This is a genomic window from Weissella thailandensis (assembly GCF_001932615.1).
In the GTDB taxonomy this organism is placed as follows: domain Bacteria; phylum Bacillota; class Bacilli; order Lactobacillales; family Lactobacillaceae; genus Weissella; species Weissella thailandensis.
Map to the genome: position 1 here is coordinate 1,324,623 of NZ_CP014332.1, position 57,671 is coordinate 1,382,293.

A 57,671-nucleotide genomic window follows, 5' to 3' on the forward strand; every position below is an offset into this window, starting at 1 on the left:
ATTATCACGCATTTCAATTTGTGCATAAAAAGCATCCATATCAATATGCAAAATTTTCCGATTCGTATTCAAATGGATTGGTATCTCTAACAAATTGGCCATGAAATCCCCCCTTACTAATCAAACTTATTTACTTTCATCATAAGACATTCTTATAAAATTACATATAAAAAGCCTTTGAAAAATATTACTAGCAATACTAGCATTTTTCAAAGACTCATCTCACAACTTATAAAGCTTATTTTTCTTCACTTTTTTGCGCATCAGTAGCTTCCTGATTATCATCAGAATCTGCTTCAGACTCATTAACTTCAGGCGCTTCTCCTGTTAGTTCTTCTGTCGTAACTGGTGCATTAGCTTCTTTAACAACTTGACGAATAGCTGATAATTCAAAAACCAAGATCACACCTTCTGCATCTAAATCAAAAGTATGTGCTTCTTTATTAACTGCTGCAATAGTACCATGCATACCACCAATGGTAATTACTTCAGCACCAGCTTGAACATTATTAATCATAGCTTGGCGCTTCTTTTGTTGCTTTTGTTGTGGGCGAATCATAATAAAGTACATAGCGGCGATAAATACAACTAAAATAAGTATATTTGCGTTCATAATAAATTTAAACTCCTTAAGTATATTGACTAATTTTAAAACAATCTAGCATTTGGCTCAAAATAACCGTACTTACGTAAAGTCTCTTCTCTAAATTCAAGTAAACGGTCTTCTGCAATTGCTTGACGAACATCTTCCATCAATTTCAGCAAATAACGTAAATTATGTACTGATGCAATTGTTTGTCCATATAATTCATTTGTTTTGAAAAGGTGATGTAAATAAGCTTTGGTAAAATGCTGCGAACCATAATCTTCAGTCTCAGGATCAATTAATGAAAAATCATCTTTATATTTTGCATTCTTAATCACAATGCGACCATTTGAAGTCATCAAGGTTCCCTTACGACCAATTCGAGTTGGTAGCACACAATCGAACATATCAATACCACGAATTGCAGCATCGATTAGTGAATCTGGAGCAGCTACCCCCATTAAATACCGTGGCTTATTTTCTGGTAGAAACGGTACAGTAAAATCAAGTACACGATTCATTTCTGGTTTTGACTCACCAACTGACAAGCCCCCAATAGCATAACCCGGTAAATCTAAGGATACCAAATCCTGTGCAGACTGCTTTCGTAATTCACGGAAACCTGCCCCTTGAACAATACCAAATAAAGCTTGATCTTGTTCACGTTTATGAGCCTTTTGTGCTCTTTCCGCCCATCTCGATGTTCGTTCAACTGAATTTTTAACATAATCATATGTCTCAAAATAAGGAATTGCTTCATCCAGTTGCATCATGACATCTGAGCCAAGATTATTTTGAATTCGCATCGCAACCTCTGGCGACAAGAACATCTCGTCACCATTTAAATGATTTCTAAAGGTCACCCCGTCTTCAGTAATGTGATTATGATCTGATAATGACCAGACTTGAAAGCCACCTGAATCAGTTAGGATTGGACCATCCCAATTCATAAATTTATGCAAACCACCAGCTTTAGCAATTAACTCGTCTCCTGGTCGTAACCATAAATGATATGTATTTGATAAAATGAATTGTGAATTAATCTCTTTTAATTCACGTGGTGACACACCTTTTACAGTCGCTTGTGTACCCACAGGCATAAACATTGGGGTCATAACTTCCCCATGCGGTGTTGTAATTTTCCCTAATCGTGCACCTGTATGCTTTTCAACGTGAAGCAATTCATACTTCACTGCGTAATCCGACATATCAAATTTCCTTTCAATTCTCTACAAACAAACTAGTATCCATTATATCAGAAACATCGGTTTCATAACGGGTGGATTTTTGTTTTACCCACGTTATATCGATTTTAAAATAAAAAAGTTACCAAATACTCGGTAACTTTTTTATAAATAATATGTATCCATAATTCACTATGGACGTTACAGGGATCGAACCTGTGACCCCCTGCTTGTAAGGCAGGTGCTCTCCCAGCTGAGCTAAACGTCCATTAATGCATCGCGACGTCCTATCCTCGCAGGAGGCGATCCTCCAACTACTTTTGGCGCTACTGAGCTTAACTACTGTGTTCGGTATGGGAACAGGTGTGACCTCAGTGCCATCATCACGACACGTTTTTGTTGAGTGAACTTAGTTCCCTCAAAACTGAATCATAATTGCTTATTTTTTCTTGCCTTACACCACTTGCTACTTGGTTAAGTCCTCGAACCATTAGTACTAGTCCGCTCCATGTGTCACCACACGTCCACTTCTAGCCTATCTACCTCATCATCTCTGAGGGGTCTTACTTCATTTCTGAATGGGAAATCTCATCTCGAGGCGAGTTTCACACTTAGATGCTTTCAGCGTTTATCTCATCCGTACATAGCTACTCAGCGATGCTCCTGGCGGAACAACTGATACACCAGTGGTACGTCCACCCCGGTCCTCTCGTACTAAGGGCAGCTCCTCTCAAATTTCCTACGCCCGCGACGGATAGGGACCGAACTGTCTCACGACGTTCTGAACCCAGCTCGCGTACCGCTTTAATGGGCGAACAGCCCAACCCTTGGGACCGACTACAGCCCCAGGATGCGATGAGCCGACATCGAGGTGCCAAACCTCCCCGTCGATGTGGACTCTTGGGGGAGATAAGCCTGTTATCCCCAGGGTAGCTTTTGTCCGTTGAGCGATGGCCCTTCCATGCGGAACCACCGGATCACTAAGCCCTACTTTCGTACCTGCTCGACTGGTAAGTCTCACAGTCAAGCTCCCTTGTGCCTTTACACTCTGCGAATGATTTCCAACCATTCTGAGGGAACCTTTGGGCGCCTCCGTTACTTTTTGGGAGGCGACCGCCCCAGTCAAACTGCCTGCCAGACACTGTCTTCCACCACGCTTAGTGGTGTGAGTTAGAGTGTTCATACAACGAGGGTAGTATCCCACGTTTGCCTCCATCGAAACTAGCGTCCCGATTTCTACGGCTCCTACCTATGCTGTACAAGCTGCACAAACACTCAATATCAAGCTACAGTAAAGCTCCATGGGGTCTTTCCGTCCTGTCGCGGGTAACCCGCATCTTCACGGGTCTTTAAATTTCACCGAGTCTCTCGTTGAGACAGCGCCCAGATCGTTACACCTTTCGTGCGGGTCGGAACTTACCCGACAAGGAATTTCGCTACCTTAGGACCGTTATAGTTACGGCCGCCGTTTACTGGGGCTTCAATTCGTACCTTCGTCGAAACTAAGTACTCCTTTTAACCTTCCAGCACCGGGCAGGTGTCAGCCCCTATACGTCATCTTACGATTTTGCAGAAACCTGTGTTTTTGATAAACAGTCGCCTGGGCCTATTCACTGCGGCTCAGCTTGCGCTGAGCACCCCTTCTCCCGAAGTTACGGGGTCATTTTGCCGAGTTCCTTAACGAGAGTTCACTCGCTCACCTTAGGATGCTCTCCTCGACTACCTGTGTCGGTTTGCGGTACGGGCAGGTAAACACTAACTAGAAGCTTTTCTCGGCAGCGTGACATCACAGACTTCCCTACTTTATTTCGGTCCCCATCACAACTTGTCCGTATAAGTGCAAGCATTTAACTCACACTAAGACTTATTGCTTGGCCCAGCATTTCCAGCAGCTGGGATCCGTTAGCCTTCTGCGTCCCTCCATCGTTCAAACATGTTCACCTGGTACAGGAATCTCAACCTGTTAGCCATCGACTACGCCTTTCGGCCTCGCCTTAGGTCCCGACTAACCCTGGGAGGACGAGCCTTCCCCAGGAAACCTTAGTCATATGGTGGACAGGATTCTCACCTGTCTTTCGCTACTCATACCGGCATTCTCACTTCTAAGCGCTCCACCAGTCCTCACGGTCTGACTTCATTGCGCTTAGAACGCTCTCCTATCGCGCCACTTACGTGGCACCCGTAGTTTCGGTGGTGTGTTTAGCCCCGGTACATTTTCGGCGCAAAATCACTCGACTAGTGAGCTATTACGCACTCTTTAAATGGTGGCTGCTTCTGAGCCAACATCCTAGTTGTCTATGCAACTTCACATCCTTTTCCACTTAACACACACTTAGGGACCTTAACTGACGATCTGGGCTGTTCCCCTTTCGACAATGGATCTTATCACTCACTGTCTGACTCCCGGACATACGTGATTGGCATTCGGAGTTTATCTTAGTTTAGTAACCCGAGATGGGCCCCGCACCAAAACAGTGCTCTACCTCCAACACGCTTTCTTCCGAGGCTAGCCCTAAAGCTATTTCGGAGAGAACCAGCTATCTCCAAGTTCGATTGGAATTTCACCGCTACCCACACCTCATCCCAACATTTTTCAACATGTATGGGTTCGGGCCTCCAGTGCGTTTTACCACACCTTCACCCTGGACATGGGTAGGTCACCTGGTTTCGGGTCTACAACAACATACTCAGTCGCCCATTTCAGACTCGCTTTCGCTACGGCTCCGGTCTTTCCACCTTAACCTTGCATGTTATCGTAACTCGCCGGTTCATTCTACAAAAGGCACGCTATCACCCATTAACGGGCTCTAACTTGTTGTAGGCACATGGTTTCAGGAACTTTTTCACTCCCCTTCCGGGGTGCTTTTCACCTTTCCCTCACGGTACTGGTTCACTATCGGTCACTAGGGAGTATTTAGCCTTACGAGATGGTCCTCGCAGTTTCCAACTGGATTTCACGTGTCCAGCCGTACTCAGGATCCTACACGGGAGTTTGCTTACTTTCGCATACGGGGCTATCACCCAGTGTCGCTCAGCTTCCCAGCTGATTCTGCTAATAAACAAATTTGTAACTCCACAACGGTAGTCCTACAACCCCAGAGTGCAAGCACTCTGGTTTGGGCTTCTCCGTGTTCGCTCGCCGCTACTGACGGAATCGATTTTTCTTTATTCTCCTGTTGCTAATGAGATGTTTCAGTTCACAACGTCTACCATCGTTTAACTATGTATTCATTAAAACGATAACTTGCATAACAAGTTGGGTTCCCCCATTTGGAAATCCCCGGATCAAAGCTTACTTACAGCTCCCCGAGGCATATCGGTGTTAGTCCCGTCCTTCATCGGCTCCTAGTGCCAAGGCATTCACCATGCGCCCTTAATAACTTAACCGATCAACTTACGTTGATGATTTCGTTTGAGTATTGTGACTCAATGGCCACAAGCGATTTTAAACTTATTTAAAAAACTCAAAAAATTACGCGGTGTATTTTTTCGGCTCAATTTAATTGATAAAAATCAATTTAAATGAATTTAAAAATTTACAATTATGATTCAGTTTTCAAAGAACTAATGCTGAGTGTTAACCACTCAAAACTAAATATCGTTTCGACGAATGTGTAGGATTCCGATTTTCCTTAGAAAGGAGGTGATCCAGCCGCAGGTTCTCCTACGGCTACCTTGTTACGACTTCACCCTAATCATCTGTCCCACCTTAGACGGTTGGCTCCTAAAAGGTTACCGCACCGGCTTTGGGTGTTACAAACTCTCATGGTGTGACGGGCGGTGTGTACAAGACCCGGGAACGTATTCACCGCGGCGTGCTGATCCGCGATTACTAGCGATTCCGACTTCATGTAGGCGAGTTGCAGCCTACAATCCGAACTGAGACATACTTTAAGAGATTAGCGTACCCTCGCGGGTTAGCGACTCGTTGTATATGCCATTGTAGCACGTGTGTAGCCCAGGTCATAAGGGGCATGATGATTTGACGTCATCCCCACCTTCCTCCGGTTTGTCACCGGCAGTCTCACTAGAGTGCCCAACTGAATGCTGGCAACTAATAATAAGGGTTGCGCTCGTTGCGGGACTTAACCCAACATCTCACGACACGAGCTGACGACAACCATGCACCACCTGTCACCTTGTCCCCGAAGGGAACATCCTATTTCTAGGATTTGCAAGGGATGTCAAGACCTGGTAAGGTTCTTCGCGTTGCTTCGAATTAAACCACATGCTCCACCGCTTGTGCGGGTCCCCGTCAATTCCTTTGAGTTTCAACCTTGCGGTCGTACTCCCCAGGCGGAGTGCTTAATGCGTTAGCTGCGACACTCAAGGGCGGAAACCCTCGAACATCTAGCACTCATCGTTTACGGTGTGGACTACCAGGGTATCTAATCCTGTTTGCTACCCACACTTTCGAGCCTCAACGTCAGTTACAGTCCAGAAAGCCGCTTTCGCCACCGGTGTTCTTCCATATATCTACGCATTTCACCGCTACACATGGAGTTCCACTTTCCTCTACTGCACTCAAGTTATCCAGTTTCCAAAGCCCTTCCTCAGTTGAGCTGAGGGCTTTCACTTCAGACTTAAATAGCCGTCTGCGCTCGCTTTACGCCCAATAAATCCGGATAACGCTTGGAACATACGTATTACCGCGGCTGCTGGCACGTATTTAGCCGTTCCTTTCTGATAAGATACCGTCACACACTGAACAGTTACTCTCAATGTCGTTCTTCTCTTATAACAGTGTTTTACGAGCCGAAACCCTTCATCACACACGCGGCGTTGCTCCATCAGGCTTGCGCCCATTGTGGAAGATTCCCTACTGCTGCCTCCCGTAGGAGTATGGGCCGTGTCTCAGTCCCATTGTGGCCGATCAGTCTCTCAACTCGGCTACGCATCATCGCCTTGGTAAGCCATTACCTTACCAACTAGCTAATGCACCGCGGGTCCATCTCTTAGTGATAGCAGAACCATCTTTCAATTAACAACCATGCGGTTGTTAATATTATACGGTATTAGCACTTGTTTCCAAATGTTATCCCCTGCTAAGAGGTAGGTTACCCACGTGTTACTCACCCGTTCGCCACTCTTTGTCAAGAAAATCACATCAGAGCAAGCTCGTCAGATCAATTAAAGACAAAGCGTTCGACTTGCATGTATTAGGCACGCCGCCAGCGTTCATCCTGAGCCAGGATCAAACTCTCATTTTAAAAGTTTGAGTATAACTCAATTTGTTGTTATTTGTTTAACAGAAGTTAAACGAATTTATTAGTGAATTGACTTCACAAATGTTTTGTATCAAGTAAATTACTTGATGACCCTACACATTTGTTTCATCGAAACGATATTCAGTTTTCAATGATCAACATCACGTCAATAAAGACGTGAAGCGGACGACGGGAATCGAACCCGCATTCCCAGCTTGGAAGGCTGGAGCACTAGCCGTTGTACTACATCCGCAAAGTGTTTATCCGTATCAACAACAATATTTATAATACACATTTGTTCTGACAAAGTCAACACTTTTGTTATTTAAATTAATTTATCTTCTATGTCTATCCTTAATGGTGAATAAACATTGCATCCCCGAAACTGAAAAAGCGATATTTTTCAGTTACAGCATGCTTATAAGCATTTAAAATATTATCACGACCTGTAAAAGCAGCCACTAACATCACTAAGGTTGACTTAGGTAAATGGAAGTTAGTAATAAACGCATCCACAACTTGCCACTTAAATCCTGGCTTGATAAATATATCCGTCCAACCAGAATCTGCATGTAATGTACCGTCAAACTTCGCACCTATCGTTTCAAGCGTACGAATTGATGTCGTTCCTGTTGCGACAATTCGGCCACCATTAGCACGAACCTCGTTCAATGTCTGTGCAGCTTCTTCACTTAATTGATAAAATTCGGAATGCATTTTATGATCATCAATATTGTCTTCTTCAACTGGTCTAAACGTACCTAAACCAACATGTAAAGTCAGCTCAATCAGTTTAATCCCTTTATCAGCCACTTTTTGCAACAATTCAGGCGTCCAATGCAATCCTGCAGTTGGTGCAGCAGCTGAACCATTAACCTTTGAATAAACCGTCTGGTATCGTTCTTGATCTTCCAGCTTCTCTTTAATATATGGTGGTAATGGCATTTCTCCTAGTTCTTCTAGAATCTCCAAAAAAATACCATCATAATGGAACTTAATCATACGACCACCGTGTTCTAGCTCCTCTGTCACTTCCGCAGTCAATCGTCCATCACCAAAAACTATTTTTTGACCAACTGGATATTTACGTGCCGGTTTCACAAGAGTCTCCCAAACATCATCTTGATCTTGACGAAGTAATAAGACCTCAACATGACCACCGGTTTCTGGTCGTACACCATAAAGTCGTGCTGGCAAAACACGTGAATTATTCATGACTAAGGCATCACCCGGATTCAAATAGTCAATGATGTCATAAAAATGACGATCATGTAATTCTCCAGTATCTGCATTTAGTTCTAATAAACGTGAACCATCACGTTTCTCCAATGGTGTTTGTGCAATTAATTCATGTGGCAAATCATAATCAAAGTCATTTAAACTAGTATATGTTTCCGTCATTTATCTTTACTCCTAACTATTTTTTATCAGGTAATGGTAATTGTAAGTGTTCATATGCTGCTAAAGTAACCACTCGCCCTCGTGGTGTTCGCTGTAAAAAGCCAATTTGTAATAAATATGGCTCATAAACCGATTCAATCGTATCAATTTCTTCACCAATATTAGCCGCAATTGTACCAACGCCGACTGGGCCCCCTTGGTAAAATTTGATCATTGTCTCTAAAATCTTATGATCTACCTCATCAAGTCCCATGCCATCTATTTGCAATAAGGCGAGTGAAAAATTAACCATTTCATCGTTAATTATTTGCAAGCCTTTCACAGTTGTAAAATCACGAACGCGTCGCAATAAACGATTTGCTATTCGTGGTGTTCCTCGTGATCGTCGCGCAAGTTCATAAGCACCCTCATCAGCAACTTCAATATTAAATATATCGGCTGAACGTTTAATAATCTCTGATAATTCAGTTGCCGTGTAATATGCCATATGTTCAACAATGCCAAAACGATCACGTAAGGGTTGCGATAACATTCCTGCCCGGGTCGTCGCACCAATCAACGTAAAGGGTGGTAATGGAAAATGAATCGGGTGCGCATTAGGACCTTCGCCAGCAATAATGTCAACATAAAAATCTTCCATTGCTGAATATAACATCTCTTCAACTTGCTTAGGCAGACGATGGATTTCATCAATAAATAAAACATCGCCTGGAGCAAGTTCATTTAACAATGCCAGTAAATCACCAGACTTTTCAATCGCTGGACCAGATGTTGTCCGCAAATTGACTCCCATTTCGTGAGCCACAACCATTGCTAAGGTTGTCTTCCCTAATCCTGGTGGACCATATAATAACATATGATCCAATGGTTCTGAACGTTGTTTTGCCGCCTCAATATATACCTGCAATCTTTGTTTTAAATCTTCTTGACCAATATACTGCTGCAATGTACTGGGACGTAACGTTTGTTCAATCGACTGTTCACCAGTGTCAGTAGACATATCATGTAAAAAGTCCTCTGCCATTTATTTCCCCCAAAACCTTACTGCAATAATTTCAAGCCTGCACTCACGTATTCTGCAGTAGATAAGTTTGTTTGTTTTGTTAATTCTTTTTCAACACGTTTCGTATCCTTCTTTGCATATCCTAAAGCCTCTAAGGCTAATAAAGCATCAACTAATGCTGAATTTTCCCCATCTGCTGGCAGCGGATCATTATGCTCAACTGACAATGTCAAATCAGCAAGCTTATTTTGCAAATCTAAAACAATTTGTTGCGCTGTCTTTTTACCAATACCGGGAAACTTTGTTAAAAAGCTAATGTCATTTTGCATAATGGCATTAATTAGCCCTGTATGGTCACTGTTTGCCAAAATTGCCAAAGCCGATTTAGGCCCAATACCTGAAACGTTCAATAATTTTTGAAATAAATCTTTATCTTCTTTATTTGAAAAGCCATATAAAGCTTGTTCGTTGTCACGAATTATCTGTTCAACGTAAACAGTCATTGTGTCATTCAAAGAAAAGGTATATGGATTAGCAACTAACACCCGATAACCAATTCCTTGTATGTCGATTACAATATAGCTTGGCAATATTGCTGTTATAGTACCTTTTAGATATTCGTACATGTTCTTCTCCAATTCTACAAGTCACTGCTTACATTATAGCAGAAAAATTCCAGCTATTTTTAATTTACCGTGATTGTTAAATTCCAGAATGTGAAATTTTGTACAATAATATTCACACTTTATTCACATTTACTAGTTATTATTTAACTATCGACTTAAAGATAAGTAACGAGAAAGCCTACGCTCATTGCTTGGTCGTTTCGTCGCCCACATGACGAAGAGTTTTTACTTTCCTAGTAAATCTACTCAATTAACATATCTCTTATTAAACCTACAACAAAAAAGTACTGGTTAATAGCCAGTTCTTTTTTGTTGTAGATTTTATCACGTGCATGAATACTACAAAACGAGTAGAATGGTTATTTATAAAAAACAAATCAACAGGAGACAATCATGCTAAAAGAAAAATTGTCTGAGTTGCCTACTTGGCGCCGAAACTTGTTTGTACTTTGGTTTGGTGTTTTCATGACTGGTATTGGATTTAGTGAAGTTATGCCTTTTTTGTCTCTATACGTAGATACATTAGGTGATTTTACTAAAAATCAATTAACATTCTATAGTGGACTAACTTTTTCTATCACTTTTTTAATGACTGCAATTATATCGCCTTTTTGGGGGAAATTAGCTGATAGCAAGGGACGTAAACTGATGTTGTTGCGTGCATCATTAGGAATGGCTATTGTGTTTTTCCTAATGGGAGCAGCCCAAAATATTTGGCAACTTATTTTCTTTCGTGCGTTACAAGGTCTATGTGGTGGCTTCATTTCAAATGCAAATGCCATGATTGCTACCCAAACCCCAAAAGACAAATCAGGCTATGCTTTAGGGACACTAGTCACTGGTGTAACCGGCGGACAGCTAATTGGTCCATTCATCGGTGGTATTCTTGCTTCAATTGTGAGCTATCGTTTGTCTTTCATTATTACTGGTATTATATTCTTACTAGTATTTACCCTTGTCATTACCTTGGTCAAAGAAGAGTTTACCCCAATTGCACCTGGCGAATCATTATCACGCAAAGAAGTATTTAAACAGTTAAAGCACCCCCAGTTAACGATTAGCTTATTTCTAACAACCTTTATCATTCAAATCGTTAATCAGTCCATCAGCCCAATTGTTGCCCTTTTTGTCCGTGAACTAAATAACGGCAATAGTGGTACCACATTCTGGGCCGGAGTTGTTGCTGCCATGCCTGGTATTGCAACCATGCTTGCTGCACCAAAATTTGGAAGATTAGGTGATCGCATTGGTACACATCGTATCATGTTAATTGGATTTACACTGGCATTTTCATTTATGTTACCCACAGGATTTGTCACTGCAGTTTGGCAACTAGCCATCTTACGTTTTATGATAGGTATTTCCGATGCCACGATGCTACCTGCGGTTCAAACACTAATATCTAAAACAACGCCATCGCAGATTACTTCACGTATCTTTGCATACAATCAATCATTCCAATCATTAGGATCGGTTGCTGGACCAATAATGGGAACAATTGTTGCAATGTTTTTCGATTATAGAGGTATCTTCATTGCAAGTGCCCTCTTGATAGTCGTGAATGCTGTACTATTCTTTTATCGTACTAAATCATTAAAAAATGATGATTCACTTAATTTATAAAAAAACCTTGATGTTCTTTTCAACTAGTTAGCAACATAACTAGCAATGAAAAACACCAAGGCTTTTTTTAATCAACATTTATACGACGAACCATGTGATATAACACTAATAGCGCAAATTGTAGCGCCCCAAATGAAATAACAAATACCAAACTATGCATTGATATAGAGGCCGTAAATAGTTTAATAACTTTTTGTGGATCACTAACAATTTCCCATGAATTAATACGCAAAAACCGACCTAGGTAAATACCATATGCCGAAACAAAAGACAAAATCATATAAAATAATATCGTCCAAAGGGTTGAAGATTTTTGACAATAGACCCGACCAACAATGTGTGCTGAAGCAATTCCTAATATTAACCCAGTTAATACACCCACTGCTAAAATAGCATAATTAAAAAATTGGGTTTCAGTCATTAATCCGGTACCAATCGATGACAAATGACTAAAATCGGTCACCATATACATGGCATTTGGAAAAAATGCTAACCAACCCAGTGTTATTAACCCCTTTACAAGACGATGCTTCTTGGCATAGCGAATTAATAAGGCTAAATCAAATGGTATCAATGCTAAAAATATATTCCAAATTAAAAAATTATAGTTGGTTGGTACCAACCAAATGACCAAAAGCATGCCTAAAATAACGACGTGCACCCTGATAATATCCGTTTTCATTTTTTCTTCCAATACTTTGTTTCTTAACCTGATAAAAACATTTTACAGGACGTACGATAAATGCATCATAAAAATAACTTATTTAAGCGTTTCAGTTTTTGCATGAACTTTATTCGTATATGGTATTTCATACCAATTAATATCCCCAACAACAATCTGCACCTGACCAGCCATTTCGTCAGTAACTGCCTGCTTAAATGCCGTCATTTCTGAATCAGCAACCGCAACAGTCAGCGTTACATCAGTCGCATAGGCTGTATCTAAAACTTGATAATCATTCTGCCCTAACCAATATTTCAGCGGATCAAATTGCTTATAAGCAATTTGTAAACGTACTTCATGTCGCTGAATCCGTTCAATCAAGCCGCTCGCTTCAACACCGCCAACAACAGTTCCTGCATAAGCTCTAACAAGTCCACCGGCACCAAGCTTAATACCACCAAAATAACGCGTTACAACCACGGCAACATCACGAATAGCATTATTTTTTAAAACTTCTAACATCGGTACACCAGCTGTGCCGGCCGGCTCACCATTATCAGAATATCGTTGTATTTCATTACGATCGCCTAATAGATATGCCCAAACATTATGTGTTGCCTTACGATGGGTCAAACTAATACTATCGATAAATTGTTTCGCTTCTTCTTCATTTGACACACGCGCGATATTTACAATAAACCGAGACTTTTTGATAACTTGCTCCCAGGTTATCTGTTGCTTAGCAATTGTGATATATTTTCCCAACTCTTCAACGTGTTCAACCTGATTTCCCGCCATATTATCCTCCTTTTTAATTAATAAAACTCGTTTATTCTCAGCTTTACCGAAAATAAACGAGCTATAAAATTTCCAAATATTTAATCGACCTTACTCTTCGTATTCAAATTGGAAATCTAAAATCTGTACAGTATCACCATTCTTCGCACCAGCTTCATGGAGAGCCTTATCAACACCCATAAACCTAATTTGACGTGCAAAACGCATTAATGATTCTGTAAAGTTTGTATTTGTACGCTTAAACAATCGTTCAATTTCATCACCAGATAGAATCCAAGTACCATACTCATCTTGTGATAATTCGAATGGTTGCTCACGTCCCTCAAATTCATAATTTGCTTGTTCATCATCAGTTGCTACCATGCCCTTTGGTATAAAGGCAGGTGTCTCATCCAACAAGTCAGCTGTACGACGTAACAAAGGCTCCAAACCTTCACGTGATAATGATGAAATTGGCATGATTTCAATATTATCAGGTACACTATCATCTTTACGAAGTTGCTCTTCAAACATTTCAAGAGCAGTTTGAGCGTCCGGCATATCCATCTTAGTTGGTACAACAATTTGTGGACGCTCTAATAATGCTGGATCGTAGGCTGCTAATTCTTGATTGATTTTTATATAATTATCGTAAGGATCCTGTTCCGGATCAACACCTGACATATCAATCATATGCAAAATAACTCTAGTTCGTTCAACATGACGTAAGAATTGGATTCCTAATCCGACACCATCCGAAGCTCCTTCAATCAACCCAGGTAAGTCAGCCATAACAAAATCACGCCCATCATCTAAACGTACCATACCTAGGTTAGGCACTAAGGTAGTGAAATGATAAGCTGCCACCTTTGGCTTTGCTGCTGTTACGACTGATAATAACGTTGATTTTCCAACTGAAGGGAAGCCAACTAGCCCCACATCTGCCAATACTTTCAATTCTAATGAAATATCTAATTCTTCACCTGGTTCACCATTTTCAGCAATCTCAGGAGCGGGGTTTTTCGATGAAGCAAACCGAATATTACCACGACCACCACGGCCACCTTGGGCAATAACTAACCGTTGCCCTTTTTCAGTCAAATCACCAATGACTGCATCAGTTTCCGTGTTTGTAATCGTTGTTCCTTGTGGGACTTTAATAACTAAATCTTCTGCTGATTTTCCTGTCATCCCCTTGGTAGCACCATTACCACCAACTTGCGCCTTAAAGTGGTGCTGATAACGGAAATCCATCAGCGTACGAAGCCCCTCATCAACAACCATGATGACTGATCCACCATGGCCACCATCTCCACCGAAAGGACCTCCCATATCAATATATTTTTCGTGGCGGAATGAAACTGCACCATCCCCACCTTTTCCTGCTTTAACAAATATTTTTACTTGGTCGACAAACGCCATCGTTCATGACCTCACTTTCTTTTTTAGCTGCCTTGTAGCCAACTGTAAACTGTCGTGTTACATTTTACAGCACTTTCTCAGGTTTGACTACCTTTAGTCGTCATGATTTTGCATCGCTGCCAATGATATGCGTATATTATTGGCAACCTTTTCTGATATCCCCAATTGTTTTAAATCATCTAATGAGGCGTTCGCCATTTTATTCATTGAGCCGAACTTTGTTAATAATTTTTGGCGTGTCTTGGGGCCAACCCCAGCAATACCATCTAATCTTGAACCTAATGAACTTTTAGAACGTAATTGACGATGAAATGTAATAACAAATCGATGAACTTCATCCTGTATCCGTTGTAATAAATAGAAACCTTGTGAATTTGGATCAAGGTGGACATGAGCCGCCCCTTCTTCCTTTAACAAGTCAGCAGTCTTATGCTGATCATTTTTTACCATAGCTGCTACCGGAATATCAAGACCTAATTCATCCTCGATAACCTCTCGAGCCGCATTTAATTGAATAACGCCACCATCCATTAAAATAAGATCTGGCATTTCCTCATGTTCTTTCAATAATCTTGTATACCGTCGCCGAATGACTTCCATCGTTTCAGCATGTTCATCAGCGTGCTCAGTCGTTTTGTTTTTATACTTACGATACTTGTTTTTGTTTGGCACACCATCTTCAAAGACAACCATCGCAGAAACCATCGCTGTTCCTTGTAAATGAGAATGGTCAAAAGCCTCAATGCGATGAATCTCTGGAATATTCAACGCATCAGCAATTTCTTGCATTGCACCACTGGTTTTTGACTCGTTCATCTCTAGGAGGCGGAATTTTTCATCCAAAACAATTTTGGCATTCTTCCCTGCTAATTCAAACAATGCGCGCTTTTCACCACGTTGCGGCGTACGTACTGGCACATCAAACACCTGCGAAATAGCCTCTTTATCAACACCTGCCGGTACCAAGATTTCTTTTGGCAACACAGCGTTCCGCCGATTGTAAAATTGCAAAATAAAACTTGTCAATTCTTCTTGTGCTGAACCAACAATAGCGAATAGACGTTTTTCTCGTTTCATTAAACGGGCTTGCCTAATGAAGAAAACCTGGACTGATAACCATCCTTTATCCATATAAAAATTAAAGATATCTCTGGGCGTACCATCACGTGAAATAATTTTTTGCTTTTCAACAGTTGCTTCAATAAATTTTAATTGGTCTCTTAAGTCAGCTGCGCGTTCATAAGACAAATTTGCCGCCGCATCAGCCATTTTTTCTTGTAACATTTTGGTGACAACTTTAGTATCACCATCTAAGAAACGCTTTATTTTCTTTATCTGATCACTATATTCTTTTTCCGGCACTACTTTGTAACAAGCACCTAAACACTGTCCAATATTAGCGTACAAACATGGCCGTCCTTGAAACCCATGACAACGTCGTAAAGGATAAACTTTTTGCAAAAAGTGCAAGGTCTCCTGTGCAGCATAAACATTCGGATAGGGTCCAAAATAATGAGCACCATCATCAGCCACTTCGTTTGCTAATTGGATTTGCGGATCACGTTCATTAGTTATCTTAATATAAGGATAGCCAGTCCCACGTTTTAACCTAATATTATAATAAGGCTGGTATTTCTGAATTAGCGTAATTTCTAGCAACAATGATTCTTTTTCAGAACTTGTCACAATAAAATCAAAGTCGGCGATATTAGCGACCAGTTGTTCAGTTTTTCCAGAGTGTTCACTTTTAAAATAAGAACGGACTCTATTTTTTAAATTTTTAGCCTTACCAACGTAAATAATTTTCCCATCTTTATCTTTCATTTGATATGATCCTGGTAAGTCAGGTAATAAAGCTAATTTCTGTTCAATATGTTCTGATGCCATCTAGATGCCTTCCTTAACTATCAGCTGACAATTCGCCATGTTTTCAACAATTTTTCTTATTTAACCAAATTTTAATTAAACATGCTATAATAGTGCTAACTATTATATAGGAGGTTCTTGACATGTCACTACAAACCAAAAGAAATGATGAATTAGCTCGTCAAGTTGACGAAGTTTTTGATATCCCTGATTTAAACGACAAAAATAAAGATCGTTTCCTCGGCAATCAACAAAATGAGGAAGAAGAAAAATAAGTTTAACCAAGAGACTGGAACAAAAGATGTTCCAGTCTCTTTTATGTCTAGAATTTGAAAAATTTTAAACATAAACGCGTACCAAAAGTTAACGCCTGAATATAACAAACGTCTTTTGTCTCGCTGTCTTTTCTTTATTGCTACATACTTTATACAATAATAACTATGAGTATTCACCTCTACATCATAACAACCCTATGCTACTTTCTCAATAGCATAGGGTTGTTACCGTTAATCATCAATTGTTTTTTTACTAAATAATCCTTTTAAGCTCAATAAAGCTGCTTTAGTAATATTACCATCACTGTATGTTAACACATTTTTCTTATAAACTCGTAATCCGTATCTGGCCAAGAAAATTAGCACAATAACTTCTAATACTAATGCAACGAATGCATCTGTCATATTAGCATATTGTAATCCTAAGCGTGCTGGCATAAGTGTCTGAGATACAAACGGCACATAAGACAATGTATTGATCAACATATTATGTGGCTGGCCTTCAAGGATAAACGTCAAAATATAGCCAATCATCGCCATATAAGTAATTGGAGATACAGCTTGTTGTACTTGACTCAAGTCATTGATCATTGCCGATATAATTGCTGTTAGAATCATGTACAAGAATATCCCAACAATCGCTAACAATCCTGTCATTACGGCAAAGCCAACATCAACGCCAGTAAGTAGCTCCTTAGCCATGTCAACGTATTTATTATCAGGTACAAAGGCATAGCCAATGACACCCGCCACAACATACACAATACCATGGGTAATTGCCAGCGCAGCAACGCCTAATAGTTTACCAAAAAATTGTACTCCAGCCGAAGTGACTGCTAACAAAATTTCCATAATTCGCGAAGACTTTTCATTCGCAATTTCTTGAGCAATCATGCCGACATACGCCGTTAGAAAAATAAATATAAAGATACCTAAGCCACCGGCTAGCATGCTATTAGCAGCGTTCGAAGATACACCACCCGCCGATGTTTTACCATTGTTGCTATAGACAGTTGAATTAAACGATGGTGGTTGAATCAAATCTTGTAATTGTTTCGTATCTAAATGCAATTTGGCTGCTTGATTAACCATATAATATTGATTAATCGTCGTTTGCAAAGTATCTTCAGATAATGACTCAGCATCTTTGGCCATCGTTAAATGATAACGCTCATGTTGCGAAGTCAAATAACCATCAATTTTATCATTACGCAAGGCTTGTTTGGCTTTAGCCGACGAGGTGACATTCGTATACCGTGCACCAACCGATTTATTCTTTTCCAAATACGTCGTTAGTGCTGTGTTATTCACTATTGCTACAGTAGGTTTCTCATCACTTTTAGTAGCATCTATTGCAAACGCAATGCCGAAGATAACAAGTAAAATTAATAATGGCGCTAAAACAACCGACCAAAAGCCGAATGTTTTCATGCGATTCATATAGGTCTGTCGGGCAACCAAAAATAATTGATGTCTAGTCATTTTTAATACCCCCGGCAACTTCACGACGGAAAATTTCATCTAATGTGGGTGGTGTCTGTGCAAACACCGGTACATACCCGTCTCGAGCAACAATCCTGAACACCTCTTTACCAACATGATCATCTGATAACTTCAGATGCCGGCCATCCCCTTCTTTCTCAACCGAGACAACACCTGGTACTGCTAATAATTCCGCATCTGCTACAGGTGCTTCTAAGTAGATTTCACTACGTCCAAATGACTCTCTAATATCGGATAAGCCTCCACTTAGCACTGTCTGTCCATGTTTTAACATTAATAATTCATCTGATAACTTTTCAACACCACTCATATTATGTGAACTAAAGATAATCATCGCTCCGTTATGCTTCAGGCGTAAAATTTCATTCATCATGAGTTGGGCATTAACTGGATCGAGACCAGTAAATGGTTCATCCAATATCAGTAATGATGGTTCAGTAATCACCGTGGCAATTAATTGAACTTTTTGTGCATTACCTTTAGACAGACTTTGGACTTTATCAGTTACCTTACCCACAACGTCCAGTCTATCCATCCAATGCTTTAATTTTTGTTTTGCATCACCCTTCGACATACCATGTAGTGCAGCAAAATAAACAACTTGTTGTTCAACACTCAATTTTTGATACAAGCCACGTTCTTCAGGCAAAAAACCAATATTTTGCCTATCTCGGTTTGTAATAGCATGATTATCCCAAGTAATCGTACCATGTGTGGGCTTAATAAAATCCAGCATCATTCGGAAAGTTGTAGTTTTTCCAGCACCATTCTGGCCAATTAAACCAACGACATGTCCTGCTTCTAATTGCATATTCATATTGTCAACCGCAATTTTATCACCAAACTCTTTTGTTAAATTTTTTAATTCTATCATGCAAAAACTCCTATCATAATTGGCAGTTAACACTATTAGGATAGCATATTTTGTCAAAATAACTATCTTTTAAATTAAAAATCATCAATACTATCATTTTAAGATGTTAAAAAAGAGAACGTCACTTTAAAATTCGGCGATGTGATAAGAATGACAGAGAAACATAATTAATACATTTTTAACACAAAAAAAGGGCGAGACAAAAGTCGCTTTGAAGCCGGTTTGTAACGCGTTTATGCTATAAAATTATAACCTTATAATTAATGCATTTTTAGCACAAAGAGGTTGGGACCGTTGTTCGGTCCCAACCTCTTTCATTTAATCTAAAAATTTTTAATCGTGATTCAGAAAACCTGAATTGCTCATTTCTTACTGTGAACTCTTTTTAAAACGATCCATCATTTCAGCAGTAAACTTCAACTCACGTGGTTTAGAACCATTTGCCGGACCGATTAAGCCACGATCTTCTAAGGCATCAATAATTCGTCCAGCACGATTATAGCCCATCCCGAAATGACGTTGAATAGATGATGTCGATGCACCATTTGCACGAAGAATGAATTCCAAAACTTCATCCCACTTTTCATCCAATTCGTCATTACCTGAGCCATGACCATTTTCTAATGCCTGTACTTCAGCATCTGATACTGACATTGATTCATCATATTGTGCACTACCTTGTTGCTTAATATAATCAGTAATTGCTTCAACATCATCATCAGATATAAACGCACCTTGGACACGTTGTGGCCCATTTGACCCGATTGGCGCAAATAACATATCACCACGGCCTAATAGTTTCTCAGCACCATTACCATCTAAGATAGTACGTGAATCAACACCAGAGGATACGGCGAAAGCCATTCGTGATGGCACGTTCGCTTTAATCAATCCAGTAATAATATCAACCGATGGCCGTTGTGTGGCAACAATCATATGGATACCAGCAGCACGTCCCAATTGCGCGATTCGAACAATGGCATTTTCAACGTCTCCTGATACAGATGACGTCATCATCAAATCAGCCAACTCATCAATAATAACAACTAGATATGGCAATTTTTGCGAAGCAACACCTTTTTCGGTTTCATCACGCTTTTTCATTAGCTTATTATAACCGTCAATATTACGGACACCTTCTTCAGCCAATAACTTAAAGCGACGATCCATCTCAGCAACAACCTTCTTTAGTCCCAAAGCTGCCTTTTTAGGATCCGAAACAACTGGTGTAATCAGATGCGGAATGTCGTTATAAACTGACAACTCCACTTTTTTAGGGTCAACAAGCATCAAACGTACTTGTGAAGGTTTAGCTTGTAATAGAATTGAAGCTAAAATACCATTAATAGCCACTGATTTTCCTGAACCAGTCGAACCAGCAATTAGCAAGTGTGGCATTTTAGTCAAATCAACTTTGACAACTCCGCTTGTGACACCTCGTCCGATTGGTACAACCAATGGTTTATCAGTGTCAATACCGGCTTCTTCAACCATGTCACGAAAACCAACTGTCGCTTGTTGATCATTGGCAACTTCAATACCAACAACATTTTTTCCAGGAATTGGTGCTTCAATACGTAATGATTTTGCTGCTAATGCTAACGCTAAATCATCAGCCAAATTCTGGATTTTCGAAACTTTGACCCCAACAGCCGGTTTAATCTCATACTGAGTAACTGTTGGTCCCAACACAACCTTTTCAACTGTTGCATTAATCTTGAAACTCTGCAATGTTTGATGAAGAATCTGGGCTTTTTCACTAAGGGCATCACGCTCTTGTGATTGATCAGTCGAACCAATTTGTTGTAATAACTGCGTTGTTGGTATGCGATAGTCTTCATCACTAACCACGGTTGCCAACCCGCTTGCATCAACATCTGGCGTTGGTTCCGACATTGCTGATGGTGTCACATGCATATTTGCTTGATGCGTTGTTTGCTTAGCTTCACTTTTTGCCGGTCGATCTAGCATATCCACATGTGACAGTGGCACATCCTGACCTGGTAGCAAATCATCGTCCGCTAAGTCTTCGCCATAGACAACTGGTTCAACTGGATCCGCTGACTGAACCACTCGTTTAGAATCAAAACTTGTCTTTGCGTGCTGTGGTGCGCTTGATTGCATTGAAGCAGGAGCCTTTGAAGCAGCAGCTCGCTGTGCTTTAGGTTCAGTTGCTGCGGCACTACTTGACTGGCTCTTTTTCATTAATTCCGGATCAACGGACACTGTTGCCTGTTGATCATGCTGAGATGTCGGTGCCACGATTTCAGGTACCACAAACTTAGTAACCGAAGCTTCTGCATCATTATCAGTTAATGTTTGTTTCTTATCGGGTACCTTAAAATGAACTTCACCCGATGAAGACGCCTCAGGTAATGGATTTTCTTTCTTCTCTTGGTTAGAACTAAAAGGATCTTCATTAAAGAAATCCTTCATCGCCTCTTGCTGACGATCTTTTTGTTTTGTGCGGAACGTACTAATTGATTCTGTCATTTTTTCATGGGCCGTTGTCGCCTGCGTCTGTACTAAATCACCTGCGCCTTCAGCAAACGTAAAGAAATTATCAAAGACGCTGCGTATCGGTAAGCGGAACATCACAACATTACCAACAATCAATAACACGATAGCAAGCAGCCATGAGCCAAAATTACCTGTGGCTAAATAAGTATATTGATAGATAAACGCACCAATAATACCACCACCGACTGGCGTTGTAACCGCATGATTATTTAAATCTTGATTGATCAACTGTTGAATAGTGACAACATAATCGCTATGCAAATCCATCTTATTAAATAACAAAATCGAACCAATCAACATAATGCCCACATAAAATGTGGTAAAGCCTAGATAATGATGCCATTTCAATCGAGGCGGCCATGTTCCATATGCCATGACAACTAGAAACGGTATCAACAAGACAATCAACAAGACTTGATAAGAACCACCCACCAATAAGCGGACTAAGTTTGCCACTAATTTTCCTACCAATCCGACTTTAGCAATTGCTAGGATGGTTAAAATAACTGCAATCAATCCCGAAATCTGTGGTAAACGTGAAATAAACCAATCCAAAGTATCATTGTTTTTTTTCTTACGATGAGTTGTCTTCCTTGGTGTTGTTTTTCTTGGCCGACCCTTCGTTGTCTTTTTCCTAGTTGTACTCTTTTTATATGCCATATGGTCCTCCTTTCTTAAAAATTAGAGACCAATCATCTAGTGTTTACTTCAGTTTATCGTAATCATATTCATGAGTCAGATCAAGATTAGGAAAACTTTGTTGACGCAAAACTTCATAAATAACAATTGCTGCTGTATTTGAAAGATTTAGTGAACGAATGTGATCATCATTTTGTGGGATACGCAAAGCTTGATCTGGATGCTCCTTCATAAAGGGCTCAGGCAAGCCAGTTGTTTCTTTACCAAATAAGAAATAATAATCATGATCGGGATTTGTATAATCAGCTTGATGATATGACTGTTTTGCAAATTTAGAGATAAGGAACAATTCATCAGTATCTTTTAGCGTTGCCATAAAAGCAGGCAAGTTCTTGTGAACGGTAATATCAACATTATCCCAGTAGTCTAAACCAGCACGTTTAACATGCTTATCATCTAATTTAAAACCTAGTGGTTCAATTAAATCCAATTTCGCGTTAGTTCCGGTAGCAGTTCTCGCAATATTCCCCGTATTTGCTGGCATTAATGGTTCAAACAAAACAATGTGATTCGTACTCATAATTTAACTTCTCCTATTCTTCTTAGGCTATTTTTTAACCTATACGTGATTAATGCATACAAAAACAAGTATAGCACGTACTTTAGTTACCTTGCGCTATACTTGTCAAAATTTATTAATGTTTTAATTCTAGTCAGTTTCTTTAAAGATATCAGAAGTCGACTCCCACCAACTATAGAAACGGTAAATCAATACCTTCAAGATAGCATATCCTGGTACCCCAAAAACAACACCTAGAATACCAAATACATTACCCGCCGATAATAGAACAATCAACACGGTTACCGGATGAATTTTCATTGAAGATCCTAATAGCTTTGGTGAAATCAGTCGTCCTTCTAACGTTTGCTCAATCATGAAGACAATCAGAACAGATATCAACATGATTGGCGAAACAAAAATACCGACAACAATTGCTGGCACCATTGCCAAAAATGATCCTAGGAAAGGAATAATATTCAAAATTCCAGCGACAATGGCTATTAACCAACCATAGGGCAAGCCTATAATTGTATACCCAATCGCAAACATAATCATTACTGCAAACGCAACTGCAATTTGGCCACGAATGTAATTTGAAATTTGCGTACTAATTTCTTTTAGCGTCTCTAAAAATGAGCGGCGTGCTTTGGCTGGCAAAAACTTTGCTATATACGCTGGCATCTGATGACCATCTTTTAGCAAATAAAATAGGACAAATGGGAACGTAATAATAGCAATCACAACACTAGTGACTGTTCCCACAACAGAAGACACACCATGTAGCCCTTTCTTAGCATATTCGGCTGAATAATCTTGTAACCAACTTGATATTTCAGTGTTAGTTGTATTAAACCATTTATTAATAGCGTTAAATTGTTTGTTTGATGTAAATTGATCAACCATGTGCACAATTTTATGCCAATAGGTTGGCCATTCTTCAACCAAACTACCAATTTGGCTACTTACCCAGGGAATAAACACTGCTAATCCCCAAACAATCAAAACAGCCAAAACTAAAAATTGAATTGAAATAGTGGCGATTCTCGGAAAATTATACCGACGTTCTGCCCAATCGACCATCGGATTCAATAAGAAATAAAATACACCTGCAATAATGATTGGCGCACCAACGGCCCTAAAGAATTCCGCAACTGGTGCGAAAATAAATTCTACTTTATGAAGCATAAAAATAATTATTAAAAATAATAAAATCATTAACATTGCAGATACAACCTTGTTATCCAGCATCCAACGCTGAAAAATTGATTGACCATTTGGCTTTTCTTTCATGTTTTTGCCTCTCTTTATAATAAGATTTACACAATTATTTTTTATAAAAAATCCCCATCTGGTGCACATAAAGCTTATATGCATCACCATAAGGGGAATCATTCACGATTAATAACAAATCATTAATTAAACAAACAAAACACGAATTGCTTCTGGTATAGCAAAGTCCTTTTGAACCAGACTAAGCTTTCCAGTATCACCATTACGTGAATATACTGAAACATTATCAGTATTTTGGTTAGCTGCAACTAAGTAATTTTCCTCAGGATTTAAGGCAAAATCTCGTGGAAAATCTCCTTCAGTTGAAACCCATTGCATGTGTTCAACGGCAGCACCATCTGCTTTAACCGCAAATACTGCAATTGAGTTGTGCCCACGATTTGATGTATAAATAAAGCGGCCATCTTTTGATACATAGATAGCAGCACCACCATTATGAGCATCCCAGTTTTCAGGAATCATCAAAACGGTTTGTAACAAAGTAAATGAACCATCTTCATGATACTTTAATACTGATAACTTAGATGATAGTTCTCCAAGTAGATAAGCATATTGACCATCGGGACTAAAACGAATGTGACGTGGTCCAAAACCAGCTTCAGTATTAAACGTTGCAACCAAGGCTAATTTACCTTCACTAGAAACGTCAAACGTTAGCACCTTATCAGCTCCCAAGTCAGCCACTACTACCCGATTATCAGGTGTTAAATTGCTGAAGTGAACATGTGTACCTTCTTGCTCTGGACGAGGACCTTTTCCTTCAGATTGATATGAATCAGTTAAAGCCAAATTACCATTTTCAGCAATTGCATACACATCCAATGTCCCTTTATGATAGTTTCCTGTATATACTAATTGACGTGATTCATCGACCGCAACATATGCTGGTGCTGCCCCTTCAGTAAGCACCTCTTGCTGTAATGTTGCATGACCATCTTTATAATCATAGACAGCAACACCACCTTCGCCGTCACCCTTATCAACCGCGTATAACTTGTTGGCTTTACTTAATGCCAAATAAGTAGGTGAACCAAGTTCTGCCACAAGATTTTGATTAGATAACTGACCTGACTCAGTATCGAAATCTGCAACATAAATTCCTTTTGAAACACGTTTTGTATAAGTTCCAAATAAAATATGTTCTATTGCCATTTTCACGCTCACTTTCTCACTAGTATTGATTCAAGTTGCCTACATTATATCATAATTTGCATATATAATTAACTGGCATCCATATGGGCTAAAATTTACGACGTTCTTGCACGCGACTCACTATCACTGATGCAATAATCGAAATAATCAATAGCGTGACAATAACAATTAATGACACAATATTGGAAATATGCCATGTACTCCCTAGTGCTTTCATCCCTTCGTTGAAAATCATCTTAGTACCAATGAATGCCAAAATAATGGCAAGTGCATACTTGATGTATCGAAACATCGGTAAAATACCAGATAAGGCAAAGTACAGTGAACGTAATCCCATAATCGCGAAAATATTTGACGTCACCACAATAAAGGTATTTTGAGTGACCGCTAATACGGCAGGAATTGAATCAACTGCGAATAATAAGTCAGTTCCTTCAATAAATAATAGTGCTATCAAAAACTGTGTTGCATAGCGCTTACCGTTTTCTTTCACAATAAAATGTGGTTCAGTAACCCCTTCTTTGATCGGTAAAAATTTACGTAGTAACTTAATAAAGCGATTATCATTCAGATCCTGTTGCTCATCTTTCTCAAAGAGCATTCTAACACCCGTAATAATTAGGAAAATACCAAATAGATACATTAACCAAACAAAGCGATGCAATAAGGCTGCACCACCAAAGATAAACAGCACTCGCATAATCAAAGCACCAAAGACACCCCAAAATAATAAGCGATGCTGGTACTTGAGATCAATATTGAAAAATCCGAAAACCAGTATGAAAATAAATAAATTATCGATACTTAATGATTTCTCTAAGAGGTATGCCGTAATAAAATCCAACGCGTGAGTACTACCCATTGTCTGCCAAATGATACCACTAAATATAAAGGCCAAAGCAATCCAAAAGGCACTCCACAATAATGATGATTTCATCGTTGGTGCATGGTTACCTCTATGAAATACTCCTAAATCCAATGCCAACATAATAATGACAAAAGCAAAAAATAACACCCAATAACCTAAACTAACCGCCATCGATATCTCAACTTTCTTTTATGGTACTGATAGAGCGACATTGTCAATAAATTTGATGTACTTACTGTACCTGATGAAGCCTTAAATATAATTAAAAAATTCAGAGCGTGACAAAAGTTGTTTTGAAGCCGATATGTCACGTGATTTGCGATATTTTTAACACAAAAAGGTTGGAACAATCATTTTGTTCCAACCTTTGTTATGAAAATTATTCGTATTTATCAGAAAATTAGTTTGATTTCACATCAAGCGCCATAAAGTTACCAACTTTTTCTGCTTGATCAGAAACCAACTGCAAAGTTGCTAGACGGTTCTGCTTGACAGCTTCATCGTCAACCATAACCATAGTTTGATCAAAGTATGCAGCAATAGCTGGTTGCAAACTTAATAATGCAGCAAATAATTCATCCGTCGTAAATGCTTTATCAGCGAATGATCCGATTACATCATAAAGTTGCTTTTCGGCCTCATTTTCAAACAAAGCCGTATCAACAGCTGCATCCGTTGGGTTTTTAGAAGTTAAACGCATCACACGAGTCAATGATTCGACCCCTTCACGGAACATTTGGTCTTCGCTATGTGCCAATAACGCATTTGCTGATGTAAACATTTGCGTTGTATCTGTTAATTTACCAGTAGTTACCGCGTTAATAACATCATAACGAACCTTTTCAGTCTGAAGTGCTTTGACAACACGATCGGTTAAGAATGCAAGTACATCGTTAATCACAGCTTGTAAGTTATGAGCGACATCTTCAGGAAGACCCATATAACCATCATCCGCTAAGACACCATCAACCAATGCTGATAGGAGATCACTGACTGGCAAATGCCAATCATTCGCATGCAAAATATTAACCACACCAGAAGCAGCACGACGTAGCGCATATGGATCATTAGAACCTGATGGCATCATACCACCCGCAAAGAATGATAGCAGACTATCTAACTTGTCAGCCAAGGCCAAAACTTTACCAAGCACAGATTCTGGTAGATCTCCATCCGCAGAAATTGGCATATAATGCTCACGAACTGCTTGGGCAACGGCTGGATCTTCGCCAAATAACAAGGCATATTTCTCACCCATCACACCTTGTAATTCGTCAAATTCGCCAACCATGCCCGTCATTAAGTCGAACTTATAAATCTCGGCAGCGCGAGCTAATTGATGCTGTTCGTTTTCAGTCAATGAAATATTGTGACCAATTATAGCAGCTAGTGCTTGAACACGAGTTGTATGACTAGCAACTGAACCTAATTTAGCGTGGAACGAAACAACCTGCAACTTATTATTATAAAAGTCTATGTCATTCTTTTGGTCCTCATGATAAAAGAACTTGGCATCTTCCAAACGAGCAACCAACACCTTTTCATTTCCAGCAATAACGTTATCTAAGTGTTCATTATTACCATTACGTACTGAGACAAAATATGGTAATAATGATCCCGACTCATCAATAACATGGAAGAATCGCTGGTGCTCACGCATTGAAGTAATCAAAACTTCATCAGGTAATTCTAAGTACTCAGCATCGAAACGACCCACAAAGGCAGTTGGATACTCAACAATATTATTAACTTCCTCTAATAAGTCAGCATCCTTTTCAATCTGCCATTTGTTTTCTGCTGCAAGTGCATCAATTTGAGAAACAATATTAGCCTTACGCTTATCAGCATCGGCCTGGACGTATACTTTTTCCAAATCATTTTCGTAATCAGTTGCATTTTCAATTTCAATGGTTTGACCCAAGAAACGGTGACCACGGGTTTCGCGTCCTGAAACGACATCCAAGATATTAAATGGTACAACTGTATTATCAAGCAAGGCAACAATCCAACGAATTGGTCGTACATACTCAAATGTATGACGTGCCCATTTCATCGTTGTTGTAAAGGTCATACTTGTGATGACTTCTTTAAAGCCCGCCAAAACTTCTGTAGCTGGTTGACCAGCCTCGAACTTTGTTACAAAGATATACTCATTACCCTTGAACTCTTTAAAAGTAATATCATCAGTCGTCATGCCTTGACCACGAGCAAATCCTTGGGCTGCCTTTGAATAATTACCTTCTTTATCAAAAGCGGCTTTTTTAGCAGGTCCTTTAATTTCTTTCGTTAAATCATCTGCTTTATCAGCAACATCTGAAATTAAGATTGCCAAACGACGAGGTGTTGAAAATGGCTTGATGTCACCATATTGTAACCGATTTTCTTTCATAAAATCTGCTGCACGTGCAACCAGTTGATCAATTGCTGGTGTCACCAAATGTGCTGGCATTTCTTCTAAACCAATTTCTAATAAAAAGTTTGCCATATTAGTTTTCCTCCTCGTCAGCTGGCAAGTACTTTGCCCGCAATTCTTCATCCTTTAATAGTGGGAATCCTAGTTTCTTACGCTCATCAATAAATGCACGTGCGACTGAACGAGCCATGTTTCGAATACGTGAAAGATATTTTGCACGCTCAGTAACAGACACAGTACCACGAGCATCTAACAAATTAAATGTGTGTGATGACTTCAAGATATAATCATAGGCTGGATGAACAAGGCCTTCTGCTAATAATTTTTTAGCTTCTGCTTCATACTCGTTAAAGTGACGTAGTAACATCTCTGAATCCGACTTTTCAAATGAATAAACGGAATGCTCATATTCAGGTTCCTTAAAGATATCACCATACATTACGCCATTTCCCCATTCCAAATCATAAACAGTTGGCACATCTTGAATATACGAAGCCAAACGTTCCAAACCGTAAGTAATTTCAGACGTGACAGCATCAACTTGGATACCTCCAACTTGTTGGAAATAAGTAAACTGGGTCACTTCCATACCATCAAGCCAAATTTCCCAACCAATACCAGCAGCTCCCATTGATGGGTTTTCCCAGTTATCTTCAACAAAGCGAATATCGTGAGCTAACGGATCAATTCCCAGTGCCCGTAATGAATTCAAATATAATTCCTGAATATTATCAGGAGATGGCTTCATAACTACTTGGAACTGGTGATGCTGATAAAGACGATTTGGATTATCACCATAGCGACCATCAGCTGGTCGACGTGATGGCTCAACGTAGGCAGCATGCCATGGTTCGGGACCATTCGCACGCAAAAAGGTAAATGGGCTCATCGTTCCCGCACCTTTTTCGGTATCATAGGCCTCCATTAACATGGCTCCTTGGTCAGCCCAAAACTTTTGTAACGTCAAAATAATATCTTGCACACTCATTTTTGCGCTCATTATGACAAATATTCCTTTCTTTCTACTGAGTAAAGCCACAAAAAAGCCCTACATCAACCATCAAACATTGGTTAATGTAGGGACGATAATTTCGCGGTTCCACCCTACTTCTAGTACCGAAATACTAGCAGCTTTTTTAATTGAGTTTATTAATTAGTAGTGCCCCTTAATTATTACTAGGCCACCCTCACATTAACGATGGCTTGCTGCGCTAATAATAGATTAATTTTTCCACTAATTGTCGTAAGCTTTACAATTTATAAGTTTAGCACGCCTTACTTACTTGTCAATAAGGACATTTCACGGTGTTTGATTGTCGTTTTTTTTCTCACGTTGCATCATTCGATTTTGCCAAGAAGCTAATTGTTGAATAAATGACTTAGATTTTAAATGAATACCAACCTGATCATCATACAACTTGTCCATCACACGCGCCATTTCTTGCTTAGTTTGCGTCTTTAAATCCAGAGTACCAACTAACCTTAAATCAATATTTGCTAATTTAGATAGGATACGAACTGCCTTAGTATCTACGTGCAAACGGTGCTCATCAGCTGACCAGTGTTGTTGACACAAAGTGCCATTTAATTCTTCGGAGAAATCCAATGGCAAATCACTACGACCACAAATCACACATTGCCCCCAAGTAGGTCGTATACCAAAAACAGGTAGTAACTGTAGCTCAAAATAGTTTGCAATCCCCTGTGGATCAAGGCCATTCTGCAATTTATTAAGTGCTTCAATGATTAAATCGTACCATTTCGTAATAGGTTGATTATCAAGGAAGGCCGCATCAATCAAACCTAAAATATAGGTCATATATGCATTTAAAACAATATCCGTCATTAAAAACGTTGTATCTTTGGTCGCCTTCACATCATTAATAAAACTTAAACCCGTTGTATTAATAGTCCCCTCGAAGGTAGCTGCACTCAATGGTTGGATTTCGGCAGTAAATTGGTACCTTTGACTTTTACCATGACGAATATAAAACATTCGTTTGCCAGCTTGGCGTGTTAACATTTTGACCATTAAGTCTTTTTCTTTATGGTCGCGTTGATACAGGACAATTGCATCAAAAACTTCTGTCATTTTATTCACCTATTAAAAAAGAGTGAGACAAAACCACTGCCAAACTCTTGTTTTTTACTATATATCTGAATCTTCCTTGTAACCGTATGATTGCAAGGCTTGTGGTTTATCGCGCCAACGATCTTCCACCTTCACCCAAGTCTCAAGGAATATTTTGTCACCAAGTAAACGTTCAATATCTTTACGGGCACGTATCCCAATTTCCTTGATCATAGCACCACGCTTACCTATGATAATATTTTTTTGGCTCGGACGCTCAACGACAATCGTTGCTTGAACATGTAGCTTTTGCTCATCCTCACGAGCAATCTTATCAATAACGACAGCAACGGAATGCGGTACTTCTTGACGAGTTAACTCCAAAACCTTTTCACGAATCAATTCACTCATAATAAAACGTTCTGGGTGATCTGTTAATTGATCTTCTGGATAATACTGTGGTCCAGCAGCCATATGATCCATTGTAAACCGTAATAACTCCGGCACACCTTCACCAGTTAGGGCAGAAATTGGGAAAATTTCGGCAAAGTCCATCTGTGCATTGTAATCTGCAATTTGGTTCAACACCTCGGCGCGGTCAATTAAGTCTACTTTGTTAATAATCAAATAAACTGGCGTATTTGATTCCTTTAAACGATTAATGATGAAATCATCACCAACGCCACGTTCTTGATCTGCGTTCACTAACAACCAGACCATATCTGACTCACGTAGCGCTGACATCGCAGTTTTCACCATGTAATCACCTAGTGAATTATGTGGCTTATGGATACCAGGCGTATCCATGAAAACCATCTGACCTTCATTAGTTGTGTAAATTCCTTGAATCTTATTACGGGTCGTCTGCGCTTTAGGTGACATGATGGCAATTTTTTCACCAATCATCTTATTTAAAAGCGTTGATTTTCCAACATTTGGTCGACCAACAAGGGCAATAAACCCAGACTTGAATTCTTGTTCGCTCATTAAACTTCTCTCTATTTCTTTTTTATTATTTAAAAATCATTTGTAAATTGGGTAGCAAATATGGTTGGAAAATCAAGATACCGACAACAATTGCAAAGGCAGCGGCAGCCAGGACGCCCCCGGATGCAACATCCTTAGCGACTTTAGCTAATGGATGATAGTTTTCACCCACTATTAAATCAACAATGGCTTCAACAACTGTGTTCAAAAACTCCGCACTAATCACAGTAAAGACTGCGACTGAAATCCACAACCAATCGGAACGTCCTAAATCAACGTAAATTCCCACGATCAGTACCACACAAGCAGCAAATATGTGAAAGCGCATATTACGCTCACGTACCAATAATTCACCGATTCCTGCCATGGCATGACCAAATGCTTGCACAAAATGGGAATTTTTATGCACTTGATGGGTATCTTCTTTTTTCTTATTATCTTTTGAGTCCATAGCTATCTAATATTTCACGCTGCAAATCAAACATGATTTTTTCATCTGCTTCACTTCGCATGTGGTCGTATCCGTTTAAGTGTAAGAATCCATGTACGACCAAAAATCCTAGTTCTCGTTCATATGAGTGCTCAAGATATTCAGCTTGCTCACCAATTTTATCAACCGAAACAATAATATCACCAATATTCTTCGCGATATCATCTACCATCTCATCATCCATCAATAAGGGCATATCATCACCATCATCTTCGATGGCAAAAGAAATGACATCAGTTGCTTTATCTAAACCACGATATTCCCGATTATATCTTTGAATCTCATCATTATTAACAAAAGTTACCGACATTTCAGTATTATCTGGCAAAGATAGATAATTACCAGCATAATTTAAAACATCGTTAACTAATTCTACTTGTTCCTCTGGAACTCCTGGCTTTGACTGATCGATTATTGCTAAATCCATTTTTAATCCTTTTCACTTGTTTGGTTTTGTTTAACATCATACGCTTCATAAGCATTAACAATTGCCCCAACAACCGGGTGTCGGACAACATCATCTGCATCAAATGTCACAAAAGAAATATGTGGCACATCTGATAATACTCTTTGGGCTTGGATTAACCCAGAGCGCGTCTTTGTTGGTAAGTCAATTTGTGAAACATCCCCATTAACGAGCATTGTTGAGCCAAATCCTAGACGGGTTAAGAACATTTTCATTTGTTGTGGCGTTGTATTTTGAGCCTCATCTAAAATAATAAAAGCATCATCCAATGTTCGACCACGCATATACGCCAATGGAGCAATTTCAATCGTTTCACGCTCCATTAAACGTTCTGTGTGTTCCTTACCCAAAACAGCATATAGTGCATCATAAATTGGACGTAAATAAGGGTCAACTTTTTCCTTCAAATCGCCTGGTAAAAAGCCAAGACTTTCGCCTGCCTCAACAGCTGGACGTGTAATGATAATGCGCTCGACATCCCCACGTTTCATTGCTGCAACCGCCATAACAACGGCCAAATATGTTTTACCCGTTCCTGCTGGTCCAATCCCAAATGTAATATCATTTTGGCGAATAGCATGAATATAACGGCGCTGGCCATAATTTTTAACTCTCACCGGACGACCTTTAACATCACGCAGTAGCGTTTCAGTATACATATCTTCAAAGTATTCTATTGTACCACGCTCAGCCATATTGATAGCAGACACAATATCAGCGGGACCTATCTTGACACCCCGTCTGATCAATGATGTTAGTGCCGATACGACTGAATAAGCAGCTGCAACCTTGTCTGCATCACCCTTTATCGTTAATTGATCACCCAAAACCGATAAGGTCACTGTCAAACCTTCTTCAATCAATTTTAGCTGACTGTCTTGTGGTCCGACTAAACCAATTTCTTGTTCTGCATTTTCAAAATGATAAATTTTTTCAACTTGAGTTGCCAAACGTTAAATCCCTCACATTTCAAAGTTTTTGCTTTTTGCTTAAGTATAGTATAACGCAATTATTTATGTATCGGGGAGACCCCCGTTTTGGAATTATAGTAGTGATTGCACTTTTTGGCTAACTAGCTTACCATCAGCTTTTCCTTTAACTTTTGGCATCAGTGCACCCATCACCTTTCCCATATCAGCTTTGCTGGTGGCACCAACTTCACTGATGGTTGCCTTAACAATGTCTTCCACTTCTGATTCAGATAATTGTTTAGGCATATATTTATTTAAAACATCAATTTGTTGCTGAATATTTTGTGCCAAATCATCACGATTAGCCTCCTGATAAGAAGTCAATTCTTCCACACGTTGTTTCATTTCACGTGATAATACTGTCATTTCTTCATCAGGTGTCAAATCATGACCTAACTGAATTTGCTCATTTGATAATGCAGACTTGACCATACGGATGACACTAAGCGTTTCCTTATCCTTTGCCTTCATGGCCACTTTCATATCTTCTGTTAATTGTGCTAATAGTCCCATGCTATACTCCTATTTTTTCTTCATTATACAACAAAACCGGACTACCAACTAGGATAGCCCGGTGCGAACCGTTTTAACGGCCCTTCTTGTTCTTGCGCTTACGTGCGGCCTCAGCCTTCAACTTACGTTGTACTGATGGCTTGATGTAAAATTCACGCTTACGGTATTCTTGTAGAGTACCGTCCTTTGATACACCACGCTTAAAGCGACGGAGAGCATCATCAAGAGACTCATTCTTACGAACAACAGTCTTTGCCATAATGTTTACCCTCCCTTCACGTGTGAAGATTTCAACTTATATTCAATATATGTCGCACACTTTGTTCTTTATTATTCTATCAAAATAAGCGTGTTTGTCAATCATTACTTTTAAAATAGCCACCTATAATTTCGGCTCATAGAAACCACCAAAGATTCGATCAACTCGCCATAACGATGCCCATGCTGTTGGATCTACCCGAGAAATAGCCTCGTGTAATTCAAATTGCTCGTACATCGAAATAACTGTAAATAAAATTTCTTTTTTTCGATGATTATAACCACCTTCGGCCTGATGAACAATTGTGATACCACGGTGCAAACCATCCTGAATCTCACTAATTACCTTCTCTGGCTCTTCTGTAACGATCATCACTTGCATTTTTTGTTGTCTTGTATAGACTAAATCGATTACACGTGCATTAACTACTAATCCAATTGCCGTAAATAGCGCATATTGAACACCGAACATCACACCAGATGCTACTAGAATAAAGAAATTAAAGGTTAAATTCACTGCCCCCATTTTGGCGCCCGTTTTACGTCGAACGATGATACCAATAATATCCAATCCACCGGTCGATAACCCATTACGTAAAGCAAATCCCGTTCCAAAACCATTGATAGCACCACCAAAAATTGCCATCGCTAAGGGATCATCTGTCCACAAATGGGTAGGTTGCTTTATCCAATTCATAGCGATAGCTGCTAACAGAATCGCCATACCAGTAAAGAAGGCAAAACGCTTACCAATTTTACGATAAGCCAAAATAAATAATGGTAAATTCAGCAAGACCAACCAAACACCAACCGGTACTTGAACACCAATTAATCTAGTGACTAATGTATTTAGTAGCTGCGCTAATCCAGTAAATCCCGATGAATAAATATGTCCTGGTGTCCAAAAAAAGTTCAAGGCAACTGCCGAAGCCAAAGCATAAATCATGGCACTACCAAAACGACTTGAATATTGATGCTGATTAAAGTACTGTTCTAACTGCTCCATTTTCCCTATTCTTTCATAATACACTGCAATAAGTCCGTTTATGATTTTATCATGCGATGTACTTTTATCCAAGTTATTAAACTAAAAGCTTGTAGTCCCGCCAAGACAATCTTTTATCATATGTTCCTAGCCACAATTTATGACTTTTTTAGTTAATAAAAAGGGCGGAACATTTTTATCTGTTCCGCCCTATTTATTGATTAAATTAATAACTATTTAGTAATATCCAACGTATGCATAACTGCACGTTGCTTTACTCTTCTGCCATATTTGGTGCGGCGACATCAGCATACTCTGGTGCCGTTAACTTCAAATCACCAATAATTTGTGCTTTAGCTACCGGTGTTGGTGCCTCAGTCATTGGCTCTGTCGCCTTAGAGTTCTTAGGGAAGGCAATCACTTCACGAATGTTATCCTGACCAGCTAACAACATTGCTAAGCGATCAAGTCCTAGCGCAATTCCACCCATTGGTGGGAAACCATACTCCATACCTTCTAATAGGAAACCAAAGGCTTCATGTGCTGCTTCTTTAGTAAATCCTAGCGCAGACAACATCTTCTCTTGTACGGCCATTTGGTGAATACGGATCGAACCAGAACCTAGTTCATAACCATTCAGCACTAAGTCATAAGATTGCGCATGCGCTTTATGGGCACCTTCAGTTGTTTCCAATAATGGCAAATCTTCTTCATTTGGCATTGTAAATGGATGATGAGCAGCAATCCAACGCTTTTCTTCTGGTTGGTAATCAAACAATGGCCAGTTAACAACCCAAGCAAAGGCCCACTTGCTTTCATCGATCAAATCTAATTCTTGTGCCGTACGACGACGCAATGCATCCAAAGTTGCAGCAACAACATTTTCATTATCTGCTGCAAATAATAGCAAATCACCAGCCTGTGCATTGGTTTCTGCTAACAAATCAGCTTCTTTATTCTTAAGGAACTTCGCAATTGGACCAGAAATACCTTCATCGCTAACTTTTAGCCAAGCTAATCCTTTTGCGCCAAAACGTGCCACATATTGGGCCATCTTATCAATGTCCTTACGAGAATAGTGATCAGCTCCACCAGGTACAACGATGGCCTTTACTTCACCACCATTTTTGATAGCATTCGCAAAGACACCGAATTCTGAATCAGCCATTAATGTTGATAGATCTTGCAACTCCAAACCAAAACGCATATCAGGCTTATCAGTTCCAAAACGACGCATTGACTCAGCATAATCCAAAACAGGAATAGCCGTTTTATCAAGATCATAGTTCACAGTCCGCTTCATAATGGCTGCTACCCAATCAGATACCAAGTCCATGATTTCATCTTGATCCATAAATGACATTTCAACGTCTAGTTGTGTAAATTCAGGTTGACGATCACCACGTAGATCCTCGTCACGGAAGGCACGGGCAACTTGATAGTAACGGTCAAAACCAGCTCCCATCAACAATTGCTTAAACAATTGTGGTGACTGTGGCAATGCATAAAATGATCCAGGATAGACACGTGATGGCACCAAATAGTCGCGAGCCCCTTCAGGTGTTGATTTTGCAAGATATGGTGTTTCAATATCGATAAACCCATTTGCATCCAAGAATTCATGCGTTGCAGCTGTTATCTTTGAACGGATCCGTAAATTACGTTGCATTTCAGGGCGACGTAGATCCAAGTAACGATACTTTAGGCGTAGTTCATCAGAAACATTGATGTCGTCTTCAATATAGAAGGGTGTCGTCTTTGATTCTGACAAAATTTTAGCAGCTGTAACGTGTACTTCAATTTTACCAGAACGCAAATTTTCATTAACCGCTCCTTCACCACGTGACTGAACAGTTCCAGTCACTTCGATAACATATTCCGTACGCATATCTTCAGCAACCTTTAAAGCTGCTTCGCCAAATTCATTTGAAAAGGCTAATTGTACGATACCTTCACGATCACGTAGATCAACGAAAATTAAGCCACCTAAATCACGGCGCTTCTGTACCCATCCCTGAAGCGTTACTTCCTGCTCTAAATATTCTTCGTCGATTAATCCTGCATAGTTCGTTCGTTTCATTATTGCTTATTCTCCTTCATCTTCAGGTGATTTTATATACTCTGGTAAGTTAGTGTACAATTCAGCAAGCTTCACAGAAGTTTCTTTACCAGTGGTCATATCTTTCAAATGAGCAGATTGCTCAGCGAGCTCACGTTCACCAATGGTAATCATATAACGTGCATTTAAACGATTAGCTGTCTTGAATTGCGCCTTTAGCTTGCGGTCTTCGTAATCGCGATCCGCACTGTAACCAAATGAACGAATGGCTTGTACCATTTGCATTGCTGTAATATCAGTATCCTGCCCTTGATTAGCTACATAAATATCTAATTTATTCTTTTCTGGTAGAGGTGCATTTTCTGATTCCAACAATAACATTAGCCGTTCTAAGCCGATTCCAAAACCAACACCAGCCATTTCTGGGCCACCGAACTCTGATACTAAGCCGTTGTAGCGACCACCACCAGTAATCGTTGACCAGCCATGCCCCAAAGCCTTTGACTGCGTCATCACTTCAAAAATTGTGTGGTTATAGTAATCAAGGCCACGAACCACATTTTCATCGATTTCATAATCAATGCCTAAAGCATCCAAATACTGTTGGACTTTTTGCCAATGATTTTGCGCATCTTCCGTCAAATAATCCAAAATTGATGGTGCATCAGCCACAATTTCTTGATCCTTCGCATCTTTTGAGTCCAAAACACGCAATGGATTTTTCTCTAATCGTTCTTGAGAGTCATGTGATAATTCATCAAAGTGTGGCTTTAAGAAATCAATCAATGCTTGGCGGTAGTTTTCACGAGAATCTTTATCACCTAATGAATTAACCTTAACCTTTAGATTAGTAATCCCTAAGGTCTGGAAAAAATCAACAGCCATTGCAATAACCTCAGCATCAAGAGCTGGTGATTCTGAACCTAGTGCTTCAACCCCAATTTGATGGAACTGACGCATCCGACCTGCTTGTGGTCGCTCATAGCGAAACATTGGTCCAACATAAAATAGTTTGTATGGCTTAGCATGTTCTGGTCCAAATAGTTTATTTTCCACAAAAGCACGTACTACACCGGCTGTTCCCTCAGGACGTAGCGCAATGTGTCGATCTCCCTTGTCCTTAAAATCATACATTTCTTTTGTCACAACATCTGAAGTATCTCCAGCTGATCGTGCAAAAATATCAAAGTTCTCGAAAATTGGTGTGCGAACTTCTGCATACTGGTAGTCGCTGAATAATAATCTAGCTGTTTCTTCTACATAGTGCCACTTGATTGACTCAGCAGGTAGTAAATCAGCTGTCCCCTTTGGCTTTTGAAATAATTGCTTTGCCATAAAACTCTTCTCCTATTCATTTTCATAAAATAAAAAACACCCTTAACGATATCGCAAACATCGTCAAGGGTGCTTATCACAACAGCACGGTACCACCTTGTTTTTTGGCTAATAGCCGTAACGTGACTCCACGCACAAAAATTGTGACCTTAAAAGTGTCCCCTCAAAAACAACAACACGGACTTTCACCTATTTCCGCTCGCTTTGGTTATTCTTAATGAGTTTTCTTTCTCATCGGTTTTATTTATTACATCTTATTATCTTATAGTTCTAAAATGCCGTCAAGTAAACATCCTATTGCGCCGTTGTTGTTTGATTACTTAGATAATTTTGAATTCCCACTGGAATCGCCTTAGCAATCTTGTCTTGGTAAGACTTTGATTTAATTGACTTAAAATCATCTTTTGAATTCATATAGCCATTTTCAAGCAAAACTGCCGGTACGGAATTATCACGGATAACCAAGAAATCACCATATTCAACACCTTTATTAACCAACGGTAGTGATAACTCAGCATTAATGTTGCTAGCAAGGTCGTACGACCCATTATTTTTATGATAGTAATACGACGTATAACCTGTGGCTGAATTTGGTTCGGGTGACGAATCAAAATGGAACGAAATAAACATGTCTGCATGATTATCTTCTGCTACTTTAGGTATTTTAGCCAAATAAACTAATTTATCTGTATTACGAGTCATAATCACCCGAGCACCACGTTGACGTAATTGTTTAGCAACACGCTTTGCCAACTGTAACGTGTATGTTTTTTCGTATTTATTATTTGTCGATAACGAACCAACATCAGAACCGCCATGGCCTGGATCAAGAACAATAGTTGTTTCTGATAATGGGGTTACTGTCTTTAACGGTTTTTGCCTATGTAATAACCAGCCGGCCACCCAACCAGTTGATTCATCCTCCCGACGAATTTGATACCAACCTTCAGACTTTTTTAGAATTTGTAAATGTTCACCTTTTTTTAATACTGAAACTGGCGCACTTTGAACACCTTTTTGTTTTCGCAATGTCAAATTAGGAATTTGCACAGTCACTTGCTGTTTATGTAACAACACAACTGTCAACGAAATCGCCGTCCCAAGCATGACAATCACAATTGTTAACGGCACCCAGAATTTCATTAACCACTGTCGCAATAATTGTATTAAATCTTTCATGATTTGACCTCATATTCTGGTTATATACCAATTAGTTTACCCTTTTTTAGGTTAAATAGCGATACAAACTCATAAAAAAGAGCTAGACAAAAATTGTTTTTAGAACGCATATATGATTTAAATTTTTAAAATCACCAATAGTGAACTTTAACCATAAAGAGGATGGAACATTTTTTGTCCCATCCTCTAGTACATCATTGTAATCTAACTCAGTATAGACCGAAGTCTTTTAAAAAGCCTTACCCGTCCACTTACTTGCAGGTAATTCATCAAAATCATAGGTCGCAATATCCGCAACGTCTGTCACAACAGCATGCGCTGGTACAGACATCATCAAATTAATAGCACCTTCTTTTTCCTTGACTAAAATTACTGGTTTTTGAGTTGCCTCAGAATAACCAATTTCCCACGCTGTCCCTGGATCAACGTGCTCATTATCATAATCAATAACCGCCACAACCACATCAGCTGGATCTAAATGATCTTTATCACCTTTATAGATTGCCTCCGCCCATTCTGGCGAGCCAAATTCAAATTCATCATGCACTTCCGTACGGGGACTAAAAAACTCAGACACTGTCTGGTTATGTGTCAACGCCTCTTCTAACCGTTCAATACGATCAATTTGTTCATCATCAAAAAATGGTCCAGCAAGATAAACGCGCTTCATAGTACTATCCTCTTTTATCAATCATTTTAATGATATTATTTTATCGAATAAATGACGAACAATCAATTAAAAATAGCGTAATTTTTGATTAATTTGTGAACTTAATGAAACTTATTGACCATTTTATCAATTTTTAATTGCAGATATACTGACGTTGTTCATTTTTCAACCCATGAAGAACAAACTTGGCAGGATCACCTTTGAAGTCAAATTCCCGATCTGCTGCACCTTTTAACTGATTATTAAATATTTTTTCGTAATCAGCAATCGTTACATACTGTCGATTAGCTAATAGAGTATCAATTTGCCCAGTTACTAAACCAGCACTAAAGTGTGGACGCAAAGTCAGTGAATAAAACTCCCCCTCTGCACCAGATCCGTAAGAGAACATCCCAATACGATCACCAGCCTTGAGAGATTGTGAATTGTCTAGTAATGAATACAAACTTAGGTACAATGAACCCGTATATAGGTTACCAATTCGCTTATTGTACACACGGCTAGCTTCGAATTCATCCATTAATGCGACCTGTTGTTCATCAGTTGCTTCAGGCAATATATCCCGTAAGGCTTTCAAGCCCATTTTAGTAAACGGTAAGTGAAAGGCTAACGCTTTAAAATCGGCAATGTCACGCCCCGTTTTAGCTTTATACCGTGTCCAAACTGTTTTGAAAAAGTCTTGATAGACATTTGATGAATATTTACCATCGACCCTAGCAGTATCGGCATACACAGGGCGCCAAAAGTCCATGATATCGCGTGACAAGAATTGGCTATCTTGGTTGATTTCAGCAATCATGGGGTTAGCAGCTACCAACATGGCAACAGCACCACCGCCTTGAGTGACTTCACCACTTGTTTGTAAACCATAGCGGGCAATATCAGAGGCAACCACGAGCACTTTTTCGTCAGGATGTAAGGTTACATAATCGCGAGCTTGCATTAGTGCAAAAGTCCCTGCATAACAGGCTTGCTTCAACTCGATTGTTCGCGCATAAGGGTTGATACCAAGTAAGCGTTGTAAATAAACGGCACCGGATTTAGAATTATCAATTCCCGATTCCGTTGCAAACAGAATCATCGTAATTTTCTTACGATCTGAAGCTGTTAACATTTCATCAGCCGCATTTGCAGCCATCGTCACAACATCTTGTGTTGCTGGAATTACGGCTTGTTCCGTCTGACCGATACCAATTAGATACTTATTGGGTTCTTCACCACGTGCATTAGCTAATTCGACCATATCAATATATTGATGTGGTGAAAAGAAACTCATTTTATCAATTCCAATAATTGTCATTTTTCTACCTACCCATTGATTGCAACACTAATTTTTTTCATAATTTCACGAGCCAACGTGATTTTGCTCTGTAGTGGCAATAACTCAGGTTCATTATCCTTCGTCAAAATAGTTACTTGGTTTGTATCATACCCAAAGCCGACTTGATTTTTTGACACATCATTGGCAACTAACATGTCAGCATTTTTCTTCTTCAACTTATTTTGGGCATAAGTCATCAAATTTTGGGTTTCAGCTGCAAAGCCAACTAAATACTGATTAGTTTTTGCTGAACCTAATTGAGCTAAAATATCAGGGTTTTCAACTAAGGTCAAGTGTAGTTGACCTGAATCTTGCTTTTTGAGTTTGTTTTCAGCCGTCTGTGACATCCGGTAATCTGAAACGGCTGCAGCCATAATAACAGCATCCGCCTCTGGCAACATCGCAAACATTTGTTCCGATAATTCCTGCGCGGATTGGATATGAATCGTTGTGACTCCAACTGGATCAGGAAGCTGTGTCGTTGCTGATACCAAGGTAACATCAGCTCCCTGCTCAGCTGCCGCACGCGCTAGAGCATAGCCCATTTTACCTGACGAGCGATTTGAAATGTAACGCACCGGATCAATCGCTTCGACAGTACCACCTGCAGAAATAACAATTCGCTTATCTTTTAGCTGACCATGTTTTTGATAAACAGCAAGTTCGCTAAGCGTCAAGATTTCCTGAGGCTCCGGTAAACGGCCTTTCCCTGCATAACCCTCTGCTAACATGCCATCAACTGGTTCAACGACAATGTCTCCATCTAACTTAATTTGTTGTAGATTTCTTTGCACAGCAGGTTGTAAGTACATATTTTCGTTCATTGCCGGCGCAACGATCATGGGTGTATGTCTAGCTGCTAATACAGAACTAGCCGCATCATCTGCTACCCCATTAGCAATTTTCGCAATGATATTGGCTGTTGCTGGAACAACAAAAAAATAATCTGCCCAATCGGCCAAAGCAATATGGTCAATGGATTCTCCCGTCTTATCAGCAAATAAATCTGTCAAAACGGGCTGACTTGTTAATACAGCCATTGTTTTCGGTGTGATAAATTCGGTAGCTGTTGCCGTCATGACGACTTTCACTGTTGCATCTATTTTTACCAATAAACGTGCAAATGACGCAGCCTTATATGCTGCAACACCTCCACTAATGACTAATACTATGTTTTTTTGTGAAAACATACGCTGTTCTCCTTAGTTTAAAAATCCAGATACATTTAGTTTACCATGAACAACAAGCCTTAAATTAAAAACAAATTGCTACACGTTATTTTAAATGACAACCATGATAAATAACAATATTCAAGATTTTTTCAATAAGTCCTTGCATCGTTTCAATTCATCTGGTATATTATTATTTGTTGTTGAAGCAGAGGCAACATATTCAACATTTACATGGCTCATTGGTCAAGCGGTTAAGACTCCGGTTTTTCACACCGGCATCCAGGGTTCGACTCCCTGATGAGCTATTGGTTTCGACCAAAAAACTTTATATTTTTGGCTCATTGGTCAAGCGGTTAAGACTCCGGTTTTTCACACCGGCATCCAGGGTCCGACTCCCTGATGAGCTATTGATGTTACTAGGATATCTTTTATCCTAGTTTTTTTATACTTGAAACACACGTGTAATATCGGTATAATATTTAATTGTGATGGAGCTATGGCAGAGTGGTAATGCAGCGGACTCGAAATCCGCCGAACCGGTGTTGAACCGGCGCACGGGTTCAAATCCCGTTGGCTCCTTTTTGGGTTTTACGAGTACCTTTACATCGGCGTTAGTTGAACATCTTATTAGTCCTGTATCAATTATTAAAAGCGACCACTAATCTGACAGATTATATCAGATTAGTGGTCGCTTTTACTTTTTTCATACTATTTGGCATAGAGTCAAAAAAATATCTCGGTCACTCACAAAGTAAACTAACAGATCATATTTAGCTTTTACACGCTTAAATGTAATGATATTAAATGATAGATAAGACCTTCAGCACATTTTCCGCTCTGTTTATCTTTTTATTAAGTACAGATAATACTTATTTACAACTTGTTACTAGTTGATAAATCTATTTGTCAAATCAGTCTTCAATATTTTCAAATTTATCATATATCACTTCACCGTCTTCAACCTCTAACAGCTTTGTACTTTCATCTATTGAATCTATTATTTCAATCGTACTACCCTTTACCAGTTTTTCACGGCTTCTAACTTTGATAGACGGTATAACATTATTGCGCCAATTATGAATGAACGTTGCTCTTACACTATCGTCATCTCTATACTCTTCAGTGTTAGACTCTAAGATATCTTGCCAATCCGTTCCGTCTTTGGCAACATATTCGAAAATATGTTTTTTAGGACGGTAACGCACTTTGTAGTCGGTATCACTTGTTATCTCAGAGGCAAATTCCTTTTTATCGAGGATAATTCGATCATGTCTAATCCCCACTAAGATAGAAGCAAAGAAAATAGCAAACAATGAACAAACAACAATGACAGTAATCTTATTGTGATGTTTTTCTTCCTGTATCCGATTATATTCTTTGGTTTTCTGAACTTTAGCTTTAGGTGTTTCTTCAGTTGCAACTGGTATATCTAAAATTAATTTCTTTTGATTATCAAACTCCTTCTGAGTAATTAAATCATTGTCGAGCAATTCCTTCAATTTCTTAATGTCATCAAATTTACTCATAACACACCCATACCCCTATCTATTAATACCATGGAAAGATAAAGAAATTATTCTCTTGTTGTCCACTTCCCTGCATTGCTACACCAATTAACATACCCATAATGGCACATCCAATGCTTGCAATCATCAGAATGGTCCCCTTTTGCTTTGAGCTTTCAGACCTGCTAAGCAAATAGCCAAATATCACTCCTGCTGTACCAAAAAGGATCGGCACAAATCCAAGTGAGACAAGAGCTGACCCAAAACCAAGTACTGTGTATAATTGTTCATGGTCGTCAGAAGAATTAGTATTAACAGAGCTTTGTATACTTTCTTGCTCTTCCTTCTTCTTTAATGTTCTTTGAAAGTTTATGTCCATCGCTTGTTCAGTTAAAGCTCTTTGCTTAAGGACATTATAATCATCCTCATCAATTAGCCCATCATCTAGCATTTGCTTATAACTTTTCATTTTTTGTACAATATCATCACTCATAGAGCTTGCCCCTTACCTACTTAAAAATGTAGTATCCTAAAACACATCCAATTATAAAAACAATAATACACGTCAGTATGATTAAACAAACATTCTTAAAATGTCCTTTATTATGTGACTCCACCCTACTAATAATCTGGTTATTCGCTATCTCATCATCCGCTATAGGGTGTTTCTTAGCCGTCACCTCTTCTTCATCACTGGCTGTTTCTAACGGTTGATGGCTGGTGTTGTCATTACTACTACTCTTAGTCCCTAAATTTTCAACAGAATCCAGCTTTGGAATATTGGTCTCAGAACTTATGCTTTCATTATCCTTAGTTCCTTCACCACCATCATCTTTTTCAGATTTAACAGGTAAGCCTAAAATATGGGCTTTCTGAACTTTATACTCTTCTTCAGTAATTAAATTTTCATCTAACAACTCTTTCAAAGATTTTAAGTCATCATACTTCAATTTCCCATTCTCCTTTTACTTGCATAATTGCCGTATCTTAATTATCCCTTATTATTCATTTTACTTAATCAGTAAGATTCGTTTATTGTATAGAAAAGACAACTAAATATACCTAATCGTATAAATAAGTAACTGCCTCACAACCACATACCTTTAACAAAAGCTAATCCAATAATTATCTTCTCACACTTTAGCCAAAAGTGGGTTACAATAACATTAAAGAAAACTTAATTCACGAGAGGTTAAATATGAGTAAGAAAAAAATTTTGGGGTTAACCTGCTTAATTATTATTATGTTAGGTCTTGGTGTATCATCTGGGGCAATTATTGCTAACCACCATAGACCAGCAGTTGAAGAGCAATCAAATAATAAACAATCTTCTGAAACAGGTAAAAAACACCATAAAAAAGCAGAATCAAAGTCAGCAAGTAGTAGCTCCGCTAAAACAGCTAGTGAAAAATTTGATGACTTGCCACAAAAGACACAAATTGCCTTGTTGGTTAATCATCATGCAATTATCAATAACATGACACCACATACCAACACACATTACTCACTCTATGCGGGTGTACCAGACAAAATGGTAATCCATAATGACGGTGAAGGTGGCGGTGCTGCAGTTGACCCTGATCACACCATGCTGGTTAATGATAATCATGATGGATCATTCACCTATGCTACACCTAAAACATCAGAAACTAGTCTAATGATGGCTGATGCAAGTAACAGCTGGTGGGAAAATTATGCAACAACTCAGAAAGCTACTCTTTTAAAAGAGTACAGTAGCTCAAAAGACACTGTAGACGAAATAGCTTCCGAGGTGGACTTATCTATGTCGAGCGAGTCATTCCGTTATTACGTGTCTGTTAATCAAACAACAAAACCTGCAACTGCAGACGACGGTACTAATAATGATATAGACTCTGATGATTATGATAGTGATGATGACACTGACTATGATGATGACGCTGACTATGATGATGACGCTGACTATGATGATAGTGATGACGAAGAACAATCAGATGATGATTACTATGTAAGGAAAGCCCGAGAACCAAATGCAGATTACTACTTGCCAGATGGTACTCATATGCACAATGACGACCAAGGTAATAGTTATAATGTTGATACTGGAGATCTTATTGGTAAAGGTGGTTCAGCCGGTAACTAAATAGCAGACTAAAAGACCAGACTAACTGGTCTTTTTTCTTAATGATTTTATTTTATAGTTTAATCATCAAATACCAGTCATATCAGCCACCTGCATAGCCTTCTTAAACTACTTATCCCCCTCTGTTAAACGACTGCATCTAACTGTTTACCACCTGCTGAGAAAAGTACATGAGGGTTAGAAACAATATTCAACAAAAACACTGATAAGCCATAAAGGCCTAACACATCTAGAAAGATAAACCAGTAACATTATGCTAAAGTATTTTATGATACATCAAATTAGCAGCTCTCAATATGTGTTAGAATTGTCGTATATCATAACAAACAAATAGACATACACACTATGTTTTCATTCAGAAAGGACGATACTATGTACTGGAAAGGTTTATCTAAAACAAATGAAAAGCGCCTCTCAAAAGCCAGTGTCACACCACTTTCTCAAACTGAGACACCAACACTATCAGAAACCAATAAAGATGGCTTACAAGACTTGTTAACCACTCAAAATTAATCAATAGGTACACTTTCAATATACTTTAATAATCAATATGCAAAAATTAACTAGTCTGAACTTCCATCATACTAAAATAACGCTATCCAATTAATTGAATAGCGTATTTTTATTTAGCTAAAAAGGCTTTGATCAATAGCGGAATAATCTGTTTTTTACGCGAAACAACACCTGGCTGATAACACATATCATGCGCTGATTTAGTACTAAACGCTTGTTCAACAATTGCCCTTTCATCCCCCAGTACCACTATCATAGAATTGATTTTTAGAATATCTGTCATAACAAACATAAATAAATCACAATAGTTTTTTGAAATGTGTTTATTCATTTCATTCTTAATGTCCGTTATTTTTTCTAAAACTGGTGCCATATCCGTGACGTATACTTGTGCTATGCGAATGCGTTTGCCTTGAATAAAATATTCTTTAACATCACCATTAATAAAATCTTCGGGCGTATTATTATTTATTACCGCACCTGCTTTTAACATTTCTGTACCATACCTATCAACATCAGCTACGCCACTAATATCAGCTAAATCTTGGTAGGCCACACAATCCTTCTCAGTTGTCGTTGGACCTTTTAATAGTAAAGTATCAGAAATGATAGCTGATAACATTAAGCCAGCTATTTTTGCAGGTATACTAATTCCTAATTCTTTATATTTAAAATAGATGATTGTTGCTGTTGCGCCAACGGGTTCGCTTAATAAATAGATTGGTTTATTGGTCTCAATTTCAAGCTTATGATGATCAATAATTGCTAATACTTCTGAGTTTTTAAAGTCAGCTAATGATTGTGCAATCTCATTATGATCAACTAATATAATTTGCTTATTAGCAACAGTTCTAACAACCGCTGGCGTTGGTATTTTAAAATAATCTAGGACATACCTTGTTTCTATATCTGGCTTTTGAGAGATAACCGGAATCGCTTTAAAATTGTATATTTCATTCAATAAATATGATAAGGACATAGCAGATCCAATTGCATCCGTATCTGGATGATTATGTCCTAATACATAAACTTCTGTCATATCTTTGCTCCGCCCCCCAATTATCTTTTGTTTCAGTATACCAGTCTATAAACACGCACTTCTATACCAAAACAGAAGCTTAATAAAAAGTCGATCAATAATATTAATAATTTGTAAGTTCTTTTTAAGTTATAAAGTGCTATAATTACTTATTAAATGTACGGATATTAAGTAAGCATTTAGATTTAATAAGGAACATGGAGTAGACAATGAATAAAATTTTTCAACACGGAACCCTAGAACTAATCATGGCCGGTTTATATGATGGTACCCTTAGCTTTTCAGAATGACTTGAAAATGGTGATGACGGCATTGGTACAACACATGGCTTAGATGGTGAAGTAACTATTCTTGACGGACATGCTTACCAAACAAAGTCCTCAGGTGAAACAGTTGAAATCACTGATTTGAATACAACCACCCCCTTTGCTTCAGCCCATAAGGCCTCAACTAATAATGTAAAAGTTAACGATACACCACTAACGTTTGAATTACTGGAAAAATTAGTCAACGAACAAAAGTTAAATAACACATTCCTATCAATCAAAGCCCACGGTACGATTAAAAATCTTCAAGTTCGGGTTGCTCCTAAACAGAAAAAGCCATATCCAGATTTCGGTAAGGTCGCTGCTAACCAACCCGTATTCAATTATGAAAATGTTACGGGTACCCTAGTTGGTGACTTTGGTAATGACCTATACACTGGCGTGATGGCCGGCGGATGGCATATTCACTTTATTAGTGATGATCGGACTGTCGGTGGCCATGTACTAAGTTTTGATACCGATAGTGTAGACTTAAAGATCGACATATTTGATACTCTGAACCTACACTTGCCAACGAACAATACCGACTTTACAAAACATGATGTCGACTTTGCTGGCTTGCATGCTGCTATCTCACAGGCAGAAAAGTAAAAGTATTTTACATAAGAAAACGACCAACCAATCATAACAATTCGTTATGGTCAGTTGGTCGTTTTTTAATTACCAGCCAATATGATGACGTCCACTTGGTTCAACTAATTCACCAGCTTGATAGCTAGTAAAGACCTTATGCATCACATCAAATGCTCGTTGTAATTCTTCCTCTTTAATCACTAGTGGTGGTTGGAAACGCAAAGTACTACCACGCAATGAAATCATCAACACACCTTGCTTAAATAGGTTATAGATAATTGTATTAGTGGCTTGTTCGTCCCCCAAACCAGTTTCTGGATCAATGATATCGATACCACCATTCAACCCATACAGGCGAACATCACCTATAAAATCAAATACGGCTTGTTCTTTTTCGAAAAACTCCTTGGCAAACTTACCAAGTTCGGCAGATCGTGAGACTAAGTTTTCAGATTTAATCACACCTAGCGTTGCTAACGCTGAAGCAGCACTGATAGGATTACCAGCCGTTGTGTATACATTAGCTGGCGCATCCAGGCTTTGCATAATCTCTCGTCTACCCAAGACAGCACTTAATGGTAAGCCAGAAGCCATCGACTTTCCCATGGCAATCAAATCTGGTTGTAAATCAAAGTTCTCAAAAGACCAGAACTTACCTGTGCGACCGTAACCTTGATTAACCTCATCAACTGCTAGCAGAATACCATGTTCGTGAGCAAAAGCCGCTACTTTTTGCCAGTAGCCTGCTGGTGGGGCCATAATGCCGCCATCCCCTTGGATTGCTTCAATCATAATAACCGCTGTCTCTTCAGCTGGTAAGTAATTTTCGAAAGGTTCTTTAAACTCTGCAAACAAGCGCTCTGAAAAATCTGCATCACTTTCACCAGGCAAACGCTTATCAGGTGATGGAAATGGCACCTTGTAAAAGCCAGGCAATAATGGTCCAATTTTACGAGTCATATTCAAGCTAACAGCCGACGCAGAAATTGAACCATAAGTTGACCCATGATAAGCGCCAACAAATGAGACGACATTCGTCCGTCCTGTATAACCACGCGCGAATTTAATTACTGCATCATTGGCATCTGATCCTGAATTTCCAAATACGACCATCCAGTCTTCTTCATCACCAGGAGCTAATTTTACCAACTCTGAAGCTAACTTAGCCTCAGTCGACGTTGCAAAATAAGCTGGCGTGTAATGAATCAATTTTTCTGCTTGTTCTTTAATAGCCTTAACAATCTTTGGGTGCGCATGACCTGTATTCGTTGCACTAGCACTTGCTAACAGATCAATGTACTCGTTACCAGCAACATCTTTTAAGATGGCCCCTTTTCCTGAATCGAGCACCACATCAAAATAATAAACGCGGCCCGCACCCGCAAAATTTTGTTCTTCTTGGTTTAAGATATCATTATTTTCAACCATATTTGATAACTTACTCCCCCCCTAATAAAAATAAATAACTACTTGTTTGATTTGTTTCTTAATACGGAATGCTTTGCGCCATAAAGGAAGTACACAATAATTCCGATAATGAACCAAATCAATGCGTAAAGCTTTGCTTCAGTACTCAAGCCCCAGAAGACCCAGATTGATAGTAATGCACCAATTGCAGGTGTAACTGGGTAACCTGGCATTTTAAAGCCAGCCTTAGGCAAATCTTTACCTTCACGCTTATGTAGTGAGTACATTGCTAATGAAACGAAGATAAACGCAATCAACGTACCAGCAGAGATTAGCTCAGACAAGAATGAGAATGGGAAGAATGATCCGACAATAACAGCGACAACTGTCAAAACGAGTAGACCACGGTTTGGCAATCCTTTATTTTCAGTAACTTCACCTACCCACTTTGGCAACATACCATCACGTCCGAATGAATAAAGCAAACGTGATCCAGCCATCATCATACCGATCAAGGCCGTTACCATTCCAACAACCGCAATCGTTGAAACTGTGGCTGCCACGATTGGATGACCAGCTTCACGCAAGGCCCAACCAACCGGTTCAGCGTTATCAACATACTTTGTATACTTAAACATTCCTACAAGGACAAGTGAAACACCAACGAACAAGACAACTGCAATCAATAATGAGCCCAAAATACCACGAGGCATTGTCTTTTGTGGGTTCACCGCTTCGGCAGAATTTGAAGCAATTGAATCAAATCCAATGTATGCCAAGAAAATACCAGACACACCGGCCCAAATTCCTTGGAAACCACCAATAGTTGTGCCATTAGGCGTGTAGGCAGGAATGAATGGTGAATAGTTTTCAGGGTGAATAGCTGTTAAACCAACCACAATAAATAGCAAAACGGCTAGCACTTTAATAACAACCAATACAACTTCAACACGAGATGCTTCATGTACACCGTGCGATAACAACCACGCAACGGCAATAATTGCGATAAAGGCAACAATATCGACAACGCCACCTTTAGGCCCACTAACCGATGATGCCCAACCAAATAGTGAATGGGTATCAAGTGCACCTGATATTGCTGGTGGCAAGTTAATACCAATTTGAGAAATCAATCCTCTAAAATTCGCTGATAACCCGGACCCAACAAAGGCAACCGCAATAATATATTCAGCCAATAAGGCCCAACCTGCAATCCAACCGAATCCCTCACCAAATAGTACATTGATCCATGAATAAGCTGATCCAGCGACTGGTAAAGTTGATGCCATTTCGGCATACGCTAAAGCAACAAAACCAGCAACGACCGCCGCCAAAAGGAATGAAAATACCACACTAGGTCCGGCATAGTTAGCCGCGACAACACCTGGTAAAGTAAAAATAGCTGTTGAAACAATAGTTCCAACACCTAATGCTAAAAAGTCCTTTGTATGTAGGATACGTGGCATATCCGCATCTTTACTAATATATGTTGAAGCATCCTCACGCTCCAAAAATTTTGACCATAGCCCCATATAAAAATTCTCCTAACTTGGGTGTCTTTATCAAGTATAATTTTAAGATTTAACGATCAGAAGGATAAAAAGATATCTGGTTTTAAATAAAAAAAACACCTGTTACAATACTTCTGATTGATTTTGGCATTACTATTCAATCACTAAAAATTTTAAAAATAATAGCTTTATAATGTAGTGATAGTAAAATATCAATCGATTATTTCAATGATACCGCGCTGATTATAAAAGTCAATATTTTTCTAATTTATTTATAATTTTACGATTAGACTTGCTATAAGACTAACCTTTTAAAATAAAAAACAGGATGGCATTTTTCAAAAATAATCGAAAAATACCATCCCACTTACCGTGCTCTACCAGTTAATAAGCGCAATTTTATTCACAGTTTATTTAACATCCTTTGTTGATCCACGATCAGCAAATCCATGTGGCAAAACAATATCATTAACCGCTAGTTCTTCATGGTTCATTAATTTCGTTAACATCCGCATAGCAACCGCACCAATATCATAAATTGGTTGTGTAATTGAAGATAACTGAGGACGTGTGATAACAGCCACCTTTGAATCATTACTAGTAATAATTTCGAAGTCTTCTGGCACATTAACACCTGCATCAGTTAAGCCATTAATGACACCCGCAGCCATTTCATCATTGGCAACGATTGCAGCAGTCGCCGCTGAATTTTTTATTTGATCAGCTAGTTGATAGCCTGATTGATAATCATATGTTCCTTCAAAAACCAAGTCCGCATCATAGGCAATATCATAAGCTGCCAAAGCATCTTGATACCCCAATAACTTATGTGCTTTGTTCATGTAATGATCCAAGTCACCACTTACAAACGCAATCTTTTTATGACCTGCTTTAAGTAGCCCTGTCGTCGCATCGCTCATTGCTGATCGGTAAGCAATATTAACTGAATGCTGTTCTTCAGCCTCGTCCAGTAAACCAGCTAAGACAACTGGTACATCGGCTTTTTTAAATTCATCACGGATGGCATCATTTAACGTATTACCCATAAAGATAATCCCGTCAACTTGTTTACCAAGCAGATTTTCCATCACTTGCACTTCTTTTGTATCAGATTCATCCGAATTTGCTAAAATAATTTGATAATGATACATTGCGGCAACATCATCAATTCCACGAGCTAGTTCCGCAAAATAATGATTGGTTACATCAGGAATCACCACCCCAATAGTTGTTGTTCGTCGTGAAGCTAATCCTCGAGCAACTGCATTTGGTCGATAACCTAACTTTGCTATCACTGCATTGACTTTTTCTTTTGTTTCGGCTTTAACATTTGCATTGCCGTTCACGACACGTGAAACTGTGGCCATTGAGACTTTGGCTTCTCGTGCCACATCATAAATTGTGACCGTTTGTTTATCCATTACTATTCTCCTAAAAAATACAAATTTTTAATTCAGCCTAAACATTAAATGAAAGTATTTCATATAATAGCTAAAGACTTTTTTATTTTACGGGAACGCTTACAATGTGATTGTAACATGTTTTCATGATTTGTTTCATTATTTAATAATAATTTCACACAACGGTTAATTGTAACATAACTTTTAATCATGGATAGGCATTTTTTTAAAATGAGCGTACAATTACCCATGTATTTCAATCAAAGGAGAATTTTTAATGACCGATAAACTTTCATCAATCCAAAGTTGGCTAGAAGAACAACAATTAGATGTTGCTTACTTCTCAGATTTTCATTCAATTGATTACTTAACAGGTTTCAATTCTGACCCAATCGAACGTGTGCTTGCTCTAGTGGTTTTCCCACAAGACGAACCATTCATCTTTGCGCCAGCACTTGAAGTCGAAGCCGTGAAAAGCGCAGGTTGGACACACCCTGTTTATGGTTACCAAGACCAAGAAAACCCATGGGATTTAATTAGTCAACACTTACATGCCCACACACAACATACAGAAAAATGGGCAGTTGAACAAGAGCAATTAACACTAAAGCGCGCTTCTCTTATTCAAACAGCCGTTCCAGAGGCAAAGTTTATTGGTAATCTATCACCATTAATGACCAAACTACATTTGATCAAAACTCCCGACGAAATTGCCAAATTACATAAAGCTGGTGAAGATGCCGATCGTGCATTCGAATTTGCCTTTAAGGCTTTGCAAGCTGGTGTTTCAGAACTACAAGTCATGGCAAAACTAGAATATGATCTAAAATCATCAGGCGTTGTTGGTATGTCATTTGATACCCTTGTTCAGTTCGGCGCCCACGCTGCCGAACCACATGGTGACACAAGCAACAATACGTTAAAGTCTGGTGACCTTGCGCTATTCGACCTTGGTACTATCTACGATGGCTACGTATCTGATGCCACACGTACCGTTGCCTTTCAATCAGTATCAGATCATCAACGTGAAGTCTACGATGTTGTCCTAGAAGCTGAGCTCACTGCTCAAGCAGCTGCAAAACCAGGTATGACGGCTGGTGAATTAGATGGTATTGCCCGAGACATTATCACTAAGGCCGGTTATGGTGAATACTTCGTTCACCGTCTTGGTCATGGTATTGGTTCATCTGTCCATGAATCAATTCAAATTGCTCAAGGAAATGATCTAGTCCTACAACCAGGTATGTCATTCTCAATTGAACCAGGTATTTACATTCCTGGTGACTTAGGTATCCGTATCGAAGATTCAGTAATTGTTACCGAATCTGGTGTTGATCCTTATACACACTCACCTAAGGAATTACGTATCATTGAATAATTTGTAAAAGTTAATACGTATAACTAAAAAACGCTAACTCGATTAACTAATTCGAGCTAGCGTTTTTTAATTTATATTGAATTATCCAAACATAAGCGGTTTACTTGTCAGCTTTTTCAGATAATCCTTCTTTATCAGTTTCTGACAAACCTGAAGTTGGTTCTAATACTTCTGATTCCACATCATCTTCAAAACTTTCAAAAGTTTCTGATGCAACTGCGTCATCAGCTGGTGAAAGAACAATATCTTCTTCAGTTTGTTCAGCAACATCGGCCTTAACTTGTTCTTTGAAATCGTCGGCCTTTGCCTTAGCTTGATCAGTCAAATCTTGTGCTTGGTCACGCAAGTCGTTTGCCTTTTCTTGTGCTGAAGCTACTAATTCATCAGCCTTTGCACGTAAGTCAGCTGACTTTTCCTCTGCTGAAGCTTTTAAATCAGTCACTTTCTCATCGAAAGCATAACTTTTATCAGATACAAAGTCATCCGCTTTGTCACGAACTGAAGCTACTGCATCAGTTGCAGCATAACTATAATCTACTACTTTATCACGAACGTCAGCTACTGTTTCATCAAACTTGTCTTTTAAGTCCTCTTGTTGTTCAACAGTTAACATCTTGTAATAACCATAACCTACCGCAGCAACTAAACTACCAAATGCGACACCTGCTAAAAATCCTTTTGTTTTTGACATGAACGTATCCTCCGTTTTGTTTTTTATTAACTAATGACTACTTTTCTGCAGCCGCAGCTTTTTTGGCACTTTTACGATTCTTGCGTGCCGCGTTAGCAGCAAATACTGCTGACGCTACCTTCGTTTTATTAGAGCTAGATGATGATCTAACCTTATCAGTTAAATTATGTGTTGCATCATTCAATTCTGATACTGAAGTCCCCAAATCAGCAATTGCTTGGAAGGCAGGATCAACTGTCGCCACCTTACCATTTACATCATTTAACAATACATCTACATTGGCCAATATGTCATTAGCCTCGCGTGCAATAATATCAACATCCTTCGTGACAACACCTAATGTTTGCGTTAACTTCACCAAGAATAGTCCAATAAATAGAACTAATAATAATACGGCAACAGCTAAAATTATTAGAGCAATTTGTCCACCTGTCATATTTTCCCTCCTAGCATCCTGTGTATATCCACTATTCTAACGTTTTATGTGCTTGCTGGCAATTGTAAGACTTTTATAGGTAAATGTATACCACCAGATATGATAACCATATCACCATTATTTTCTATCAATCACCAGACCTCTGCCTATTCGAAGTCTAACTCCTCTACCAACTGCTCAAATTCATTCAAGCGATTTTCAAATACTTTGAAAGTTTCTTGTAGATAATCTGGTTTCGTCATATCGACACCTGCTTTTTTCATGACATCGATTGGGAAGGCTGACGCACCTGCCTTCAAATATTCTTTATATGCATCAACTGCCGGCTGACCTTCATGTAAGATTTTATCTGCCAAAGCAGTTGCTGCCGCAAAACCAGTACTGTACTGGAAGACATAATAATTATAGTAAAAGTGCGGAATACGTTCCCACTCATGCGCAATTTCTTCATCTACAGTCAAAGCTGGTCCATAGTAGCGTTGGTTCAATTCGGCATAAGCATCATTAAGTACTTCAGCCGTTAACGGTGTCCCTGCAACGTCAGTCTCATGCATCCATTGTTCAAATTCAGCAAATTGTGTTTGTCGGAACAGGGTACCTTTGACACCATCCAAGTATTGATTTAATACGTATGCTTTTAATTTCTTATCAGTGATCGTATGTAACAGGTAATCGGTCAACAAATTTTCATTGGTTGTTGAGGCAATCTCAGCAAGAAAGATTGGGTAATCACCATATTGATATGGTTGATTTGTCCTCGTCAAATATGAATGAACGGTGTGTCCCATTTCGTGTACCAATGTACTCAAATTATTCAAATTATCTACCCAATTTAGTAAGATAAATGGATTTGTATCGTAAGAACCACCTGAGTAGGCACCTGATCGTTTACCTTTGTTTTCAATAACATCAATCCAACGACTATCAAAGGCCTTTTGTACAATAGCCAGATAATCCTCACCCAAAGGTGCTAATGCCTTTAATGCTTCAGCTTGTGCACGAGGATAGTCAATCGCATAATCCGGTTCACCAAGAATAGGTGTATAAAGGTCATAAGAGTGTAATTCTGATAGCTTTAACAAACGTTTACGTAACTTCATGTAGCGATGCAATAATGGCAACGCCTTATTTACTTCAGTAACTAACGTATCATAAACTGTTTCGGGAACATTATCAGCAGCTAAGGCAGCTTGACGAGCTGAATCATAATGATGAACACTTGCTAGGTAGTTGTGTCCCTTAACATGGCTACCAATTAATGAGGCAAACGTATTATCTAGTGCCATATAAGATGCGTAGAACGTTTTAAAGGCATTTCTACGTACATCGGGATTAACAGATTCTAGAAGTCGTGAATACACACCATCTGATAGTGTTTCTAATTCACCTTCATCATTCTCCACAGCGTCAAATTGGATATCAGCGTTATCTAACATACCAAACGCACGTTCTGAAGCACCAAACACATCCCCAGCAGCGGCCAATAATTTCTCTTCATTTTCAGGCAGAACATGTCCTTTTTGCGTCAAAATATCGTCAAAATAGTGTTTGTAGTCATTCAAACGCGGCTCAGCTGCAAAATACGCAGCTAATTGGTCTGACGATAGTGACAACACTGCTGGATCAAAGAATGAAATGGCTGCAGAAACTTTGGCTGCTAAGCTTTCAGCTTTGTTACTTAGGCCTTGGTAGAATCCATTAGCTGTATCCTGGTCAGATTTCATTGAAGCGTACACATATAACTTTTCTAAATCACGCATCAAGCCTAATCCATACTGTAACGCATTATATAATGCAGTTCCCGATTGCGTTGCATTAGCGGCAAAAAATTCTGCCGT

The 57,671-nt window shown here is 39.1% G+C and carries 48 protein-coding genes, 5 tRNA genes, 3 rRNA genes and 1 pseudogene (2 of these 57 cut by a window edge); 9 read left to right on the forward strand and 48 right to left on the reverse strand.

What is annotated here, in order from left to right:
* The 11 genes from dinB to ruvA all read right to left on the reverse strand — a co-directional run.
* Window positions 1–102, reverse strand: the 5' portion of a protein-coding gene (gene dinB, locus FOL01_RS06510; RefSeq protein WP_075269880.1) for a DNA polymerase IV. It extends 1,014 nt beyond the left edge of the window; only the first 102 of its 1,116 coding nucleotides appear in the window; the start codon lies at window positions 100–102; its stop codon lies off the left edge, out of view.
* A 136-nt stretch (window positions 103–238) separates the two neighbouring features.
* Window positions 239–613: a preprotein translocase subunit YajC gene (gene yajC, locus FOL01_RS06515; protein ID WP_075269881.1), complete on the reverse strand. Its 375-nt coding sequence runs from the start codon at window positions 611–613 to the stop codon at window positions 239–241.
* Between the two features lie 35 nt (window positions 614–648).
* Window positions 649–1,794 carry a tRNA guanosine(34) transglycosylase Tgt gene (gene tgt / locus FOL01_RS06520; protein WP_075269882.1) on the reverse strand — a complete coding sequence of 382 codons (1,146 nt, stop codon included), beginning with the start codon at window positions 1,792–1,794 and terminating at the stop codon, window positions 649–651.
* Window positions 1,795–1,965: 171 nt separating this feature from the next.
* Window positions 1,966–2,038 (reverse strand) — tRNA-Val (locus FOL01_RS06525).
* A gap of 6 nt (window positions 2,039–2,044) precedes the next feature.
* Window positions 2,045–2,161: ribosomal RNA gene (rrf, locus tag FOL01_RS06530) — 5S ribosomal RNA — on the reverse strand.
* A 79-nt stretch (window positions 2,162–2,240) separates the two neighbouring features.
* Window positions 2,241–5,157, reverse strand: a 23S ribosomal RNA gene (locus tag FOL01_RS06535).
* A 249-nt stretch (window positions 5,158–5,406) separates the two neighbouring features.
* Window positions 5,407–6,980 (reverse strand): 16S ribosomal RNA (locus FOL01_RS06540).
* The 16S, 23S and 5S rRNA genes sit together here with 2 tRNA genes alongside, the layout of an rRNA operon.
* A 178-nt stretch (window positions 6,981–7,158) precedes the next feature.
* Window positions 7,159–7,230: transfer RNA gene (locus tag FOL01_RS06545), tRNA-Gly, on the reverse strand.
* A 101-nt stretch (window positions 7,231–7,331) separates the two neighbouring features.
* Window positions 7,332–8,378, reverse strand: a complete 1,047-nt coding sequence (gene queA, locus FOL01_RS06550) for a tRNA preQ1(34) S-adenosylmethionine ribosyltransferase-isomerase QueA (RefSeq protein WP_075269883.1) — start codon at window positions 8,376–8,378, stop codon at window positions 7,332–7,334.
* A gap of 16 nt (window positions 8,379–8,394) precedes the next feature.
* Complete coding sequence (gene ruvB / locus FOL01_RS06555; protein WP_075269884.1) at window positions 8,395–9,402, reverse strand: Holliday junction branch migration DNA helicase RuvB; 1,008 nt, start codon at window positions 9,400–9,402, stop codon at window positions 8,395–8,397.
* A gap of 17 nt (window positions 9,403–9,419) precedes the next feature.
* Window positions 9,420–10,007 (reverse strand): Holliday junction branch migration protein RuvA, encoded by a 588-nt coding sequence (gene ruvA / locus FOL01_RS06560; RefSeq protein WP_075269885.1) that lies wholly within the window; start codon window positions 10,005–10,007, stop codon window positions 9,420–9,422.
* 393 nt (window positions 10,008–10,400) lie between these two features.
* On the opposite strand from ruvA, the gene FOL01_RS06565 reads away from it, so the two are divergent.
* Complete coding sequence (locus tag FOL01_RS06565; RefSeq protein WP_075269886.1) at window positions 10,401–11,630, forward strand: multidrug efflux MFS transporter; 1,230 nt, start codon at window positions 10,401–10,403, stop codon at window positions 11,628–11,630.
* A gap of 67 nt (window positions 11,631–11,697) precedes the next feature.
* Here the strand turns inward: FOL01_RS06565 and FOL01_RS06570 are convergent, their stop codons facing one another.
* The 4 genes from FOL01_RS06570 to uvrC form a co-directional block, all read right to left on the reverse strand.
* The gene (locus FOL01_RS06570; protein ID WP_075269887.1) at window positions 11,698–12,312 is read right to left on the reverse strand and encodes a DUF1361 domain-containing protein; all 615 of its coding nucleotides are present in this window, start codon (window positions 12,310–12,312) and stop codon (window positions 11,698–11,700) included.
* A 78-nt stretch (window positions 12,313–12,390) separates the two neighbouring features.
* A complete protein-coding gene (locus tag FOL01_RS06575; protein WP_075269888.1) occupies window positions 12,391–13,092 on the reverse strand; it encodes a YigZ family protein in 702 nt (233 codons plus the stop codon).
* 90 nt (window positions 13,093–13,182) lie between these two features.
* Entirely contained in the window at window positions 13,183–14,493 is a 1,311-nt protein-coding gene (obgE, locus tag FOL01_RS06580) for a GTPase ObgE (RefSeq protein WP_075269889.1), read from the reverse strand.
* A 93-nt stretch (window positions 14,494–14,586) separates the two neighbouring features.
* Entirely contained in the window at window positions 14,587–16,380 is a 1,794-nt protein-coding gene (uvrC, locus tag FOL01_RS06585) for an excinuclease ABC subunit UvrC (RefSeq protein WP_075269890.1), read from the reverse strand.
* 122 nt (window positions 16,381–16,502) lie between these two features.
* Here uvrC and FOL01_RS11475 point away from each other — a divergent pair, with 122 nt between their 5' ends.
* Window positions 16,503–16,634: a hypothetical protein gene (locus tag FOL01_RS11475; protein ID WP_257787091.1), complete on the forward strand. Its 132-nt coding sequence runs from the start codon at window positions 16,503–16,505 to the stop codon at window positions 16,632–16,634.
* Between the two features lie 231 nt (window positions 16,635–16,865).
* Here FOL01_RS11475 and FOL01_RS06590 read toward each other — a convergent pair whose 3' ends face one another.
* The 23 genes from FOL01_RS06590 to coaBC all read right to left on the reverse strand — a co-directional run bounded on the left by FOL01_RS06590 (window position 16,866) and on the right by coaBC (window position 42,950).
* Window positions 16,866–18,116, reverse strand: a complete 1,251-nt coding sequence (locus tag FOL01_RS06590) for an ABC transporter permease (RefSeq protein ID WP_083603453.1) — start codon at window positions 18,114–18,116, stop codon at window positions 16,866–16,868.
* Complete coding sequence (locus FOL01_RS06595) at window positions 18,109–19,011, reverse strand: ABC transporter ATP-binding protein (RefSeq protein ID WP_075269892.1); 903 nt, start codon at window positions 19,009–19,011, stop codon at window positions 18,109–18,111. The genes FOL01_RS06590 and FOL01_RS06595 overlap by 8 nt, the downstream gene beginning before the upstream one ends.
* Before the next feature lie 369 nt (window positions 19,012–19,380).
* The gene (locus tag FOL01_RS06600; protein ID WP_075269893.1) at window positions 19,381–22,191 is read right to left on the reverse strand and encodes an FtsK/SpoIIIE family DNA translocase; all 2,811 of its coding nucleotides are present in this window, start codon (window positions 22,189–22,191) and stop codon (window positions 19,381–19,383) included.
* A 43-nt stretch (window positions 22,192–22,234) separates the two neighbouring features.
* Window positions 22,235–22,750, reverse strand: coding sequence for a tRNA (cytidine(34)-2'-O)-methyltransferase (locus FOL01_RS06605; protein ID WP_075269894.1), 516 nt, complete (start codon window positions 22,748–22,750; stop codon window positions 22,235–22,237).
* Window positions 22,751–22,879: 129 nt separating this feature from the next.
* Window positions 22,880–24,022 (reverse strand): AI-2E family transporter, encoded by a 1,143-nt coding sequence (locus tag FOL01_RS06610; RefSeq protein ID WP_075269895.1) that lies wholly within the window; start codon window positions 24,020–24,022, stop codon window positions 22,880–22,882.
* Between the two features lie 126 nt (window positions 24,023–24,148).
* Entirely contained in the window at window positions 24,149–25,174 is a 1,026-nt protein-coding gene (locus FOL01_RS06615) for a lactonase family protein (RefSeq protein WP_075269896.1), read from the reverse strand.
* A gap of 88 nt (window positions 25,175–25,262) precedes the next feature.
* Complete coding sequence (locus FOL01_RS06620) at window positions 25,263–26,213, reverse strand: TerC family protein (RefSeq protein WP_075269897.1); 951 nt, start codon at window positions 26,211–26,213, stop codon at window positions 25,263–25,265.
* Window positions 26,214–26,442: 229 nt separating this feature from the next.
* Window positions 26,443–28,527, reverse strand: coding sequence for a glycine--tRNA ligase subunit beta (gene glyS, locus FOL01_RS06625; protein WP_075269898.1), 2,085 nt, complete (start codon window positions 28,525–28,527; stop codon window positions 26,443–26,445).
* A gap of 1 nt (window position 28,528) precedes the next feature.
* Entirely contained in the window at window positions 28,529–29,455 is a 927-nt protein-coding gene (gene glyQ / locus FOL01_RS06630; RefSeq protein WP_075269899.1) for a glycine--tRNA ligase subunit alpha, read from the reverse strand.
* Between the two features lie 300 nt (window positions 29,456–29,755).
* Complete coding sequence (gene recO, locus FOL01_RS06635) at window positions 29,756–30,547, reverse strand: DNA repair protein RecO (RefSeq protein ID WP_075269900.1); 792 nt, start codon at window positions 30,545–30,547, stop codon at window positions 29,756–29,758.
* A 57-nt stretch (window positions 30,548–30,604) separates the two neighbouring features.
* Window positions 30,605–31,513, reverse strand: a complete 909-nt coding sequence (gene era, locus FOL01_RS06640) for a GTPase Era (RefSeq protein ID WP_075269901.1) — start codon at window positions 31,511–31,513, stop codon at window positions 30,605–30,607.
* 25 nt (window positions 31,514–31,538) lie between these two features.
* The gene (locus FOL01_RS06645) at window positions 31,539–31,964 is read right to left on the reverse strand and encodes a diacylglycerol kinase family protein (RefSeq protein ID WP_075269902.1); all 426 of its coding nucleotides are present in this window, start codon (window positions 31,962–31,964) and stop codon (window positions 31,539–31,541) included.
* Window positions 31,948–32,430, reverse strand: coding sequence for an rRNA maturation RNase YbeY (gene ybeY / locus FOL01_RS06650; protein WP_075269903.1), 483 nt, complete (start codon window positions 32,428–32,430; stop codon window positions 31,948–31,950). The genes FOL01_RS06645 and ybeY overlap by 17 nt, the downstream gene beginning before the upstream one ends.
* A 2-nt stretch (window positions 32,431–32,432) precedes the next feature.
* Window positions 32,433–33,419 carry a PhoH family protein gene (locus FOL01_RS06655; protein ID WP_075269904.1) on the reverse strand — a complete coding sequence of 329 codons (987 nt, stop codon included), beginning with the start codon at window positions 33,417–33,419 and terminating at the stop codon, window positions 32,433–32,435.
* 93 nt (window positions 33,420–33,512) lie between these two features.
* Window positions 33,513–33,953 (reverse strand): GatB/YqeY domain-containing protein, encoded by a 441-nt coding sequence (locus tag FOL01_RS06660; protein ID WP_075269905.1) that lies wholly within the window; start codon window positions 33,951–33,953, stop codon window positions 33,513–33,515.
* A 73-nt stretch (window positions 33,954–34,026) separates the two neighbouring features.
* Window positions 34,027–34,212 carry a 30S ribosomal protein S21 gene (gene rpsU / locus FOL01_RS06665; RefSeq protein ID WP_002828392.1) on the reverse strand — a complete coding sequence of 62 codons (186 nt, stop codon included), beginning with the start codon at window positions 34,210–34,212 and terminating at the stop codon, window positions 34,027–34,029.
* 123 nt (window positions 34,213–34,335) lie between these two features.
* Complete coding sequence (locus tag FOL01_RS06670; RefSeq protein WP_075269906.1) at window positions 34,336–35,217, reverse strand: YitT family protein; 882 nt, start codon at window positions 35,215–35,217, stop codon at window positions 34,336–34,338.
* A gap of 253 nt (window positions 35,218–35,470) precedes the next feature.
* On the reverse strand, window positions 35,471–37,276 hold the full coding sequence (gene aspS, locus FOL01_RS06675) for an aspartate--tRNA ligase (RefSeq protein ID WP_075269907.1): 1,806 nt from the start codon (window positions 37,274–37,276) through the stop codon (window positions 35,471–35,473).
* Window positions 37,277–37,282: 6 nt separating this feature from the next.
* Window positions 37,283–38,590 (reverse strand): histidine--tRNA ligase, encoded by a 1,308-nt coding sequence (gene hisS / locus FOL01_RS06680; RefSeq protein WP_075269908.1) that lies wholly within the window; start codon window positions 38,588–38,590, stop codon window positions 37,283–37,285.
* A 294-nt stretch (window positions 38,591–38,884) separates the two neighbouring features.
* Window positions 38,885–39,769, reverse strand: coding sequence for an N-acetylmuramoyl-L-alanine amidase family protein (locus FOL01_RS06685; RefSeq protein ID WP_083603454.1), 885 nt, complete (start codon window positions 39,767–39,769; stop codon window positions 38,885–38,887).
* A 229-nt stretch (window positions 39,770–39,998) separates the two neighbouring features.
* Window positions 39,999–40,439: a nucleoside 2-deoxyribosyltransferase gene (locus FOL01_RS06690; protein WP_075269910.1), complete on the reverse strand. Its 441-nt coding sequence runs from the start codon at window positions 40,437–40,439 to the stop codon at window positions 39,999–40,001.
* Window positions 40,440–40,572: 133 nt separating this feature from the next.
* Window positions 40,573–41,739, reverse strand: coding sequence for a hydroxymethylglutaryl-CoA synthase (locus tag FOL01_RS06695; protein WP_075269911.1), 1,167 nt, complete (start codon window positions 41,737–41,739; stop codon window positions 40,573–40,575).
* Between the two features lie 8 nt (window positions 41,740–41,747).
* The gene (gene coaBC / locus FOL01_RS06700) at window positions 41,748–42,950 is read right to left on the reverse strand and encodes a bifunctional phosphopantothenoylcysteine decarboxylase/phosphopantothenate--cysteine ligase CoaBC (protein WP_075269912.1); all 1,203 of its coding nucleotides are present in this window, start codon (window positions 42,948–42,950) and stop codon (window positions 41,748–41,750) included.
* Between the two features lie 215 nt (window positions 42,951–43,165).
* Between coaBC and FOL01_RS06705 the strand changes: the two genes are divergently transcribed.
* The 3 genes from FOL01_RS06705 to FOL01_RS06715 all read left to right on the forward strand — a co-directional run bounded on the left by FOL01_RS06705 (window position 43,166) and on the right by FOL01_RS06715 (window position 43,511).
* Window positions 43,166–43,237 (forward strand) — tRNA-Glu (locus FOL01_RS06705).
* Between the two features lie 30 nt (window positions 43,238–43,267).
* A tRNA-Glu gene (locus FOL01_RS06710) sits at window positions 43,268–43,339 on the forward strand.
* Window positions 43,340–43,422: 83 nt separating this feature from the next.
* A tRNA-Ser gene (locus FOL01_RS06715) sits at window positions 43,423–43,511 on the forward strand.
* 332 nt (window positions 43,512–43,843) lie between these two features.
* Here FOL01_RS06715 and FOL01_RS06720 read toward each other — a convergent pair.
* Genes FOL01_RS06720 through FOL01_RS06730 form a run of 3 tightly spaced genes read right to left on the reverse strand, consistent with a single transcriptional unit; the run spans window position 43,844 to window position 45,387 of the window.
* A complete protein-coding gene (locus FOL01_RS06720) occupies window positions 43,844–44,458 on the reverse strand; it encodes an SHOCT domain-containing protein (protein WP_075269913.1) in 615 nt (204 codons plus the stop codon).
* A gap of 22 nt (window positions 44,459–44,480) precedes the next feature.
* Window positions 44,481–44,930: a hypothetical protein gene (locus FOL01_RS11360; protein WP_237342619.1), complete on the reverse strand. Its 450-nt coding sequence runs from the start codon at window positions 44,928–44,930 to the stop codon at window positions 44,481–44,483.
* 16 nt (window positions 44,931–44,946) lie between these two features.
* Complete coding sequence (locus FOL01_RS06730; RefSeq protein ID WP_075269914.1) at window positions 44,947–45,387, reverse strand: SHOCT domain-containing protein; 441 nt, start codon at window positions 45,385–45,387, stop codon at window positions 44,947–44,949.
* A 248-nt stretch (window positions 45,388–45,635) separates the two neighbouring features.
* On the opposite strand from FOL01_RS06730, the gene FOL01_RS06735 reads away from it, so the two are divergent.
* Together FOL01_RS06735 and FOL01_RS11095 are read left to right on the forward strand one after the other, a co-directional pair.
* Window positions 45,636–46,559 (forward strand): hypothetical protein, encoded by a 924-nt coding sequence (locus tag FOL01_RS06735; protein ID WP_075269915.1) that lies wholly within the window; start codon window positions 45,636–45,638, stop codon window positions 46,557–46,559.
* Window positions 46,560–46,931: 372 nt separating this feature from the next.
* Window positions 46,932–47,072 carry a hypothetical protein gene (locus tag FOL01_RS11095; protein WP_156835002.1) on the forward strand — a complete coding sequence of 47 codons (141 nt, stop codon included), beginning with the start codon at window positions 46,932–46,934 and terminating at the stop codon, window positions 47,070–47,072.
* A gap of 109 nt (window positions 47,073–47,181) precedes the next feature.
* Here the strand turns inward: FOL01_RS11095 and FOL01_RS06740 are convergent, their stop codons facing one another.
* The gene (locus tag FOL01_RS06740) at window positions 47,182–48,111 is read right to left on the reverse strand and encodes a manganese-dependent inorganic pyrophosphatase (protein ID WP_075269916.1); all 930 of its coding nucleotides are present in this window, start codon (window positions 48,109–48,111) and stop codon (window positions 47,182–47,184) included.
* Between the two features lie 302 nt (window positions 48,112–48,413).
* Here FOL01_RS06740 and FOL01_RS06745 point away from each other — a divergent pair.
* A pseudogene (locus FOL01_RS06745) lies at window positions 48,414–49,028 on the forward strand (acetolactate decarboxylase); the annotation flags it as partial.
* Between the two features lie 69 nt (window positions 49,029–49,097).
* On the opposite strand, the gene FOL01_RS06750 reads toward FOL01_RS06745, so the two are convergent.
* The 3 genes from FOL01_RS06750 to ccpA form a co-directional block, all read right to left on the reverse strand.
* Entirely contained in the window at window positions 49,098–50,438 is a 1,341-nt protein-coding gene (locus tag FOL01_RS06750; RefSeq protein WP_075269917.1) for an aspartate aminotransferase family protein, read from the reverse strand.
* 38 nt (window positions 50,439–50,476) lie between these two features.
* Window positions 50,477–51,949, reverse strand: a complete 1,473-nt coding sequence (locus tag FOL01_RS06755) for an APC family permease (protein ID WP_075269918.1) — start codon at window positions 51,947–51,949, stop codon at window positions 50,477–50,479.
* A 389-nt stretch (window positions 51,950–52,338) separates the two neighbouring features.
* Window positions 52,339–53,349 (reverse strand): catabolite control protein A, encoded by a 1,011-nt coding sequence (gene ccpA, locus FOL01_RS06760; RefSeq protein ID WP_075269919.1) that lies wholly within the window; start codon window positions 53,347–53,349, stop codon window positions 52,339–52,341.
* Window positions 53,350–53,605: 256 nt separating this feature from the next.
* Between ccpA and FOL01_RS06765 the strand changes: the two genes are divergently transcribed.
* Entirely contained in the window at window positions 53,606–54,706 is a 1,101-nt protein-coding gene (locus FOL01_RS06765) for a M24 family metallopeptidase (protein ID WP_075269920.1), read from the forward strand.
* Window positions 54,707–54,806: 100 nt separating this feature from the next.
* On the opposite strand, the gene FOL01_RS06770 is transcribed toward FOL01_RS06765, so the two are convergent.
* The 3 genes from FOL01_RS06770 to pepF all read right to left on the reverse strand — a co-directional run.
* Complete coding sequence (locus tag FOL01_RS06770; protein WP_075269921.1) at window positions 54,807–55,397, reverse strand: hypothetical protein; 591 nt, start codon at window positions 55,395–55,397, stop codon at window positions 54,807–54,809.
* 37 nt (window positions 55,398–55,434) lie between these two features.
* The gene (locus FOL01_RS06775) at window positions 55,435–55,833 is read right to left on the reverse strand and encodes a DUF948 domain-containing protein (protein ID WP_075269922.1); all 399 of its coding nucleotides are present in this window, start codon (window positions 55,831–55,833) and stop codon (window positions 55,435–55,437) included.
* A 146-nt stretch (window positions 55,834–55,979) separates the two neighbouring features.
* Window positions 55,980–57,671 carry the 3' portion of an oligoendopeptidase F gene (gene pepF / locus FOL01_RS06780; protein WP_075269923.1) on the reverse strand. The gene runs 123 nt beyond the window's last position, so only the last 1,692 of its 1,815 coding nucleotides appear in the window; the start codon falls outside the window, past its right edge; it ends in the stop codon at window positions 55,980–55,982.

Excerpts from the sequence above, each read along its gene's own strand:
- yajC (WP_075269881.1), bottom strand. The coding sequence starts at position 613 with ATGAACGCAAATATACTTATTTTAGTTGTATTTATCGCCGCTATGTAC.
- tgt (WP_075269882.1), bottom strand. The coding sequence starts at position 1,794 with ATGTCGGATTACGCAGTGAAGTATGAATTGCTTCACGTTGAAAAGCAT.
- queA (WP_075269883.1), bottom strand. The coding sequence starts at position 8,378 with ATGACGGAAACATATACTAGTTTAAATGACTTTGATTATGATTTGCCA.
- ruvB (WP_075269884.1), bottom strand. The coding sequence starts at position 9,402 with ATGGCAGAGGACTTTTTACATGATATGTCTACTGACACTGGTGAACAG.
- ruvA (WP_075269885.1), bottom strand. The coding sequence starts at position 10,007 with ATGTACGAATATCTAAAAGGTACTATAACAGCAATATTGCCAAGCTAT.
- FOL01_RS06565 (WP_075269886.1), top strand. The coding sequence starts at position 10,401 with ATGCTAAAAGAAAAATTGTCTGAGTTGCCTACTTGGCGCCGAAACTTG.
- FOL01_RS06570 (WP_075269887.1), bottom strand. The coding sequence starts at position 12,312 with ATGAAAACGGATATTATCAGGGTGCACGTCGTTATTTTAGGCATGCTT.
- FOL01_RS06575 (WP_075269888.1), bottom strand. The coding sequence starts at position 13,092 with ATGGCGGGAAATCAGGTTGAACACGTTGAAGAGTTGGGAAAATATATC.
- obgE (WP_075269889.1), bottom strand. The coding sequence starts at position 14,493 with ATGGCGTTTGTCGACCAAGTAAAAATATTTGTTAAAGCAGGAAAAGGT.
- uvrC (WP_075269890.1), bottom strand. The coding sequence starts at position 16,380 with ATGGCATCAGAACATATTGAACAGAAATTAGCTTTATTACCTGACTTA.
- FOL01_RS11475 (WP_257787091.1), top strand. The coding sequence starts at position 16,503 with ATGTCACTACAAACCAAAAGAAATGATGAATTAGCTCGTCAAGTTGAC.
- FOL01_RS06590 (WP_083603453.1), bottom strand. The coding sequence starts at position 18,116 with ATGACTAGACATCAATTATTTTTGGTTGCCCGACAGACCTATATGAAT.
- FOL01_RS06595 (WP_075269892.1), bottom strand. The coding sequence starts at position 19,011 with ATGATAGAATTAAAAAATTTAACAAAAGAGTTTGGTGATAAAATTGCG.
- FOL01_RS06600 (WP_075269893.1), bottom strand. The coding sequence starts at position 22,191 with ATGGCATATAAAAAGAGTACAACTAGGAAAAAGACAACGAAGGGTCGG.
- FOL01_RS06605 (WP_075269894.1), bottom strand. The coding sequence starts at position 22,750 with ATGAGTACGAATCACATTGTTTTGTTTGAACCATTAATGCCAGCAAAT.
- FOL01_RS06610 (WP_075269895.1), bottom strand. The coding sequence starts at position 24,022 with ATGAAAGAAAAGCCAAATGGTCAATCAATTTTTCAGCGTTGGATGCTG.
- FOL01_RS06615 (WP_075269896.1), bottom strand. The coding sequence starts at position 25,174 with ATGGCAATAGAACATATTTTATTTGGAACTTATACAAAACGTGTTTCA.
- FOL01_RS06620 (WP_075269897.1), bottom strand. The coding sequence starts at position 26,213 with ATGGCGGTTAGTTTAGGTTATTGGGTGTTATTTTTTGCTTTTGTCATT.
- glyS (WP_075269898.1), bottom strand. The coding sequence starts at position 28,527 with ATGGCAAACTTTTTATTAGAAATTGGTTTAGAAGAAATGCCAGCACAT.
- glyQ (WP_075269899.1), bottom strand. The coding sequence starts at position 29,455 with ATGAGCGCAAAAATGAGTGTGCAAGATATTATTTTGACGTTACAAAAG.
- recO (WP_075269900.1), bottom strand. The coding sequence starts at position 30,547 with ATGACAGAAGTTTTTGATGCAATTGTCCTGTATCAACGCGACCATAAA.
- era (WP_075269901.1), bottom strand. The coding sequence starts at position 31,513 with ATGAGCGAACAAGAATTCAAGTCTGGGTTTATTGCCCTTGTTGGTCGA.
- FOL01_RS06645 (WP_075269902.1), bottom strand. The coding sequence starts at position 31,964 with ATGGACTCAAAAGATAATAAGAAAAAAGAAGATACCCATCAAGTGCAT.
- ybeY (WP_075269903.1), bottom strand. The coding sequence starts at position 32,430 with ATGGATTTAGCAATAATCGATCAGTCAAAGCCAGGAGTTCCAGAGGAA.
- FOL01_RS06660 (WP_075269905.1), bottom strand. The coding sequence starts at position 33,953 with ATGGGACTATTAGCACAATTAACAGAAGATATGAAAGTGGCCATGAAG.
- rpsU (WP_002828392.1), bottom strand. The coding sequence starts at position 34,212 with ATGGCAAAGACTGTTGTTCGTAAGAATGAGTCTCTTGATGATGCTCTC.
- FOL01_RS06670 (WP_075269906.1), bottom strand. The coding sequence starts at position 35,217 with ATGGAGCAGTTAGAACAGTACTTTAATCAGCATCAATATTCAAGTCGT.
- aspS (WP_075269907.1), bottom strand. The coding sequence starts at position 37,276 with ATGAAACGAACGAACTATGCAGGATTAATCGACGAAGAATATTTAGAG.
- hisS (WP_075269908.1), bottom strand. The coding sequence starts at position 38,590 with ATGGCAAAGCAATTATTTCAAAAGCCAAAGGGGACAGCTGATTTACTA.
- FOL01_RS06685 (WP_083603454.1), bottom strand. The coding sequence starts at position 39,769 with ATGAAAGATTTAATACAATTATTGCGACAGTGGTTAATGAAATTCTGG.
- FOL01_RS06690 (WP_075269910.1), bottom strand. The coding sequence starts at position 40,439 with ATGAAGCGCGTTTATCTTGCTGGACCATTTTTTGATGATGAACAAATT.
- FOL01_RS06695 (WP_075269911.1), bottom strand. The coding sequence starts at position 41,739 with ATGACAATTATTGGAATTGATAAAATGAGTTTCTTTTCACCACATCAA.
- coaBC (WP_075269912.1), bottom strand. The coding sequence starts at position 42,950 with ATGTTTTCACAAAAAAACATAGTATTAGTCATTAGTGGAGGTGTTGCA.
- FOL01_RS06720 (WP_075269913.1), bottom strand. The coding sequence starts at position 44,458 with ATGAGTAAATTTGATGACATTAAGAAATTGAAGGAATTGCTCGACAAT.
- FOL01_RS11360 (WP_237342619.1), bottom strand. The coding sequence starts at position 44,930 with ATGAGTGATGATATTGTACAAAAAATGAAAAGTTATAAGCAAATGCTA.
- FOL01_RS06735 (WP_075269915.1), top strand. The coding sequence starts at position 45,636 with ATGAGTAAGAAAAAAATTTTGGGGTTAACCTGCTTAATTATTATTATG.
- FOL01_RS11095 (WP_156835002.1), top strand. The coding sequence starts at position 46,932 with ATGTACTGGAAAGGTTTATCTAAAACAAATGAAAAGCGCCTCTCAAAA.
- FOL01_RS06740 (WP_075269916.1), bottom strand. The coding sequence starts at position 48,111 with ATGACAGAAGTTTATGTATTAGGACATAATCATCCAGATACGGATGCA.
- FOL01_RS06750 (WP_075269917.1), bottom strand. The coding sequence starts at position 50,438 with ATGGTTGAAAATAATGATATCTTAAACCAAGAAGAACAAAATTTTGCG.
- FOL01_RS06755 (WP_075269918.1), bottom strand. The coding sequence starts at position 51,949 with ATGGGGCTATGGTCAAAATTTTTGGAGCGTGAGGATGCTTCAACATAT.
- ccpA (WP_075269919.1), bottom strand. The coding sequence starts at position 53,349 with ATGGATAAACAAACGGTCACAATTTATGATGTGGCACGAGAAGCCAAA.
- FOL01_RS06765 (WP_075269920.1), top strand. The coding sequence starts at position 53,606 with ATGACCGATAAACTTTCATCAATCCAAAGTTGGCTAGAAGAACAACAA.
- FOL01_RS06770 (WP_075269921.1), bottom strand. The coding sequence starts at position 55,397 with ATGTCAAAAACAAAAGGATTTTTAGCAGGTGTCGCATTTGGTAGTTTA.
- FOL01_RS06775 (WP_075269922.1), bottom strand. The coding sequence starts at position 55,833 with ATGACAGGTGGACAAATTGCTCTAATAATTTTAGCTGTTGCCGTATTA.